Source organism: Paraglaciecola sp. IT1134 (genome assembly GCF_058068185.1).
Map to the genome: position 1 here is coordinate 57,672 of NZ_CM176486.1, position 57,182 is coordinate 114,853.

The window sequence follows — 57,182 nt, forward strand, 5'->3', positions numbered from 1 at the left end:
GGCTTTTTTGTCAGTTAATCGTTGAATTAATCGGTTGTTTGCTGTATAAAATGCGCCCTCTTGTTGATAGCTAAAGCTGGCATGCGAATTTGATGGTGTGTCAGAGCTAAATATTTTTAGAATTGTTTGGAGACAAATACGATGTCCAAAGTATGTATAGTGACAGGCAAGCGTCCAATGGTTGGTAACAACCGTTCACACGCTAAAAACTCGACTCGTCGTCGTTTTTTGCCAAATCTACAAACCCACCGTTTCTGGGTTGAAAGCGAAACTCGTTTCGTGAAGCTACGTTTATCTGCTAAAGGTATGCGTATTATTGATAAAAACGGTATCGATACAGTGTTAGCTGATATTCGTGCCAATGGCGTGAAAGTTTAAGGAACCCAGACTATGCGTGATAAAATCAAGTTAGTGTCTACTGCGGGTACAGGTTTTTACTACACCACAGATAAAAACAAACGTAATATGCCCGGAAAAATGGAGATCAAAAAGTTTGATCCCAAAATTCGTCAGCACGTTTTGTTTAAAGAAGCCAAAATCAAGTAATTTACACTTGTTTTGTCTCCAGAAAAACCCGGCCTTGGTCGGGTTTTTTGCATGCTTAGAATTTTTTTTTCAAACAAATATTGTCACGCAGTCTTGCTGGCCCATGGCATAATCCCATCATATTTGCTCAGATTGAGTTAAAGCATGTTTAGGTTGACCCAACGCGCGTGGAATAACGTGCTGATTTTTTCGATGTTATTGCTTATTGCCCTATTTAACCTCTCCGGGGGACTATTTAACAATAGTGACAATGACAATTCGGGCTTGACTGAATTGTTACCCCAAAACGCTGTGGTAATGAGCATAGAGATCGATGCCCGGACCATAGAGCGTGTCGGGCGTGGCTGGCGCCTATTGCCTGATGGGGCGGATGCCCAGTTGCTGGCCGCCGTGGTCAATAACTGGCAGCAGACTAAGCTCGAAGCTACAGGACAGGTTAAGTTAATACATACCCAAGCGGTTACTGTGTGGCTAGCCGGTGAAGAGCAAGGGCGGGTGTATCTGTTTGCCCAAGTGGGCAGCGACGTGTTGGTGCAAATCAAGGAGCATCTTTATAAAGTGTTGAATATGACATGGCAAGATTTATTAAGCGTAGAGCAAACACATGCCTGAATTACCCGAAGTTGAAGTGAGTCGCATGGGCATCAGTCCGCATTTGACGGGGCAGATCATCAAACAGGTGATCGTTCGTCAACCACAACTACGCTGGCGGGTACCTGAGACGGTGCACCTCGCCGAAGGTTTGACTATCCTCGAGGTCAGGCGGCGGGCTAAATATCTTTTTATTGATACCCTGCGTGGCAGCATTATTTTGCATTTGGGCATGTCGGGTAAGTTGCGGGTGGTCAACACAAGTACGGCGTTAGTCAAACATGACCACCTGGATATCGTATTAACTAATGATGTGTGTTTACGTTTTAACGATACCCGGCGTTTTGGCGCATGTTTATGGCAAGACGCCGATGCACCTGAGCTGGCTATGCTTGCAGCCCTTGGTCCTGAGCCATTAACGGCTGATTTTGACGGTCAGCGTTTATACGATTTATCCCGTAGTAAAAACATCGCGGTAAAAAGTTTTATTATGGATAATAAAGTCGTTGTGGGTGTGGGTAATATCTATGCCAATGAATCGTTGTTTTTAGCGGGTATTGACCCTCGCAAAGCGGCCAAAGAGGTCAGTAAAAAACGGTACCTGGTGTTGGGCGAAATCATCAAACAAGTCTTAGTCAAAGCGATAGAGCAAGGAGGCACCACGTTGAAAGACTTCGCCCAAGCCGACGGACGCCCCGGCTATTTTGCCCAGCACCTAAGGGTGTATGGCCGCAAGGGACAGGCATGTGAGGTTTGTGAAACGCCCATTCAGTCAGTCACCCTAGGACAACGCAATACTTTTTTTTGTGACACCTGCCAAAAGTAGTCAGGGCTTATCGAATAACGTTAGCGGTGGTCAGCGTTCGGTTACCATTTCCAATAGCTGAGCTTTTTACGCATTTTAATACTGCGAATTAAATTAAGCGGTTTTTTCTTCAAATTCGGTGGATTCGCCAATATATCTTCTGTGGCATCGAGTATTCGTGCACTTGAAAGCCCATCGTTATAAGGGTGAGTTTGTGCCGCGTAGTCTTGTATTTTAGCCATTAACTCTGCTGGCCGAGTCAGGGCGTATTCGATGCTGCTCTCAATTTCATCAGGATCGGTTACGTTTATCAGGTGTGACTTAGGGTGCTCGTTTTTAAACGTGACGACCGGCTTATTCAACATCAAAAACTCAACCAGCATGGATGAATTATCCCCGAGCATTAAATCGGCTTCAAGCATCAGTGGCATGGCATTATCGGTTTCGATAAAGGTTAAATTTTCATGCTGTGCTGCTTTATAGGCGTCCACTGTGCTTTGAGGCATCTTCGGATGAAAGGTCACTAACCAGCGCCATTTTTTGTCCTGTGACAGCCCCTTGATAATGGGCAATAAGGCCTCTGCCTGAGACAGTCTGGGGGAGAAAGTAGATGAAAATAACACCACAGGGCGATCGTCTTGTCTCTCAATAACCGGCGGGTTATTAAAAAATGCATCCATCTTACAAAATCCTGTTTCCACTACTTTAAAATGTTGGTGTTTTTTCTCGAGCACCTTAAAGGTGTCAGTCATAGAGGGACCGTGCATACAGTAAAGATCAAAACAATCACGAATAATAAATGAATAGTTTAGGCCGTCTTTAATCCGGGTTTTAAAACCGATAAAGCCGTGCTGGAGAGACACTTTTAATCCAGGGATAAATGGTGGGACCGTATTACCTGGCACAAACACAGCACAAGGTTGATAGTCTATTACCGCTTGCACGTTTGCTAGTTGTGTTTCCTGGGGTTGGAAATACTTTCGGTTAACGTTATTCCCTTCTACAAACCAAGCTACCGTGTTACCTCGTTTGTGAATTTCATCTTGCATTGGGCGCAATATTTGAAACGAGTAGTTTTCAGATATGTAAAATAAATAACGTTTCATAAGTTTTCCTTTAGGCGTGGGATTTTCGGTTACTGATATACCAGGACCAGCATAAGCTTGGTTTATGCTGGAGGCCTAAATGGACGGCTTATAGCAGATCGGTCGTTTCATGGATAGAACTCGGTTAGGGATGCAGTTTGGCCGTCAGGGCAGCTTGTACCACAGGGTGGCAAAACTGGATCACCTGGCCACGATGAAGGGCAACTTCTTTGACCAGGGTTGAGGAGATAAATGAATTTTCTTCCGCCGGGGTCAAAAAAATACTTTCCAGATTAGGGTTTAAGCGGCGATTCATATTGGCTAATTGGAACTCATACTCGAAATCGGATACTGCCCGAAGACCACGTATTAAAACAGTGGCGCCCTGATCTTCGGCAAAGTCTGCCAGTAACCCGGTAAAGCCAATCACTTCTACATTCGGTAAGTGAGCGGTCACTTTCTTGATTAACTCGACTCTCTCTTCCAAGGTGAAAAGAGGTTGTTTACTTGGGTTGGCTGCAATGCCCACTATTACGTGGGCAAACATATTGGAGGCGCGGTCAATTAAATCCGCATGGCCATTGGTGATCGGGTCAAACGTTCCCGGATAGACAGCTTTAGTGTGCATCGATTTATACCTTCCTTATATGGCCCAAACTGCGCTTGGGCCTTGCAATGTAATAGGGGCTGGCGCAGCTGGCGTCGTTAAATGCTTACCAGCGGTAAAATGCACTTAGTCGTTTAAATTGTGTTCCAAGACGATCTTCACCCACATTTAGCTCGACTCCCCAAAACCCATAACCGGTGGCAAAACTATAGCGCACATTCACCTCCTTGTATGAGGTTTGCATGGAGGTAGATGTGATGTCGTTGTCAGCAGTCCTGATTGTAACATCGATTACCTGATCGGCGGCAAATTGCCAGTTCATATTAACAGCATGACTGGTTTTGACACTTTGCATCGGCGAGGGGAACAGATCACTGGCCCAATGGCCGATAGCCTGTTGATCGTTTGTATATCCCAGGCTATAAAATTCAGACTGGTAAAATAGTTCGTTCCAGCTACTGTATTCATATCGAAGGGCTAATGTGTCTGTCACCATCGGCAGATATATCCCAAAAGCGATCGCTTTGTCACCTGCATTGGCAGTCTCGGGTGAATCTTCAAAGGCTAATTCACCGTACACAGAGACAGGAAAGGAAAAGGGTAAATTTAACTTACTGGAAATCGCTGTTTTCTGGTCACTGGCTTGGGCTTGTGGCGAAAATAACGGTGACTCATCTTCGCTTGACGGGGTGATCAAGTCTTGTAGCGCGTCTGTCAGACTGATGTTATTAACTGCGCCACCAAATTGCAGGGTGCGGCTGACCCCGATAGTCCAAGTGTCGATAGGGGAGATACTCATATGAAGGCCCGCCAGGCCTGGTTTTCCGATAAAAACCTGCCCTTGCTGGTTAATGCCCATGACCTTTTCAAGTTTTGAATAAAACAGCTCATAGCGGAAGTCCCAGTCGCTGATGGGGGTTGCATTACTGACGGTAACTGAGGGCGAGGGTTTGGCGTTTGTGCTGGTGAGCAAGGCCGAATCGTGCATGGGAGAAAACCAGTGTTCACGATAGCCCGCTTCAACCTGGGCATATTCGTAACCAAATGCCACATGCGTATTGAAATGTGTCAGTCCTTCACCGTCAGCCAATACTGCCCCCGCTGCCACATAAGCATAAGGCGAGATGTAAGCCACTAATCCATTTGAGACCTGGTAACTGGCCTCGCGTTTTATGCCTCGTTGATTGGGCAAGGCAGCGTTTTGCTCGTTGCTAACGGAGCCCGATACACTCAAATGAGTACTACTGATGGTGTCTTTGTAGCGCGCTAAATAGGCATTGACTGCGCGATGTAATGCTGGAAAACGAGTCGCGAGTAACTGATTGCGCTGCAACACATCTACAGCCTTATAAGGTTTGCTTAAAGGTGCCCCGGGGGTTAAGGCCATCACTTTTTCAATTTGTATTTCAATTTCCGGAGAAATATTCAGGGGGAGGTACGGCGACAACCCTTTTGCCCATCCTTGCCCCGCAATTAACAGGCAGGCGAGTATCCAATAACGAGACATGTAAATTTTAATCCGAAGCTGATTTTCACAAAGCGCGGATTGTAACAATTCCAACGCACCTTGTATTGTACAAGTTAGTTTGAGTAATTCTCTCCCCGTTAAAGTCAGTTGCTTGTATAACCAGCAAGCAGGGCTTGCCAGTTCTCGTCACTAAAATAAAAGTGGGGGTGTTTGTCGTATTCTTTGTCAAGTGAGCGCCTCAGTCTTGCCAAGTTGGTAGCTTTCCAACTTTCTTTGGATTTCACGCTGCATTTGTCAAAATCTATCAGCCAGACTTTTTGATGTTTATCGAGCATGATGTTATGAATATTCAAATCATGATGATAAATGCCATGGTGGTGAAATTGACGGATGCAACTCCCTATCGCGTGCCAGGTCTGCTGGGTTAATGCTGAACGACAAAGTAAGGTGAACACGTCTTGACTGTCGGCTATCCGTTTAATGATAATATCGGCGCGATAAAGTGGGCCATTACGGGTGACTTTGGCGGCCACTGGCGCAGGGGCAGGCAATCCCAATGTGTGCATATACGCAAGCAGATGAAATTCTTGCCATGCTCGTGTCGCTTCCAGGCCTGTAAACAGATATTGGTCATTAATGACTTTACTGGCTAATCCTCCGCGACGATAATGGCGTAACACTAATTCGTGCCCGTTGTGGCGCAAAAAATAAGTCGTTCCGCGACCTATAGCTGTGCCACTTATGTGATCCCTGGCTTGCCAATACTGACCATCAAAAATAGCTAAATCAGGGGCTGCGAATATTTGTGTATCAAATATAATGCTGCTGTTATCGATAGTGCTTTGCTGAACATTTGACATGTAAACAAGTTACGCTTAACAAAATTTTGCATAGTGTACCTCATAATGCATTTTCCTAACTCGCAAGTATTTCAAGAATGGTAAATGGCATGTTTGTTTTAAGGGCACAGTGACTCTATCAAAGTCGGCGATCACTTCTGTGATTTGAATGAAATAATTAAAAATGAGCGGTAATAAAATGGATCACCCTTCCCCAAGCGTCCCCAGTCTGGATGAAGTTGAGTTAATACTTGGAAATTCTAATTCAAACTTTTCCGGGGTGACCTCAACTATGTTGCAGGTCTTATCCCACCAACGAAAACTGATCCATTTGCGGGTGATGGGTCAGCATTTTCTGAGCAACCCAAACTTGGCGATTAGCTTTTGGCAAACAGCAAAAATGTGTCGCCAGCCATTAAAAAACGGTAAATACCGCATATTCCACGCCCGTCGGGTCGATGAAATGATCCAGGCGGTCATACTCAAACATGTTTTTCGCGCAAAAATTAAAATCGTTTTCAGTTCTGCGGCTCAGCGTTTTCGTTCAGGTAGCACACTGTGGTTAACCCGACAAATGGATGCGGTGGTAGCCATTAGTCAAACCTCGGCCCGATATCTGGCCGAAAAACCCGATGCCATCATCCCCCATGGCGTACAGGTTAATGACTATGCGCCTGCAGCCGATAAACTGACCGCCTGGCAAGATCTGGGGTATGGAGGGAAATATGGCATTGCTATCCTTGGTCGGGTCAGGAAACAAAAAGGCGTGCACCTGTTTGTCGACGCCTGTATCGAATTGCTGGATAAATATCCAGATTATACCGCTCTGGTTGTAGGTGCGATTTCATCTAGCCATAGTGAGTTTGTCGATGAGCTTAAAGCCAAGGTCGAACGCGCAGGGCTTAGGGAACGGATCATCTTTACCGGGGAACTTCACTTTGAACGTATACCACCGATCTTCAGTGCCCTGTCATTGGTAGCCGCATTAAGTGATAACGAAGGTTTCGGGCTGACGGTGTTAGAGGCCATGAGTTGCGGGGCTGCGGTATTGGCGACCGAGGCGGGGGCCTGGCAGGAAATCATACGTGAAGATATAGACGGTCACGTGGTACCAGTAGAAGATTTAGCCGCGGTTACCCAGAAAATGGACACATTATTAGCCAGCCCCGAGCAGCTGACAACCATGGGCCTGGCTGGCCGCCAGCGGGTGCTCGAGCAGTATACCGTAGAGCGAGAAGCCAAAGCTTTGGTCGATTTATTTCGCTCCCTGCAATGACAAGCCTTTTTGGCTGTTACTAGATGCGGTTACCTTAAAGTTGCAGGATTCTCAAGGTGGCGTTCACTGCGCCACTGTTGTCTTGTAAAACTTGTTTTGCAGCATGCCCTGCTGTGATGCGGGCGGATTTGTCGTCCAACCAATGACCCACCTGTTGGCTTATGTCTTGGGCATTAAACACAGTTTTAAGGGCACCGGCGTCGGTCAGGGCCTGACAAATCTCGGGGTTATTGTAGATGTGTGGGCCCATGATCACTGGCACGCCAAATGCGGCGGGCTCCAGGGCGTTGTGCCCGCCCCGATCGGCAATGCTGCCCCCCACAAAAGCTATCTGCGCCAAGGCGTAGACACCTTGCAATAAGCCCATTTGGTCAATCAGCAGTACCTCCATTTGGCTGGTATCTTCAGGCGCAGAGGAACTTCTGGCACTCTTTAGTCCGCTGTTAAAGCATAACGTGTGCACCGCATCAAATCGCTGGGGATGCCGTGGAACGATGATCAACAACAGGGTTGGCTGAGTTGCCAGCAATTTCTGGTAAGCGTCAAGCAACATGGATTCTTCAGGCTCATGAGTACTGCCCGCCACCAGTATAGTGCGTCCCGTCAGCTTAAATCTCGCCGCAAGTTGTGCGCCTATTTCCATGATCTGTTTGTCAGGTTGGTGGGCAAACTTGATGTTATTAGTTAAAAACAAGCTATCCCGCGGCGCACCTAATGCCAGATAGTTATCAAAATCCCGCTGACCCTGGGCACAGATAGCGGTCAATTTCAGTAACATGGGGCTAAACAGTGAGTTGATTTTGGCGTAGCTGCGGGCGGATTTTTCCGTCATACGGGCATTGATGACCGAGACCGGAATGTTATTGCGCCAGCAATGATCAATCAGATTAGGCCACAACTCTACTTCAGTGATCAACACCTGCTCTGGGCGACAGACCGAGATGAGTCGTTGCATCATAAAAGGCAGGTCAAAGGGCATATAACAATGACTGACCTGGTCCCCGAACAAATCCTGCACCCGCTGGGCCCCGGTGGCGGTCGTCGTGGTCAAGGTGATAGGCAAGGCTGGCTGTTTTGTTTTTAAGGCTCTGACCACATTGGCCGCTGCCACAACTTCACCCACCGATACACAGTGGATTAAAATCCCCCCCGGTTGCGCCGCAGACATGCATAAGCCAAAGCGTTGAGCACGCTTGAACGAAAAATCTGGGTGACGGCTTAGATAGCGGTACAAAAAATGTGTTAGCAATAAAGGTAAAAGTATAAACAGTAGACAGGAATAAGCCCAACGGGAAATCTCTTGGCGCAGGCTGGGGCGGTAATTTTGAGGCATTGATTGTTCGCAATAGTAAACTTGAGGCTATTTTAACAGATTTATATGCCCATTAGTGGCTGCAAAATAATCTGGCCGCCATTCGAGCCTCAGTAAACAACTGATCTAGCCAGAAAATATTATTATGTTAAAGTGCACGTAACGGGAAGAAAATTTCCTGTTATATATGAAGCTATCGGGTAATACTGGTCATGTCATATATTGCCCAATCCCCCTTTATATAGCTTTTGTTAAGGATGCTGACTGTCAAAAACATGGAGTCTTTTTTGCCCAGATCGCAACTCATTAGCTATCTGAGCATTTTTTTGTGGGTCATGGCGGTGATGCCACTATCACATGCCTGCGGGCAACCACAAATTCAGGTAATAGTGAATCCAAGCGTGGCCGTGCAACAACTCAGTACCAGCCAGGCGCGCTGGATATTTTCCATGCGTCAAACGACCTGGCCTGATGGGCAAACCATCAAAGTTTATGTGCTTGAAAGTCAAAACCCTGCTCACTATATGTTCGCGAAAAAAACATTAGGAATTTTTCCTTACCAACTGGAACGAACCTGGAATCAGTTGGCTTTCTCCGGCCTGGGGGATAAACCATTTACCGTTACCGATGAAGTCCAGATGCTGAAGATGGTTAGCCAACAGCCGGGTGCTATCGGTTATGTGGTATCCAAAGCCGCTAGTGCCGGCACCCAAGTCATTCAAATAATTAAGGAATAAAGTTGATAAACGTGATATTTCGACAGTTCATCATCACTGTTTTAGCTTTGAATGTACTGGTCATACAAGCCGGGGAGATAACCTGGCACGGGTTTGCCGCTCAAGGCGTGATCCAATCGGCAGACAGTAATTTTGTCAATGACGATGGGGCCATCTCGTTGAGTTTAACCGAACTTGGGCTTAATACATCGTACCGTATAAACAGTAAGTTGCGGGTCTCCGCCCAAGGTGTGTACCTAAACGGTGGCAACCGCCAGGCAGAAAACGCACGCTTCGATTATCTCTTTTTCGACTATCAAGTACTGAACACCAATGATTGGCAATGGAATGTGCATCTGGGGCGTTATAAAAATTATCATTGGCTGTATTCCGCCACACGCGACGTCCCCCATACTATGCCGACCAATGTGTTACCTCAATCTGCTTACTTTGATGCTTTTCGGGACATTTCTTTGGGCAGTGATGGTATTTCTATGGCTGCACAAAACCTCAACACTTTGGGGGAGTGGGATATTAGGTGGAGTTATGGCCAATCACGTATCAGCCGTAAACAAACCGTCAATTTGCTGTCTGATTTCGCCACGGGTCGCTTAACCCATGATTATGATACCCAGTTGAGCATGACTTTTCGCCCTTTGGGCAGTGGAACTTCTCTGGGATTTAGTCTACTGGATACAGATTTTAGTTATGCCGCAGGTGAGTCGGATCGCTTCATCGATGGTACAGCGAGTTTGCAACGTATAATGCTCAGCCTGTCTTTTAGCGGCGAATATTGGGATGTTAACTCTGAAGTATTACGAGAGCGGGCCATATATCGTGATCTTGTTGAGGAGGGCATGCTCAACGATTCGTTTTCTGAAGGGGCTTATGTGCAAGGTCGTTATTTTGTCTCCCCCACGTTCACCCTTGTGGCTCGGGTCGATATATTTGATTTGGATCGTAAAGACCGCAGCGGTAAGAAGCGTGAATTTCACTCTGGCGCCAATATTCCCCGTTATTTTGGCTATATGGATCAAGCAACTCTTGCAGCAGCGTGGGATTTTGCCAGCAATTGGCGCGTGCGGGCTGAATATCATCGAGTAAAGGGCCGGGCACGTTTGACGCCGGTTTTTGTAGTTGATACGCATTTAAATGACTCAGAATACTGGGATATTTGGGCGGTACAAGTTATTTACTGGTTCTAGGTATGCGACTATTTATCAGCTTGCCTTGGAAGATTTTAAGTCTTCTAATGATTTTTTTGTTGATCGCCAGCGCGTCTTTGACCTTTATCTGGATTGATAAAAACAATCAGGACTATCAAAGTCAGCATCAGGAATTACACGACAGGGATCAACAGCAATTTCTGATGATACGGGAGATGCTCAGCAACCGCTTAGCGCTGTGGTTTGAGTCCTTTGTGCACTTGCAATCCGAGGCGGACAATATTGAAGCTACCGGAGATTTGCTAACACGTGAATTCGATTTTTTGCAACTAAACTGGCAAGTCAACGACCTATGGTTGTTTGACAGCCAGCAACAAAGTATTTCCGAGACATCTCCGGCACCTGATTATGTAAGACAAGATGTGGCCACCACACTTAATAGCCAATCTTCAGTCGCCAGCATTCGCTGCGTGAGCAGTTGTTTTCAACTCATCAGTTTGCCCTTATTATCAGGCGATGGTGATCTAGTGGTGTTATCGGCTAGCATCTCTTTGCTGGAAATGATGGCGGCATTACATCGTTCGACCGTAGCCAACCTGGCCATAGTTGCCGCGCCTTTAGGCGCTGGACAAAATGCCGGACAGTATACCCGGTTATCTGACCTTAGCATTCAACCGCCTATCGCATTCACTAATCGCCAGCAACTCAGTGCCCTGCTCAAATCCGTGCCCGAAGCGGTATTAGTGTCCACAGTGCTACACAAAGGCTACCGGTTGGTAATGGATGACCAAGCATATTTAATCAACTTGTTGCCGATAGATGCACGCTTGGAGCAGCAAATTTATTTGTTGGCCATTCACGATATCAGCGCTGGGGCCAAACGACATGACGCTTACCAGCGCGGCGTTATCTTTATATCGGTGATCACAGTGGTGCTGTGCGCCCTGGCGTTTTTTATCTTGGCTCAACGTTTGCGGCACCGTTTACTAATTGTGGCGCAAAAACTGCCCTTGCTGGCGGAAAAAAAATACGTCCAGTTTCGCGCTCAGCAATTTGTGCAAAACCGATTACTGTTAGATGAAATTGATGAGGTGCAACACTCGACTAATTTACTGGGTGCCCAATTAGAAGCGATGGACAGTAAAATTGCACAAAACACCCGGGAGTTGGAAAATATCGCCATGTACGACCTTCTCACCGGCTTACCCAACCGGAATATGCTCAATTTCGTTTTGCGTAAAAAAATCGCCACGCTGGCCCGCTTCAATAGGCCTTTGGTGGTGATGTTGCTGGATTTTGACAACTTTCGAAAGGTCAATGACAGTTATGGTCACGGCATCGGTGACGAATTTCTGGTCGCTGTCGCCCAGCGTTTACGCAGCAGTCTGCGAGATTCGGACATGATCTGCCGCTTCGGTGGGGACGAATTTGTTATCGTGCTTCACGAAGCCGGCGATCTGGCAGGAGCTTGTGCCCTGGCAGAAAAATTGGTGCTAACTTTTAGAGATTCGATAGAGATTGGCTCACAGCGTTTTTATACCTCGATTAGTTTGGGCATAACATCCACCACCAGAACCAGTGTCACAGTGGATGATCTGGTTCGCCAGGCGGATATGGCAATGTACGCAGCCAAGGATGCTGGTGGAGACCGACATAGCATTTTTAATGAAAATATGAGTAAAAGGGTATTGCGACGTATCGAAATTGAACATGACGCCAGGGAAGCGTTACTGCAAGACCAGTTCAAATTTGCCTTACAACCTCAAATCGACATTCGTAGTGGAAAACTTATCGGTTTTGAAGCGCTAGTTCGTTGGGCCCATCCCAAAGGTGGCTATATCTTGCCCGATGAGTTTATTCCGATAATGGAAAATACCGAAAGCATGATCACCTTGGGCTATTGGGGTCTGGCACGGGCATTTAAAATATTGGATAAATTGGATGATCTGGGGGTCAAGGATTGCAAAATTGCAGTTAACTTGTCTGCCAGTCAGTTTCTCGATCCTCAGCTAGTGCCTTTTCTTAGGCAGCAGTTGGACCAGAGTCAACGCGCCGCCTGGCAAATAGAACTGGAGTTGACCGAACGGACAGTAGTAGGGGATATCACCCAAACTCTGGCAATTATGCATAAGTTAAAAGTTTTGGGTTTCAGCTTTTCAATTGATGATTTTGGCACAGGTTATTCGTCTCTGGCTTACTTATCCCAAATGCCAGTCGATATTATCAAAATAGATCGTAGTTTTGTCGCAGGTATGACGGATAGCAGCGCCGATAAACAGATTGTGAAATCGACCATTGCCATGGTCAGAAAACTTGGCATGCAAGTGGTCGCAGAAGGGGTAGAAACGACTGCGCAATTGCGTATGCTGGATGAGATGCACTGCCAAATTGGCCAAGGTTATTATATCTCCAAGCCACTGTTAGAAGAGGAGCTGTATCGGGTCTTACTAAGCAAACTGGTCGACGGCGTATGGGATAATCTGGTCCCAGAAATATTGTAAAATATCAGTGACGATCTGGGCATTTAAGCAAATGGCCCATTATCAAAATTGCTCGCCAGCACCACCTTTTATCCATTATCATGCTGACATTGATAATTGCATGAGAGTTAGCACATGAAGCAAGATTTCTATAGGCGTCTGGAACAACAAATTAGCGAAGCCCGGGAACAAGGCCTGTATAAAACCGAACGGATCATTCACTCCCAGCAACGCGCCGATATAGAAGTGGCCAATGGCCAAAGCGTATTAAACTTCTGTGCTAACAACTATCTAGGCTTAGCCAATCATCCACGGCTTATTGCTGCAGCAAAAGAGGGGCTTGATAGCCATGGATTTGGCATGGCGTCTGTGCGTTTTATCTGCGGCACCCAAGATATTCATAAAGCGCTGGAAACCAAAATAAGCGACTTTCTGGGTATGCAGGACACTATTTTGTATCCTTCCTGTTTTGATGCCAATGGCGGCTTGTTCGAAACCTTATTGGGGCCCAATGATGCCATTATTTCTGATGCTTTAAATCATGCCAGCATTATCGATGGGGTCAGGCTGTGTAAAGCTAAACGTTATCGCTACGCCAATAACGATATGCTTGAACTCGATACCCAGTTACAAAAAGCTCAAGCCGATGGCGCGCAAACTATCTTGATCGCCACTGATGGCGTGTTTTCCATGGATGGCGTTATAGCCGATCTCGCCAATATATGTGATCTGGCGGACAAGTATGGCGCTTTGGTAATGGTAGATGACTGCCATGCCACGGGTTTTGTCGGCGAGCAAGGCCGCGGTAGTCATGAATATTGTGGAGTGATGGGCCGGGTGGACATCATCACTGGTACCTTAGGCAAAGCTTTGGGCGGCGCATCTGGTGGCTATACCTCGGGTAAAAAGGAAGTGGTTGAATGGTTGCGTCAACGTTCGCGACCTTATTTATTCTCTAATTCTGTCGCGCCACCTATCGTTTCGGCTTCTTTGGTGGTATTTGACATGCTCGCCGATGGCCATGAACTCAGAGCCAGGCTGCGTCACAACAGTCAACATTTTAGAGCGCGCATGGAGCAGGCGGGGTTTACCTTATCTGGACAAGATCACGCCATTATACCAGTGATGTTAGGAGATGCTAAGTTGGCCAGCTTGATGGCTGAAAAAATGCTGGAAAGAGATATTTATGTCGTGGGCTTTTCGTTCCCTGTGGTGCCTAAAGATCAGGCACGTATTCGTACCCAAATGTCTGCCGCCCATAGTATTGAACAAATTGACCGGGCCGTTGATGCCTTCGTTGAAGTCGGTAAAGAATTGGGAGTGATAGCATGAAAGCACTGAGTAAATTGCATGCTCAAAAGGGCATATGGCAGACAGAAGCTGCTGTCCCGGAAATGGGCCACAACGATTTATTAATCAAAATCCGTAAAACGGCTATTTGTGGCACCGACATGCATATTTATAATTGGGATGAGTGGTCACAAAAAACCATTCCAGTGCCTATGATAGTCGGCCATGAATACGTCGGTGAAGTGGTGGGTATTGGCCAAGAAGTGCGCGGCTTCAACATAGGCGACAGGGTATCGGGTGAAGGGCATATTACCTGTGGTCATTGTCGTAATTGCCGGGCTGGGCGGCGGCATTTATGCCGCAATACATCAGGTGTGGGCGTCAATCGTCAGGGCGCTTTTGCCGAATACCTGAACATTCCGGCTTTTAACGCATTTAAGATCCCCGACAATATTAGCGATGACCTGGCTGCGATATTTGATCCCTTTGGTAATGCGGTACACACAGCTTTGTCGTTTGATTTGGTCGGCGAAGATGTATTGATAACCGGTGCCGGACCAATTGGTATTATGGCCGCTGCCGTGGCCCAACACGTGGGTGCCAGACATGTTGTGATCACCGATATCAATGAATACCGATTGCAACTTGCTAAGGACATGGGCGCGACCAGAGCGGTCAACGTGTCCCATGAAAATCTCACCGATGTCATGGGAGAACTCGGTATGACCGAAGGCTTTGATGTGGGTCTGGAGATGTCTGGGGTGCCGGCTGCATTTCGAGATATGTTAAGCAAGATGAACAATGGCGGCAAAATTGCCATGCTCGGTATCCCGCCGGGTGACGTGGCAATAGATTGGAATCAGGTGATTTTTAAAGGCTTGACCATAAAAGGCATATACGGACGCGAAATGTTTGAAACCTGGTACAAAATGGCCAGTTTGATCCAAGGAGGGCTGAATTTATCGCCGATTATTACTCATCAATTTAATATCGATGAGTTTCAACAGGGATTTGATACTATGGGTTCAGGCCAATCCGGCAAAGTCATTTTGAACTGGTAGTAAAAGGTAATTACATGGAGCAATTCGCGCATATTTCGGTGCAGCAAACCCAAGACAAGTTGCAAAATACAGATGCACGGCTGGTGGATATTCGGGATGAACAATCTTTTGCCGCCGGGCATATCGAAGGGGCTGTGCACCTGACAAACGGCAGCCTGGTGAATTTCACCCAGGAAACCGACTTTGATACCCCGGTAATAGTGTGTTGTTACCACGGTGTTAGTAGTCAACAGGCGGCTCAGTTTCTGATCCATCAAGGATTCGAACAGGTTTACAGCATGGATGGCGGGTTTGAAGCCTGGCGCCAAAGTCTGCCATTTAAAACCGGCGGTGAAGACTAGATGCCTGAACGCCCTATGTTAGTGGCTTTCAGCCAGGAGCGCGCCGCAAGATTATTGGTCAATTATCTGCAAAGTCAGCACATAAGTGCGCAATATGCCACTCAGTTTGGACAGCACAGTCACGCGGTTTTGTTATTAAATGTGGATCAGCAACAACAAGCCCAAATTATTGCCAACGAATTTGTCAACAACCCTGGGGATCATAAATATCAGCAAGCTGCCTGGGATACTGGAGAGTCGGTTAAGCTGTTGTCGACAGTCACCTATTTTTCGCCCCGTAAGCTGCTAGCTGACCTTATCCAGGTACCTGTGACCAGTGTGGTGTTAGCACTGTGCATCGTTATATATTTGCTGGCGGCCATTGGCATATACCAGCCTTATGATTTTCTGAGTATTCAGCCTCTGGCTGAACTGATTGAGGATCATCAGTGGTGGCGCTTAATTGGTCCGGCATTGATCCACTTTTCTTTATTGCACATTGTCTTCAACGTATTGTGGTGGTGGATGTTAGGGGGGCAAATTGAACGTAAATTTGGCAAGGCAACTTTACTCGCTCTTTTTGTTATTTCTGCCATTTTATCTAATGTCGGTCAATTGCTGGTCAGTGGCGTGAATTTCGGCGGTTTGTCCGGGGTGGTGTATGCGTTAGTGGGCTGCGTATGGTGGTTGGGTTGGTTGCGTCCTAAGTGGGGATTGTTTTTACCTAAACCTATGATTGGTTTTTTATTGGTGTGGCTGGTAATTGGCTATGCTGATATTTTATGGGTCAGCATGGCCAACACCGCCCATACAGTGGGTTTGCTAAGTGGATGTCTGTTTGCCCTGCTGCTGGACAAAATCGCCAAACATTAACCGAAGTAGATATATTTGGTGAAAATCACATCCTTTATCATGCTGGAGCCGGTTTCTTTTTTCATCAGTTTGCGCATGGTTTCCAGACAGGCGCGACGAATATCTTCTCTGCCCGTCAAGGATTTAACCCGATCTTCAGGTTGGTTTCCCAATATCTCGATGGCGGTTGCTCGCATAAGAGGTGCGTGATGCTCGGCGACACTTAAATAGTCCGCATCTTCCAGCATTAGTTCTATGGTGATGCGCACATAGCCAAGCTTGCGGGCATTGGATCCCAGATAATTGGTGACTATGTCAGGCTCTAAACCAAAATAAGCGAAATTTTTGCTTACGGGTTCTTGAGCATAAAGATGAACGTTTAAACTACTAAGGAAGAATAGACAAAAACTCAACAGCCCTATTTTTCTCATTATTTTTAAAATCTCGGTGGCTTTGGACAAATTATTGGCTAGTCGCTAGCTTAACAAGAAATACGGGAGGGACTAAAACATTTTATTCACTCTTTAGTCTACACAGAGCAATTGATACTATGCGCCACGATGATAACTACTAAATTCAAACAAACAAAATTCCCCAAAGGTGACGGTGCTCAGTGGCACGGGATCAATGAATTGACCATCCCCGATGCCACTCTTAAAAACTGGTTATTACACACAGGATCCTTAACCGAACGGTTGCAATCCCATTGCCGGGATTTTAGGGTCGAGGTATTGGGTCAGCACCAGCAGCTAGCCACAGCCGAAGAGTATCAGCAACTGGACGTGCAGTTAGGGCATCAAAGTCAATTCGACTGGCAAGTTCGAGAAGTCATTTTACGTGGCGACAATCAGCCTTGGGTGTTCGCTCGCTCCATTATCCCTCAGGTATTATGCGAACAGGATTTTGCTAATTTAGGAGATAAACCCCTGGGTCAGCTAATTTTTAATGACGATAGATTCAGGCGCATGCCGTTTCAATTAATGTGCATGCGGCCTTCCAGTGCGTGGTTGAGCGCCTGTGATCTACCCGACGCTCAACAACTTTGGGGGCGGCGTTCGGTATTTCGTTATCAGCAATTTAGCATGATGGTCGCGGAAGTTTTTCTGCCTCAAGCACCGGCTTACCGAGAATTGATTAATGACGACTAACTTGTTCACACCCCGTACGTTAACAGGGTTTTGGCAGCTGATGCGGGCAGATAAACCCGTGGGCATATATTTGTTGCTGTGGCCCACCCTATGGGCTCTATTTTTAGCCGCCCAAGGTGTACCGCAATGGTCAATCCTGCTGGTGTTTGTCGCTGGCGTCGTGATAATGCGCTCCGCTGGCTGCGTGATCAATGATTATGCTGACCGCAAGGTTGATGGCGCAGTAGAGCGTACCGCCGGACGCCCTTTGGTTACCGGAGCGGTTAGCGAACGCCAGGCATTAGGTTTGTTTGCATTGTTGGTCGCCGTGGCGTTTTTGTTAGTCTTGACCTTGAACTGGCAAACGATCCTGTTGTCCAGTATGGCGCTTATTTTGGCTGGCAGTTACCCCTTTATGAAACGTTACACCCATCTGCCGCAGGTCGTACTGGGCGCAGCGTTCGGTTGGTCTATTCCTATGGCTTGTATGGCCGTTACCGAGCACGTTCCCGGGTGGGGCTGGGCCTTATTTTTAGCCAATATATTGTGGACGGTGGCCTATGATACCCAGTATGCCATGGTGGATAGAAATGACGATGTAAAAATTGGTGTGAAATCAACCGCGTTGTTGTTCGGTCAATACGACAGACTGATCATCGTTATCTTGCAATTGAGTACGCTTGTGGTGTTAATCGTGGTGGGCAGTTATTTGCAATTGCGCTGGCCTTATTTTATCGGGTTACTACTGGTGGCGGGCTTGTTTGGGTATCAACAGAAGTTAATTTGGCGACGCGCTCGCCACGGCTGTTTTCAGGCTTTTTTGAATAACAATTATGTCGGTTTAGTGATTACGCTGGGGATCATGGGGCACTATTGGTTCCCCAGCTTTTAGGGATATATAATGAGTAGTTTTATTTCCAGGTTGATTCACCCGTCCAAAATTTTGATGTCGCAGTTTAGTTATTCGTTAAAATTTACTATCGTCAGCTTGATCTTTTTGGTTCCGTTGATGTTAAGTGTGGCGTTGCTACAATACGAATACACTGACGAGATCCGCTTTACCAATCAAGAACTGCACGGTTTAGTTTTGATTGCGGAGCTACAAAATGAACAATTTAATCTGGCGAGTCGCATTATTGACCGGCAAAAAGCCGTGGGCCTGACTGCTGGCCTGACACCTGGCAAAGTTAAAGCCTTAAATGCGCCTCGGGTTGATACAGCGTATGAATATTATCAGCAGACAATACAAGCCGGCGACCTGCAGTTGAGCTTTAAAGCGTTATCCACTTTGGCGCAAACTATTGCTGATGCAAGTAATTTGGAATTGGATATAGCCTTGGATACCAGCTATCTGGTTACTACCTTGGTGAGCAGTCTGCCACTGGTGCAGGATCAACTGGCCATGACCTCGGCCGCGGCGTTGCAGGTGATCCTGGATGGCCGCTTTACTCCGGACTCTTATATCGGCTTGTCAAACGCCAATCAGAAACTACCGGTGATGATTATGGAGGCGGAGCAGAATATTGCCGTCAGCCTCAGCGCCAATAGCCATATAGATAAAGCATTGGGCGGTCAGTGGAAGATATTGCACCAAGCCCTAGTTGAGCAGCAAACACGTATTCAGCAAAAAATCTTGGATCCGGATAACATCAGTATTACCGCCGCTGACTTGCTTGAGCATAGCCAAACGGCTAACGGCCAGATTGCCAGCTTTGCTAAAGCGCTCATTCCTATGTTAACTAGCCTGCTAGAAGCTCGTATCGATGAGGCACAATTTAAAAATAATGTGGTGTTGAGTGTCTCTATCATTGCCGTGCTACTGGCAATCTACCTGTTCAGCGGTATGTATTTATCAGTTACCGAAAATATCAAGCGCCTGGTATTATCCTTGCACCGCATTGCAGATGGCGATTTAAACGCCAGAGTTACGGTAATTGGAAAAGATGAAATGCGCGATATTGCAGATGATATGAATCAAATGACGGCCAATTTGCAGCAGTTGGTCAAACGTATCAGTGACGCCATCGATACTCTCAATCAGTCTGCCCATAACCTCAAAGCCGTAACTGAACAAACAAAAACCGGCGTTACTGCACAAAAAATTGGTACAGAACTTATTGCCAAATCTATGCTGGAAATGACTTCGGTTGCCGATTCAGTAGATAAATACTCAGCAACTGCATCTACGTCTGCTATAGAGGCTCAGGGGGAGGCGCAACAGGGTAGACAGTTGGTTAACCGCTTACAATCGGTTATGCGAGAAATGCAAAATGAGTCAAGTCGCTCCCAGGAAGCCCTGAATCGACTGGTGGAAGATAGCAAAAATATTGGTCAGGTTTCCAGTGCAATAAATGGCATTGCTGAACAAACCAATCTGCTGGCGCTTAATGCGGCTATCGAAGCGGCCAGGGCCGGAGAACAAGGTCGCGGGTTTGCGGTGGTTGCCGACGAGGTGCGTACATTGGCCCAACGTACGCAAGTTCAAACAAACGAGATCCATGACATTATCAGCAAATTGCAACAAGCGACCCTAGATACGCAGCATAGTATGGAGCAGAGCCGCACACAAATGGACGCCAGTGTGCAAGAGGCCACAATCGTTGAGGCGTCATTACAACGCATTACTGAGGTGATAAACACCATCAATCAAATGGGCGCAGAAATATCCACTTTGGCCACCGACCAGTCGAAAGTAACAAACAGAGTGGCATCTCAAGTAGAAGAAATTGCGGCCATTTCCGAGTCTACCCTCAATGGTGCAGAGCGAACTCAAAGCTCGGCAGATGAGTTATTGTTAGTTGTACATAGTTTGAAAAATGAACTAGGCCAATTACAGAAAAATCGCTAACGGAAGCTTACTTATCAATAGCCTGGTTTTTTTCTAGTTCGGCTAACCTTACTTCCAATGCTTCCAGCTTTTGCCGGGTACGTATCAAGACATTACTTTGTACTTCAAATTCTTCGCGACTAACGAAGTCGAGCTTATTTAATTGGCTTTGCAGTACTTGTTTGACTTTGGCTTCTGCTCCTTCGGCCATGTTCCTTACCCCGGGCGGGATAGCGTCGGTGATCTGTTTAGCTAATTCTTCTAATTTTTTCGGGTCAAGCATGGGGCACTCCAAAATTCAGTTATATGACTATTGTAGCGAAAGCTTGAACATAAAACAGCAGTCTGGGATACAAAAGTCTAGGACACAAATTAGATCATGCGCCAGGTAGTAGTTCACAGACATGGTATTGAAGTCGATAATTTCTTACAATCCCCAGCCCCTATGAAAAGTGTATGTAATGAAACTTAATCCCGGTCAAGACCAAGCTGTTAACTATATCTCTGGACCTTGTCTGGTGCTTGCGGGTGCTGGCAGCGGTAAAACTCGGGTAATTACCAATAAAATTGCCTATTTAGTACGTGAGTGTGACATTCCAGCACGTTATATTGCCGCGGTGACGTTCACCAACAAAGCCTCACGGGAAATGAAAGAACGGGTGGCACAGACGTTGGGCAAAAAAGAGGCACGGGGTTTAAAAGTTTCTACTTTCCATACTCTTGGTCTGAACATCATCAAATCAGAAGTTAAAAATCTTGGCCTTAAACCGGGTTTTTCACTGTTTGATGATAAAGACAGTTTGTCGTTGCTCAAGGACCTTAGCGAACATGAGCTTGATGGTGACAAAGAACAGCTGAAATTGCTGCAGAGTTGCATTTCTAACTGGAAAAATGACTTGATCCTGCCTCAGCAGCTAACACTCAAAACGAGCTCGGCGGGAGAGGTTGAATTTGCCCAATTTTATCAGCGCTATCAAGATCATCTACGCGCTTATAACGCTCTGGATTTTGATGACTTAATTTTGTTGCCCACCCTATTGCTAAAAAACAGCGAGACGGCGCGGAAAAAATGGCAAAACCGGATCCGCTACCTGTTGGTTGATGAATACCAGGACACTAACACCAGCCAGTATGAGCTGGTCAGGCTGCTGGTCGGAGAACGCGCACGCTTTACGGTTGTGGGAGATGACGATCAATCTATCTATTCGTGGCGCGGCGCACGGCCGCAGAACTTGGTGTTATTAAGTCAGGATTTCCCCAACCTCAAAGTGATCAAGCTGGAGCAAAACTACCGTTCGTCAGGGCGTATTTTGCACTGCGCCAATATCCTGATCCAAAATAACCCCCATGTGTTTGAAAAACGTTTGTTCTCAGAATTGGGCTATGGACCCGAGCTACGTATTTTAACCGCCAAAAACGAAGCACACGAAGCGGAGCGGGTGGTGGCCCAGCTGATCGCCCATAAATTTATGCAGGGTACCAGTTTTAAGGATTATGCAATCTTGTATCGCGGTAACTTTCAATCCAGGTTGTTTGAAAAGGTACTAATGAGTAACCGTATTCCTTACAAAATAAATGGTGGCATGTCATTTTTCGGTCGCACTGAAGTCAAGGACATCATGGCGTATTTACGTTTATTGGTGAATCAGGACGATGACAATGCCTTGTTGCGAGTGATCAATACACCCACCCGAGGCATTGGTCGAGTGACGCTGGAAAAACTGGGTAATTTTGCTAATCAAAATAAAAGCACCATGTTTACTGCAGCCTGTGATCCGGGATTACCTGAAGTGGTAACAGGTAAATCGCTATTGGCCATACAGCATTTTAGCCGCTGGATCGTGGAGTTATCAGACCGCGCCTTGCGCGGAGATGGTATTGCAAGCATTCGTGAAATGATCAAGATCATGGGATACGAAGAATGGCTTTATGAGACCAGTACCAGTCCTAAAGCGGCAGAAATGGGTATGGCCAATATCAGTACGTTGTTTGGCTGGATCAGCGATATGCTTGAGGGGGGAGAGCTCGATCCACCTATGACTTTGCAAGAAGTGGTTAATCGTTTAATACTCAGAGACATGATGGAACGAGGCGAAGACAGTGAAGAGACAGATCAGGTGCAATTAATGACTCTGCATGCCTCTAAAGGTCTAGAATTTCCCTATGTCTTTATGGTTGGCATGGAAGAAGGATTATTACCTCATCAAAGCAGTATAGATGAGGATAATATAGAAGAAGAGCGACGTCTGGCCTACGTCGGTATCACCCGGGCCCAACGGGAACTATTTTTTACCCTGGCCAAAGAACGGCGTCAATATGGCGAGGTAATGCAGCCTGAACCCAGCCGCTTTTTACATGAGCTTCCCGTCGATGACGTGGTTTGGGAGCAGAAAAAAGTTCAAGTAAGCCCAGAAGTCCGCCAACAAAAGGGCCAAACCAGCATCGCCAACCTAAGGGAAATGCTGAATAAAAAGTGACACGATCTCAGGTCTGGGTCGTGCTGGGTTGCAACGCTATCGCTTTGGCCTCTTGTAGGTAGTTACCCTGGCCATACTGACAACCCACTGAACTTAATAGCTTATGTTGCTCTTCATTGGTGATCCCTGCTGCGATTAATTTGAAGTTCAGGTGGCGAGATATAGAGAGCACCGATTGGATCAACTTGAGATTTCGCTCCGATCGCGGGATGGTTGTAACAAACCTGTGATCGACTTTAACAAAGTCAAAGGGATAGGAATATAAATAACTCAGAGACGCTAAACCACTACCGAAGTTGTCCAAAACCAATTTTATGCCGGTGCGCTTAAGGTGTTTAATCGCTGGCAAACTAAATTCTGAGCGTCGATTCAGGTCATTTTCATCGAATTCAAAAATCAGTCTTTTGGGATCGATACCGGCGTTTTTGACGTCGGCAATAAGCTGGACTGCAGGTTCGATCTGGGTGAGATAATGGATCGATAAATTCACGGCAACTTTATAATCCTGGTTAGGTGAAGCACCGTCTTGCTTGCGTTGAAGCATGGCACAGGCGGCCTTTAGCATGAAGGTGTCCATTTCTACAACTAAGCCACTGTGTTCGGCGATTTGCCAAAAGTTCTCACGTTCCATTACCCCCAGTTTGGGGTGATCCCAGCGTACTATGCACTCATCATACAGGTGCTGATTGGTATGCATGTCAAACACGGGTTGAGAGAAAATGCTAAAAGATTCGGATTTGAGTGTCTTGCGAAATTCGCTTTCAATCTCAAGCTCTTCAAGTAATTTCTCGCGCATGGACATATCAAAAACAATATATTGACTGCGACCCTTAGCTTTTGCCTGATACATGGCGGCATCCGCGTCCCGTACTATTTCGCTGGCAGACTGGTAGCCACTTTCAATGTAGGCAATGCCGATACTGGCGCCGGAAAAAACTTCTCGTTCTTCTATCACAAATGGCGTGGCAATAGAGTTAATGATGCGTGCAGAAATGACCTCAACGTCATAGGGTTTTTCAAAGTTGTCCAGCAGGATCACAAATTCGTCACCACCCAGACGGGCTAATAAGTCGTGCCCACGAATGCACTCGGTAATACGCCTGGCCACTTCCACCAGAAAAGCGTCACCTGCATGGTGGCCAATGGTGTCATTTATTTGTTTGAAACGGTCGAGATCGATAAACACCACGGCAAAATTATTGTGTGCGTGGCGCTGCTTATTCGCCAGGGCTAGCTCTAGCCTTTTACTGAACATCGCACGATTTGGTAACTCGGTTAAAGCATCATGGTGAGCATCGTGGACTAATTTTTGTTGAATGGCGTTACGCTCTTCTACTTGTTTTTTTAATGACAAGTTAGTTTTGTTAAGCTCTTCAGTGCGCTCTTTTACTTTTTCTGTCAGTTGCTGGTTGTACAGCTGTATGGCATCAGAGGAGCGTTTGCGTTCCAAGGCGACGGCTATGTGGTGCGAAACAAAGCGTAACAGCTCCAGATCGCGCGAAGAGTATTGCTCATCTTCGCTGTAGCACTGTACGGCTATGACCCCTGAAATCTCACCATCCACTACCAGAGGGGAGCCCAACCAAGAATTATTTTGTTCTAACATGGTTTGAGCCGTTTGGGCGTCCATCTCGCCCTTTGCAACCAAATCCTTTACCCGTGAAGGATTAATTAGTTCGGCGTTGCCAGTACGCAATACAAATTCGGTTAACCCGTAGCCTATTTCCCTGGGATCCACCCGAGTGTTCAACTCATCGAAATAGTAGGGAAATTCCAAGTGTTTTTTATCTGTGCTCAAGGTGGCGATATAACAGTTAGGTGCGCTAATTAAGCGCGCCAGCACCTCATGTAGTGAAGCATAAAAATCCGCCATATCCCCATCTACAGAAGTAGACAATTCGGAGATTTCAAATAGGGCTTGTTGCAATGACTCGACCTTTTGGCGTTCATTTATTTCTTCTTGTAGCTCTTCGTTTATGCTCTGAAGTTGTTTGGTGCGCTCACGGATAGTTTGTTCGTTAAGCTCACGACTCTTGACCCTATCCACAGTATTAACTATATGCTGGGAAACAAACAATAAGATGTCTAGGTCTTCATGGGTGTAGCGAATGGCCTTATCATAGCTTTGCACCACCATAGCTCCAATAACCTGGTTGCCACGTTTTAACGGTACACCGATCCAGTCAACTGGTCCCGAACCAATTTGTTTCACATTGATCTCGGCCAGTTGTTGTTCTCGGGTTTCTTCGGTTAAAAACAAATGGTTGCCAGTGCGAAAGATATAGCCAGTAAAGCCACCCATAAGCTCCGCTGCCGGGATCTTTTTTACGGCTATCTCGTCAAGTTGATCAACAAAATAAACAAAATCGATTAATTGGTTGGCCTGGTCGTAAAAAGCCACATAAAAATTTTCGGCATTCATAAAACGCCCAATAATATCGTGTATTGATGGGTATAAACGTGTCAGTTCGTTAACTGAGCTGGCTAATTCGGAGATATCAAACAGGGATTTTTGGATGGATTCAGAACGTTTATATTTCTCGGTTAATTGCTGCAACTGAGGGATGAGTTCACGCAACTCTTCCAGTGATAACTCACTTGAATTTTTATGATTTTCCATATTGGTAAAGGTTGCAAGCACGATTCATCAATTTATAATTATTTTTATGGTACAAAAATAAACTATTACACATAAAAAGGCCACCCTAAGGTGGCCTTTTTATGTACAAATTTACTTAAAAACAAGGTTTTAGATACCTTCTATCATATGTTCGATAGCAGCTTTAATCTCCTCATCTGAGCAATCACCACAGGTGCCACGTGGTGGCATGGCATTTAAGCCATTTAGCGCATTCTGCCACACAGTATCGAAGCCTTTCTCAAGACGAGGGGACCAGTCGCCAGCATTTTGCAATTTAGGCGCACCTAATACCCCCGAACTATGACAAGCAACACAGGCTTTATTATAGACATCAGTTCCCGAACGTGGTCCGCTGGCAGCTGCACTTTCGGCTTTTGCACCAGCCACGTAAATTTCACCCACAGGCTCGATGCGAGATTTGATGGCATCATCTGAATCAACCTCGGCGTGGGCAGCGAATACCGATGCTAAACCAATAAATACGCACAATAAGATCTTACGTTTCACAATTCTCTCCACGTCAGGCTTAGCCTGTTTTTAGTTATCACTTAAAATTCTGGAACAGATTATAACGACTAATCATAAGTGAACAACAGTTTATGTCGCTAACTTGCAGCTAGTGCTGGTTTCTGACACGCATAAAGCTGGCAAATCGGGGTATGCCTCTGGCTGTTTTACCATAATGCTTGAAGGTAATGGTGGCGCCTATTGGTGGTGGATTTTGGCGTTGTAGGTCACTAAAGCCTGAACCGATCTTAAATTTCTCACCGCTTTTCAGCTGTACAAGTAGCGAGCCGAGTAATCCGCGATATTTGCCTTTACCTGGCAAATGATCAATGACCTTGGCTTCTGCATCCTGATAGGTTTTAAGTTTGATCAAATGCCCGCTGCGCCTATGTGTATAAAGCGCATCCTGATGATGCAGCATCAAACCTTCCCCATTTTTTGCGGCTATGTCCTCCAGTTTATGGAATAGCTCCGTCTCATTTGCAAGTTTGTACTGGGTGATTAATTGCAGATATGGCGAATCAATACGCGCAACCAAGGTCGTTAGTTTTTGTAGGCGTTGGCTGAATGTACCTTTGTCGTCGGGCAAGTCAAACAACATAAATTTCAACTTTTGCCATTGTTCACCGGCTTCATTACGCATGACTATTGAGGCCGTTTTTTCGAAACCACCTCGGGCAATCCAAAGTTCTCCGTCCAGGGCCTGGGCGGGAAAGCGCGCGATAAACCATATGGGTGGGGTAAATGTGTTTCCGCCCTTAGATAGCAGACGTTGGCCATCCCAGCGTGCACGAATCCCATCGAGTTTCTCGCTTATCCAATATTTACTTATCTCCAAATTGCCCGAATAAGTCGTGGCAAGCTCTATGGTCGGGGGAGTAGCAGCATTTGAAGGGTAATAAAAGCTAAGCAAAAAACAGAAACAGAGCACTGAAATAACGGATTGAAAATAGCTGATTTGGCGCATATTCGTTGTCTTCCATGTCATTGAATCACCTTAAAGTGTAGTTCAATAATCAGACTGCCAGAAGCGGGCGAGGGGACGCATAGTAAAGGGTGGATCCATAAAAAGGAGCTCTTTATGTCAACCTATTTCAGGACTAGTTAGGGGACAGACATTACCGTACCAATAGATAGACACAAATAGCCAAAGAAACGGCTGATAATCCTAGGGAAGCTAACAAGATTTTTTTATAGGCAGCAATCTGTCTATTGGCTTCTTGAGCTGTATTTTCAATGTCCTGCATAGCTTGCTGAATTTTCTCAGCAAGCACATGAATGGACTGGGCATTTTGTATTGCAGCAGCTTGAAGTTCCTCTATCTGCTTTGCCACAACCGGATCTGACTTCACAGCATCAGGCTTGGATGTGAAGGCCGGAATTGCCGCCGTTGCTACTTGAGCTAAATAAGGAGCTATCGCCTTTATGATCGGTATAAATTGCACTGCCATTTTCAATGATTCTCCCAATGTATAGCGAAATATAACAGGTTACTGGTGCGACCTTGTAAAATACAATACCTTGTAAGGTAGTTGATAGCCATGTATCAACGCACTAATAAATATCAAAAAACAGACTCAAAATCATACCCTAAAAGGGCCATATCAGAACAAGGTGGAAACCCAACTGACGCCAAAGTTAAATCAAAGCTACGTCGAGTCATAGAAATTACCGAATGTAACTAAGGGTGCTGCAGTGGTTTTTTGTAATCGGGATGCCCAAAATCGAGCGCATTGATTGTTATGGGGTATTTGTTGATGGCGAGTTATGGAAACAGTGAATTGGCGGGGATTAAAGCAACAATAGCTCCTTTAGCCAGGCGTTGCCACCACCTCTAGAAAAGCAGCATCCGATAGAATGGCTACCTGGACATTTTGTTAATGACTTGCTCTTCGCATTACATTGCTTAAGATTCAGGTTAAATCAGTCGCTGGATCCGCTAGTACATTTGCAAATGCAAGCAACCTTCGTTTAAGTATAGCAGCTTCGACTTTTAGGCTTGTGTAGAGATCAAGCGTTAGATTGCTTGGAAGGAGAATTGAGTTGAAAATGACTATTCTATGTAGTCATTTTATTTGTTATTATAATGACTATGGTAATCTGACTATAGGTAATAATGTGCAATATGAATACTCTAAATCAGCATTCAAGGCTCATGCATTAGAAATTATGCGGGGAGTAGAGAAATCAGGTGAGGATGTGGTGATAACCGCTCATGGAAAGCGAGCTTTAGTAATTAAGCAGTACAGGGATAATACGGTCAGTCCCTTAGAAAAATTAAAAGGTACTGTGGTAAATTTCGATGAGCCAACATCATCAGTATGTGAAGATGATTGGGAGTTAGCATAGGTGTTAGTGCTTGATACACATATTTTGATTTGGTGGACAAGTGGTGATCCAAAGCTATCAGACATTGCCAAAAAGCGAATAGAGCTTGCCGTAGAAAAAGATGAATCAATACTGATTTCATCCATTACAGCATGGGAAATTTCAATGTTGGTCAGCAAAGGATGCTTAACCCTTACAATGGATGTCGATACTTGGTTGCAAACTGTAGATGAAATTAAAAATGTGTCCTTTGTCCCTATCGACAACAAGGTAGCACTCGAATCTACTCGTTTACCTGGTGAATTTCATAAAGATCCAGCAGATAGAATGATAGTTGCTTTGGCAAGAACGTTATCATCAACATTAGTTACCGCCGATGAAAAAATATTAGATTATAAGCATGTAAAAACTATTAACTGACCGAGACATCGAGCATTTTGTAACGCCAGTATGAGACTTTATCACATCAAATACAGGTCTAACTGGCGTTAAAATCAGCCTTATGAGTAAGAAAAATTAAAAAAGCGTTCTCTGAATTAGCACTCATTTAAGGATATTTGTTACATAGCTATACGTGCACTATACCTGCTCCTGGAGTTCTAAGCTCACCTAGCCAATCAAAAATTTTGCTCCCATTTATTTTTTCAATGGGATAACCACGAACACTAACGGTTTTCTTTGATCAGCACTAAATTCATCAGGCTCAGGATTAATAGGTTTGACGAAAACTCCCTTAACTTTCAAACCCTCTCTCCATTTTTGAACAGTAGTCGGACCGACCCAAAGTTCTTTGGCTACTTGTCGACGCGAATAGTTATCGGGTGGTAAAAGCAAAGTCTGACCTTGCTCTTTGGTTTCTAAGTCTACAGAAGGTAGTGGTATATGTTGTCTCCATTATTAAAAAATTAAAGGCGACAACTACTCTGACACGGGGGTTAGGAAACGATCGGATAAAACCGAAATGACTGTCTGTTTTTACCGAAATACGTCATTATAATATGCTGGGTCACAAAGTTGTGCCGTTTACGAAGAAAGTGTGATGTCTAAAGCGTTTTTTCTGAAAATGGATATTTATTCTGAAAGGTGTTGGTTACCAATTTTATGTTCAATCCTAGCAATCGCTTGCTAGGCTTGATGTAATAATGGTGCCGGAGGCGGAATCGATTATTTTACTTAATCAATTGATTTATAACAGTTTTTTAAGTATATGGCTTGGTCAGTGTTACCTGCGGTGTGACTAAAATCCCAAGCGTGGCTCTAAGACCACTGAACTGTTACGACCAAAAAAACTTTTCAAGTTGCGGCTAGTTACAGTGGGGTTAGGCTAACGCACATTGCCCTTTATCAGTTGTAAACTCGTTAGCTCTTTTATGCACAACATGTTTAATTATCGACTTCGCCGATTCATTGACATTAATAAACGAAATTCTTTTGGTAAATAAAGTTATACCAATTTTTTTGACGACAATGCCAAAGCACTCGTCAGCAAATGATGGGCTCAATGCTTTCCAAGAAAGGTCAAAGATTATTTTTTCAGAACTTGAGTTTAGCAGCCCAACTAGGCGAGCACGGGCCATTTCACCCCCTTTTCTTGACGAAAGCGTTTCGAAATCATTATCTAGTTTAAATAAACAATTCATCATATTCTCCGTCAGTCATACTGTCAGGGGTTGGCCAAGCATCATACACTGCTTTACTATCTAAAGGCGAACCAAGATTCCACTCAAAGATAATTATAGTGCCATCCCAAGATTCTTTCATCGTTTTAGAAAGAACTCTTCCACTCTGATTAAAGTATAGCTCATTACCTGAGACAACAACCAGAGTGCCATTATTGTGCTTTATTAACCCATCAGCTAATGCTAACCCATATCCTGAATGATTTCCTTTTGGTTTGCCTGTTACTCCATACTCGGCTGCTAAGGCGCACGCATTCTCATTATTAAGTCTATCAATTAATTTTTCATTTTGTGTTAAAGAATCTCTTATTCCGATCCCTGTATCTGATATGCAAAGCTGAGCGATTCCACCATTTACCCATGATTGACCACAAACTAGTCCAAAAGGTTCCCGCTCATCAATAGTGGAGTGAGCACAACAATTCCCTAATAATTCAGCCAAAAGAGCATGGAGGCTATCTTTAGTTTCTGCATTCGCACAACTTCCGAACATCTCTGATATTTCAATAGACAATTTTGGAACATCTTTATCGTTAGTAACAGCGCGGGCTTCTACAAACCTTCCATTTGCTTTGTTTTTGTTTACCCCGTTTGGCGGTTCTTGGCCAATAGCCTCAAACAGCCCCATGCGAATGGCATAATCTAATTGTTTATGCACTATTTGTAGAGTCTTATCTCTATGCTTAACATTCGCCGCTAGTGTTGAAAAGTGGAAAGGCTTTATAAAAGATGGCATTCGCGTTTCGCCTTCCCTCTCAAGAGTTCTGATGTTTACTAGCCACGATTCTACATCCCTAACTGATATTTTTTGCATCATATTCCCTATACTTTATATGCACCTAAGTAAGGTAACTTGATTAGGCTGAAAATGAAATAACCAGACATGATAGTTATGTCGATCCCTCAGGAGCCTAACAAGGAATGACCAGAATAATTTCTGAAGTTGCGGGTGTACAAAAAAAGCTTAAACGGCGGTACTGCATAAATTAGCTTTAGGGATCTAGAGTGCCCCTGCCCATCGGTGCGTTACCTCAACTCATGCCCCTACTTTTTAGACTACAAGGTTGCTTTAGTTGCTGTATCTAAATCAGTTAATTGCCTTTGCGTTACATACGTTGTAAGCCACTAGCGATATTTGAAGGAAAACAAAAAGTCGTCCCATGGGCCGCTCGCACAAGTATCATTTCGCGCAGCCGCGCACCCGTATAAGTATCGAGTAAAGGGACCCGCTTATTTTAAGGGAGTTGTGGCATAGATAACCAAACAACAACCTGATGGCAATATAGTTTGTAAATAATCACCCTGCGCGCTGCGACGTACCCTCCAGATTAAAGGAGCTTGGAAGTACCTTTTAACTGACGGTGATACTAATGTAGTTTTTAAAAACTTCCTGGTAAAACGGTTTCTAGCTTACGTGTGTTGGTCGCAAAACTAGATGCTGTTCAACGTAAGCCCAAGGTAATGATTGATACTAAACGTTCTTTGAAAGTTGGCTTGTACGGCTTATACCCATAGTTGATATGCAGACCGCTCCAATCAGTTCTAGTTGCATTCTCAGCTTTGATTTTCTCAAAAATAAGATTATCCCGTTTTACCTTGTCTTCTTCGTCTTGTTTGATAGTCATAGCATTGCTTTAAAGGCGTTAGTGTTAGTGCAAGGTTAGTGCTTTATTGTCATTGGTTCAATGTCCTGACCTGGGGGAAATTATGTTGGCCTAACCTTGCCCGTTCCACGGGGTTTGTTTAAGAAGCTGACCTAACCCTAATGTTATCGTCCACATGGGCTTTGTTTTGATGTTTAACCTTACTGTGATCGGAGCGCTCACTTGGGGTTTGTTAAATACGCAGTTTTGATACTCGATTCTAAGTTAACTATTGTCAGCCGCACATGGGGTTTGTTCTGTTGTTTAACCTTGGCGTGTTCGTAGTGTTCACATATGATTAATTATATAGTCAATTTTGACTGGGTTATTAGTCGTTATTAACTATTGCCTATGCTGGCTTTGTTTCTTTTACTGTTCATCGATACCCGTTTCTTACCCTCTAACGTCACTGGGCCTGTACTAGCGCCACCGTGATACTTACAGCGTCCATTTGTATAACTTGTGCCGTCATTCTTGCAGGGGTGGCCTGAGCGCGTCTTAGCTTCGCATTTCATATCACGACAAATTTCAGGAAAGGGCAAACTTGTTGGGGCAGGGTATTTATAGCCACCACCAGCCCAAGCTGCGAACGAATCTGTACCGCTTTTGTAATAAGCCTTTAGTGCTTTGACTTTTTCAACTCTCATTGTTGGGTCTGTTTTCATTAGGTTTCTGGTCCTTTTTTGTTTGAGCGTCGATTCTGTACAAGTATTTAAATAGGGATATTAAACAGGACAGACACACGCAATCACTACTATTAGTCTGCAAATGCATTCAAAAAACATGGTCTTAGCCTTTATGCTGCAAGGGCTTCATCGTTTTGGTTTGAATGCATTCGTGTCATTTTTAACATATCTTTAGAAATGGTCATGTGTAAGCCTGTTTGTTTGAATATTTCGGTCTCTAATGCCAGTAAATCAATATTTAAGTTTGTGCTAGTAAAACCGTCATGTTGCAGCAATGAGATTGAATCGCCGTGCATGTGCATGGCAATGTTTAACATCTTGGCCTCGTACCCTTGAAGTATGTGGCATAGGCTATTCGCCTTTTCGTCAGTCAGTTTTTTATTCATGGCGTTTACTAATTCACACCTCTGCGTTCGAGTGCGTAGAACGGCTTTACCCGCACTTTTGATATCGGTGTGTAAGCCAACGAATATGCTATGCCTAAGTAGCTTGTTTAGTCCTTGAGTGCCTAATATGTCACTTAATGCGTGGCGCGGCTTATCTTGGATGCTTGCGCCATAAATTAATGCAATCAAACATTCTTTGATCACACTAACTCTCACACCAACTGAATTAGCTAACCTTTTTCTTATCACGTGTTTATTTGCCAGGTAATCGGCCATGAAAGGCGTTGTTATGCCTTGCTGTGCGGCTAACTGGTGAAGTATGGCGTAATGGCAGTTATCAAAGTCATAATCGCATTGCCCACACAGCGCCGCTTTCCTGACTTCTCTTGGTACCGTTTGCAAATGAATGTCTTGCCCGTATAGACGACCTGAACCACTTTCAACGTAGTATTGGATTAACTGCCTAGAGGGTAATTTAACGTTAAGTGTTGCCATGTGAATTAGTTGCATCGTGGCTATTAATCGCCTGTTGATCCAACTCTCTAACTCATAACCTTGTTGAATGTCGACGATTGATTGAATGTCGATAAATTCATCACTTGCGGCGGGTGGTCTTACTGAATGGAATGCGTTGTCTCTGTACTGGATTAAAGCTGTTTTTAGTGCTTCGAGTGCATCGAGATCAACTTTTACTACCGGGTTAATATATGCCTTAGACTTTTTGTTATTGTTGTTTTTATCCCGGCTTTTGATCGCATTAGCAAGACCGTTTAGGTTATTTGTTTTCAGCGCAAAGGGCTTTTTGCCAATGCCTAAAATGTCGGTTTGAAGATTGTCGTTTGTCATGTATTGCATAACTAATTCTCTTGCTTTTGCTGTTAAACCATAGGCATTGGTTTCGCCTTTAATAACATCATAGTTGCCATCAATTTGGATAAGACCTATTGCCTTAAATATAGTCTGGTAATCTTTGCCTAAGCGTTCTGTTAACAACTTTGCAGGTATGGCGAAATGTTCGCTTTTAGATGCATGTTTGAATCGCTTATTACTACCTGCATTCCCCCAAATCAATGATGAATATACAAAGCATATATCCCAGCTGATTTTATTTGATTCGGCATGGTTCTCTCTCACGAAGTCGATAAACGAACTTGGTGTAAAACAAAATGGATTTGTTTTCATGTGCGCCCCAGAAGTAGGGCAACATTCTTGTAAATCAGATATAATCTGAATTGTCAGATACAAGAGTGAAGCCCGTATGTAATGTTATTACTGCGGGTTTTTTTTGCCGTTAACACAATCATTGACGATGGTAAGCTCTATAACTCTGTCAGAGATCGTTTGCTGATTGCTTAGCGTATCGCTGGCTAAGTCACTAACTATGCTCAGGCAAGTGCACAGGTCGTTATTTGGATGGTCAGATAGGCCACCAGCACTGACAATTAAGTTCGATAGCCCTACGAGCTGTTTAAGCTGCTTTGATTGGTTATCTAATACGGGGAACAAGTCACACTTTTTCATGCTGCGACCCTCGCTGCTGGTGGCTCAGCCAAAAAGAAATATCTTGCTACCCGTTTATGAATTTTGTTGTTTGCGTCTAATACATCTTCAAGGCGGGTTATTATTACAAAGCCTTTAGCTCTTAACTCGAGCACACGTGGTGCGGGTGCCATATAGCCCAGCTCGCGTAGCTCAAGAGTGTTTAATGGCTTTGTTCTAAGGTGTGCTAATATCTGCAAGCGTTGCGTGTGTGCGCTCGTGTCATTGCTATTCAGAATGCTTTTGGTTTGGTCACTGGGAGCATTTTTCATTTCTACTACTCCTATGCCGCTAGATGTTTAAGTAAAGCGTTAGCCGAAGTCTCGCGCTGTCTGATCAATGCTTGAACTATTAGCCGAATATCATCTTCTGATTTTCCTATAGATCTGGCAGCTAAAACAGTCTGAATTTCGTGTAGGAAAAAACCTACGGCTCTTGCGCCTAGTGGAATGGGTGGTGGGAATATTCCGGCTCGTGTTTGTTCAAATAATGAAGTGTTAGATAAGCCTGCAAGGTTACAAGCTTCTGGTTTACGGATTACTTTTAGATTGGTGGTGTGCATATCAGTCTCATTTAGGTTGTTGATGACTGATACAGAATTATAAGCATATTTTTCACGTTGTAACGGACAGCTAAATTGAATATATGTCCGGCTTATTATTTATTGTTGCTCATTCTTCCATCTACGATAACTTCTTAGAACAGATTCAGGATCCTTTTCGATATTTTCAATCATCATTGCAATTTCAGCGATTTCTGTTCTCGTCATCATTTTAATTTGCTCATTACGATTATTATCATCATTGAATGAGCGATCCAAAAGTGACATGAGTCTATAAATTTCTATTTTTTTAGCCCTTGCAGAATGATTACCTACACCTATTTTCTTCCTGCCGAAAAAAATATCCTCAAGCTCAACTTCACCGCCTGATTCGAAATACTTTCTAAAACAAAGAGCAACCGTTTTTAAAATTTCTGGTTTTGGTAGTCGATCATTAAACACATCGTCGACAAACTCATCTACCGGACTTGTGTGACGCGTTTTCCTGAATGCTCTATCACTTGTAAAATCAGGATGGAGACTCCGCTCTAACAACCTCCAAGCTTTTTCGAGTCTATTGCGTTCGCTATTAATGATAACTAGGCATTTATTATCGTCTCTTGAAATCTCCTCATCATTTTCCAATCTTATTGAATAACTGATTTGAACTTTTCGATAGTCTTCCTCTACATCCCAAGTGTTAAAGACAGTTGTATCTTTTTCCATATCATCCCTTCCGAACCCTAATAAATCACCAAGTCAAGCCAGTAGGGTTCTGGCCGTTCGGGAGCTACCCTAGACTTGGTAAACCGTTAACTAAGCTGCTTTCTTAGCGGGATTGTTTATTTGGTCGTTCAACTCGTCTAATGCGCGACCAATCAACGAACGGACACCATATACACCGTCTAAAGCCGCTTTCTCCACTCTGCTTGATGATTTATACCTGGATGAATGAGGGATTTCTTCGCAGATTTCAAACATGGCATTATTAAACTGCTCAACCTGCCATTTAGACAGCAATACATTCTGTTTATCTACCGATGCTGAATGTGGAAACTGCTCAGCTTGGTATAGTGCTTCGAACTTGATCAGGCTTTCACCAATGGCTAAGCCAAGAGTTATCAGCCTATCGGCAACAGGTGCCAATTGTTGATCGGTGTTGTTTTTCATCGCCTCATTCAAACAAATTAAAATTGCGTGGGCGCTTTGCATATCGAAATAAAAACTTTCTATGCGGTTGTCTAATGTAATAGTAGTCATTGGTTCTTCCTCTTTGCTGGTGGTTGGTTACTGGTTTACTAATCTCAAGGTTTGCCTGGCGTTCGCTAAGCTCATATTACCCATGGCGGCTTGTTCGATGTGGGTCGACCACCAATGCATCATTACTTTGCGTTGTTCAAGGTAGGTTGCTCGGTTATATGCTGCGCGTATCTGATCTTTATCGCTGTGCGCCAATGCGGCCTCAATCACATCACGTTCAAAACCTTGTTCGTTTAGTGTGGTACTGGCTAAAGCTCTTAGGCCATGTGCCACCAGCCGACCAGCAAAGCCCATACGCTTTAACGCCATGTTTGCGGTTTCTTTATTGGCTGATTGTTGTGGGTGTTTGTATGATGGGAATATATGCGTTCTGTGGGCACTAAATGGCCGTATAAGCTCAAGAATAGCTAAGGCTTGCTCAGTTAGTGGTATGTGGTGTTCTTTGCTCATTTTCATGCGCTCAGCGGGTATAATCCAAAGCTTGCGTTCGTAATCAATATCTGACCATTGCGCTTGTGCCGCTTCCCCGGGTCTAACCATAGTGTGTAGCTGCCATTCGATTAAACAGCGGGTCGAAAATTTGATACTGGCAAAGTTTATGGCTTTCATCAATTCCGGTAATTCATCCGGTTTTAGGGTGGGGTAGTTAACGACTTTGCTTGTGGGTATGGTTTCTTTTATACCGGCTAAGGGGTTGTGGTGTACTAACCCGGTGTTCACGGCAAAGGTCATGACATTGTTCATACGCCTTGCGACTTTTCGCGCGATCTCGTAACTGTCACGCCCGACAATGTCAGCTAACACTTGAATGGCTTTAGGGGCGTTTATTTGGTCAACGGGTAGCTTACCAATACGGGGAAATACATCGTTCTCTAAAGAGCGCCATATTTTGTCTGCTGAGTTGGCTTTTACCTTGGTGCGCTTTATATCCATCCACTGGCTAGCGACCGCTAAGAAAGTATTGTTTTGTGCGTCTTGTTTCGCTTGCTCTAGTTCTTCTCGATGGGCTTTTGGATCAATACCCTGAGCAAGTAAGGCTAAATAAATTTTTCTGATTTCTCTAGCCTGAGCCAGCGATTTATTAGGGTAGGTGCCAATACCTATATTACTGCGTTTTTTGGTAATGGGGTGTGAGTAGTTGAACAGCCAAGATTTAAAACCAGTGGGCTTTACCCTCAGCATCAATCCTCCTCCGTCAGCGAGATTAAATTCTTTGTCCCTGGGCTTAACGTTAGCGAGCTGTGTCGGGTTGATTTGTAGTGTTTGGCGAGCCATTCGTAACATCCAAATTGTAACAGCAGTGGTGGTGTTACCAAGAGTGTTACTAAAAAGACGAAAATAAGCAAACGTAGCTGAACGCTACAGAACGTGAAAGCCAGATAAAACAAAGGCCAACGTATGAGGTTGGCCTTTATCGAACTGAATAATGGTGCCCGGAGGCGGAATCGAACCACCGACACGAGGATTTTCAATCCTCTGCTCTACCGACTGAGCTATCCGGGCAAATCTTACTAGACGTTACTGGCTATGCCTGCTTCGCCGTGGGTGCGTATTAAACGGATTCTGGACATTTATGTCAACCACTTTATCGGTTTTTTTTATGCTTTAAAGCTTGTTCGCATAAAAAGTGCGCAAAAGTCACTGAAAGCGTTGTTTATATACGCAGTCGGCCAGTGTGTGGCTAACTGATTCAGCTTTTCGGTGGTACATAGCCTTGTATATCCGGCTCCTTGCCTTCAAACAGGTAGGCCTGCATCTGGGTTTCCAAAAACTGCCTGGCTGTGGGTTCCATCATATTGAGTTTGTTTTCGTTAATTAGCATGGTTTGTTTTTTCTGCCAGTCGGCCCAAGCTTCTTTACATATATTGTCGAAGATTTTTTTGCCCAGTTCTCCTGGATAAAGTTGAAAGTCCAAACCGTCAGCTTCTTTATTCAAACGTTGGCAATATACTGTTCTGCTCATAAAATTCCTGATGGGTAAGTTTAGGCCGGCGCCAAGCTGGCCTGTAGTGATTTTATAAGTCTATCAAATTAGCCAGCTTGTGGGAGTAATAGTGTGCACGACTGACTAATTTCATTAGCTTTGTGAGTCACCACAGCGACTACACTTGTTATGCAGGTGACTGACCACCAATGCACTAATCAAGTAAAACAGCACGGGGGCGAGTAATAATCCTAATAAAGGCAGTTCAAATAAAAAAATCATCGGTTACCTTTTGGGTTTTATATTCCCCTTTAAAAGGGCGATAAAAGTGTTTTTAACGCTGGCTTTAACGCTAACAATATAGTGTCTTTTTGGAGTTCGGGATACAAAGTCCGACGCAGTAATAAACCGCTAAACATCGCAAAAATAACATTAATACGGCCATCCAGTTCCTTATCCGTTACATCTTTGACCAAGCTGCGCTCTCCGGTCAGTAAACGGCGCATCTTAGCTCTGGCTTGGGTATCTGATTCCTGCAGCAAAAAGGCAACTTTTTGGTTGCGCGCCGCTTCTGCTAACATTTCGAGCTCCAATGCGCCTTGTTGCCCGTCCATTTTTCGGTCAACGCCATTCTCGGAACCTTCGATCATAACGCGCAACAAATCACCGGGATGATCTTCAAATTGTTGAAATATTGAAAACATTTCTTGCATATCGCGCTGAATAATAGCTTCGATAATGGCTTCTTTACTGGCGAAATAGTTGTAGATATGGCCTGCGCTCATTTCAGCAGTTTTTGAGATCTCGGCCATGCCGGCACCATGGTAACCTTTGCGACGAAAGCAATCTGCAGCGGCGGTCAGAACTTGTTCTCGTCGCACTTCTGCCAAGGCGGGGTCAGTATGTCGTTTAGTATTTTTTTCTGTCATTGGGTGTTCTCCTTTGTGACGTTTTGCTTGTTAGGAAAGACCCGGCGCACTAACACAAAAAACAGCGGCACAAATAATACCGCCAGAATAGACGATGCCAGGGTTCCACCAATGACCGCAATACCCAAAGCATTTTGTGCACCTGAGCCTGCGCTAGAGGCAAGCGCTAGCGGTAATACTCCACAGATAAAGGCCAGGGATGTCATTAATATAGGACGCAATCGTAGTCGCACGGATTCAATAGCGGCTTCCACCAAACCCGCTCCTTGTTCTATTCTGTTATTGGCAAATTCTACCAGCAAGATGGCATTTTTTGACGCCAAGCCTATGGTGGTGAGCAAAGCAACTTGCAGGTAAATATCGTTGGATAAGTTAGCAAGCCATGCCGCTATTGCAGCACCAAATATACCTAATGGCACAATCAACATAACGGCTGCAGGTACTGACCAGCTTTCGTACAAGGCAGCCAGACATAGGAAAACCACTAATAAAGATAAGGCATATAATAGAGGCGCCTGCCCGCCACTTAAGCGTTCCTCGTAGGATATACCTGTCCATTCGAAGCCAATACCAGGAGGGAGTTGCTTGATTAAACTCTCCATTTCGTCCATGGCTTGGCCAGTACTGTAACCCGTTGCTGCTGTACCCTGAATTTCCATGGATGAGAAGCCGTTATAACGTTCCAGGCGCGGAGAGCCATAAGTCCAATGTGAGCCTGCAAAAGCGGAAAAAGGCACCATCTCGTCATTGGCATTGCGCACATACCATTTGTTTAAGTCTTCTGGCACCATACGGCTGGTGGCTGCGCCTTGCAGATAGACTTTTTTCACTCGGCCACGGTCAATAAAATCGTTGACGTAACTGCTGCCCCAAGCAGTAGATAACGTACTGTTAATATCCGCTTGGCTGACACCAAATGCAGCCGCTTTGGCCAGGTCAATATCCAGTGATAATTCAGGCATGTCTTCCTGGCCATTGGGCCGTACACCTGCCAATACCGCGCTTTGCCCTGCCAGACCTAACAACATATTTCGCGCTTGCAGTAACTGATCATGACCCACTCCCGCTTTATCTTGTAAAAACATGTTAAAACCGTTAGCCGTGCCCAGTTCCATTACTGCTGGAGGGGCAAAGGCAAATACTAAAGCTTCTTTGATGGTTGAGAAAAACCCCATGGCTTTACCCGCCACGGCGCCCACAGCTAAATCTGCGTCTTGCCGTTGATCCCAGTGTTTTAAGCTTACAAAACCGATAGCTGCATTCTGGCCGGAACCGGCAAAGCTAAAGCCCGTAACAGTAAAAATCGATTTCACTGCAACAGCTTGATCGTGCAGAAAATGGTTTTCCATCTTTTGCACCACTTTGAGCGTTTGCTCGGTGGTAGAGCCTGCAGGCAAAATGACTTGGTTAAATAGAATCCCTTGGTCTTCGTCCGGTAAAAAGCCAGACGGCAGTTGGATGAAAATATACACCATGGCACCAAACACTAAGCCATAACAAAATAAGTAGCGTTTGCTTTGTTTGATCATTCGACCGGCAAAGCTTTGTGTGCCTTTATTGGTGCGGTTGAATCCGCGGTTAAAACCAGAGAAGAATTTGCCCATTAAGGAGGTGTTACTGTGTACGTGACTGGGTTTTAATAAGGTGGCACATAGTGCTGGCGTCAATATCAAGGCTACCAGCACAGATAACCCCATCGCAGACACTAAGGTAACAGAGAACTGGCGATATATAACCCCTGTAGAGCCGCCAAAAAATGCCATGGGCACAAACACGGCCGATAACACCATGGCAATACCGACCAGAGCACCTTTGATTTGATCCATTGATTTACGGGTGGCTTCAAGAGGCGATAACTTTTCTTCTGTCATCACCCGTTCTACGTTTTCAACCACCACAATAGCGTCATCTACCAACAGGCCGATGGCTAATACCATGGCAAACATAGTTAAGGTGTTAATGGAATAACCAAAGGCCGATAAAATAGCAAAGGTTCCCAACAGCACTACAGGAACAGCAATGGTGGGAATTAAAGTCGCGCGTAAGTTCTGTAAGAATAAATACATCACCACAAACACTAATGCCACAGCTTCAATTAAAGTACTAACGACTTTTTCAATCGACAAACTCACAAAAGGGGTAGTGTCATAAGGTACGACTGCTTTTAAACCAGCGGGGAAAAAAGGCTGCAAATCCGCCAAGGCCTTTTTTACCCCCGCGGCGGTGTCCAGTGCATTGGCGCCGCTGGCCAGTTTTACCGCAAGACCAGATGCGGGTTTACCGTTATATCGAGCGATTACGCCATAGTTTTCACCAGCCAATTCAACTTTAGCCACGTCCCCTAAAAGCACGACTGAACCGTTACTATTGGTTTTAACTAAAATGGCACGAAATTGCTCTGGCGTTTGTAAACGACTTTGGGCGGTAACGGTCGCATTTAATTGCTGACCTGCAATGGCCGGCATACCCCCTAATTGACCGGCCGAAACCTGGGCATTTTGTGCACTAATGGCAGCACTGATATCCTCAGGCATCAATTTATAGTTCTGTAACTTGGCTGGATCAAGCCAGATACGCATGGCATATTGTGAACCGAATAACTGCACTTCACCTACACCGTCAACGCGGGAGACTATGTCTAACACGCTAGAGGCAACATAGTCACCGATATCAATGTTATTCATACTGCCATCTTCAGAAACAAAGCCGGCAACTAATAAAAAATTACGCGCAGATTTAGCCACTGAGACCCCCAGACGTTGCACTTGCTGGGGTAATAACGGTGTGGCAGAAGCCAGTTTGTTTTGTACCTGTACCTGAGCAATATCAGGATCGGTGTCGGCACTGAAGCTCAGGGTTAATGTCATCGAACCATTAGATTGGGAAGTGGATGACATATACATCAGGCCATCCAAACCTTTCATTTTTTGTTCAATAACTTGAGTAACAGTATCTTCTAAGGTGCGCGCAGACGCCCCAGGATAATTAGCGCTGACACTGATGGCCGGGGGGGCAATAGCTGGGTATTGTGCTATAGGCAAATTATTGATTGCCAGCACACCAGCCAGCATGACCACTATGGCCAATACCCAGGCAAAAATGGGACGATCGATAAAAAATCGTGACATCGAATTCTCCGTTTAGTGACTGTTAGCTGCAGCTGATTCAGCAGGAACAGCCCGAACTGGAGCGCCAGGACGGATTTTTTGCAAGCCTTCTACAATCACTTGATCACCAGCGGACAAACCTTTTTCAATTAGCCAGTTAGCGCCTATGGTGCGCTGGGCTTGTATAACTCGCGCTTCGACCTTGCCCTCTTTATTGACCACCATGGCGGTCGCTTCCCCTTTGATATTGCGGCTGATACCCCGTTGTGGGGCCAAAATAGCATTGCTTTTTACCCCTTCTACAATGACGGCCCTTACATACATGCCAGGTAATAATAATTTTTCAGGGTTAGCAAATTGCGCTCTTAACGTCACCGAGCCCGTACTAGGATCGACGGTAACTTCAGAAAATTGTAGAGTGCCTTTATGCGCATAAACAGAACCGTCTTCTAATTTCAGTTCAACCTCTGTTTGAGCTGCCGCATCGGCAGCAAGGGCGCCTGATGCCAGCGCCTGTTTTAACTGCATTAATTGGGCACTGGACTGAACCAAATCAACATAGATAGGATCCAGCTGGGTTACTGTGGCAAGAGCGGTATTTTGATTGGCACTGACTAATGCTCCCACGGTAACGGCAGACTTGCTTATCTGACCATTTATAGGCGCGGAAACTTTGCTGTAATTAAGATTAATCTGCTCTGTATTTAGTTGAGCTTGAGCAGTCAACAAGTCGGCTTGAGCTTCTTTGTAAGCCGCGTCGGCCTCATCAAAATCTTGCTGGCTGACCGCTTTAATTTTTAATAACTCAGTATAACGTGAGGTTTTAGCTTTATGGCTGGCAATACTGGCTTGAGCCTTGGCAACGGCTGCTTTTCCGCTGGCGAGATTAGCTTCAAACGAAGCGGGATCAATTTGATACAAAATTTGGCCAGCTTTGACTTCTCCACCTTCGGTAAATAGACGTGATTGCACAATACCGCTCACCTGAGGTCGGATTTCGGCAATTTTAGATGCGGCAATACGGCCAGGTAATTCTTTTGTCAGGGTCACCGTTTGACTTTTTAATGTGACAACCCCTACGGGCGTGGTTTGCACAGCGGGAGCTGCACTTACTTGATCCTGTCCACAGCCGGTCAAAGCAACAGAGCCCGCCAGGGCTGAAAGGGCAAAAAATACGATGCGAGAGCGCTGCATTTAAATATTCTCCAACTAGAGTGAACGATCATTCTATATTTTTGGGGTGTGTTTTACCAATTATATTTATTTTGATTTAATGCTATTGCCACAACCTATGGGATTTTCGTTAATACGGGGTATTTTAACAGCTCATCGATAACCACAGTTGAGTAACCAGGATCCGTTGCTGATGTCATTTGTTGGCACTTTGAAGATTAGATTGAATGTTTAGTCGTGTTGTTCGAACGGGGGTATTTGCATATCAAAGACGTGGCTTAGTGGCACAGGCCTGCTTTAGCGACATTAATACTTTATATCCTGACCGCGTAAATTTTGTCGAACAGGTCGAGTCACAGGTGAACTACTACCTAAATAGTTCTATTTGCTTAACAAGCAATTTTAAGGACCTATAACTCACCTTTGCAAATTGCTAATAACTTTTTGGTGGGGGCCGCTAAACCGACGTTTTGCGGCGCGTGAAGGTCGTACCACAGCTGTTTGCTGTCTTGCACGCCTGCACAGGGGATATCTGTTAATTGCAGGATCAGCGGCTGAATATCTAAATGAAAATGGCTGAAGGTATGACGAAAAGCAGCTAAAGATATGGACCGGCAAGCCGCTATTCCCAATGCTGATTTTTGACGAGGTACATCCTCTAGGTCACTGGCTTCATAAAAGCCCCACAATCCGCCCCATAAACCAGAAGGTGGCCGCTGATAAATCAGTACCTGGCCTTGCCATATAGGTATCAACATAACAGTGGTTTTAACCGCAATGACGGTTTTCGGCTTTTTACCCGGTAGCTCACTTTGTCTGCCCTGGGCAAAAGCCAGGCAATTTTTTTGCAAAGGACAGCTGTCACATTTGGGTTTGCTGCGGCTGCATAATGTCGCACCCAAGTCCATCATCGCCTGGGTGTAATCAGCGGTATGTTTGGCAGGAGTGAGCTGTTCAGCGTAATGCCATAGCTGCTGTTCAACACGTTTATTGCCGGGCCAACCATCAATGGCAAAATAACGCGCCAAAACGCGTTTAACGTTACCGTCCAGTATGCTGTGGTGTTGGCCACAAGCTAGGGCCAACACTGCACCTGCGGTAGAACGCCCTATACCGGGTAAACTAATGACTTCATCAAGGCTTTGGGGAAATTGAGCGCCAAACTCATCTCTTATGCGCTGGGCTGCTTTTTGCAGGTTGCGTGCCCGGGCGTAGTAACCCAGGCCAGTCCAATGATGCAATACTTCATCTGGTTCGGCGTTGGCTAAACTCAAAATATCGGGAAACCGAGCCATAAATTTTTGGTAGTAAGGAATAACGGTTTTTACCTGGGTTTGTTGCAACATGATTTCAGATACCCACACTGAGTAGGGCGTCTTATTGAGTTGCCAGGGCAAATCTTTGCGCCCATGGTCGGCAAACCAAGCGAGAATTCGCTGAGAAAAAGTTAATGCTGGATCATTGAAGACTGGCTGCACGGTTATTTGGACTACTCTTTGCACTTATCGTTAATAGCCGGATAATACCTGAATTGATATTAAATGGTTTACTTGAAATGAAAACAGCCGAGCAAAGCTCGATATTGGCCCCCCCCATCTGCGCACCTATGGTATTTTTCCCTGGTACCCTTTGCGATGAACGGGTATTTATGCCGTGCTGGCGTGCTTTAAATTTAACGGAACGAGCCTATGTGCCACTGCAATGGGCTGAAAATCTTGAGCAAATGCTTGCGTTGAGTGAAGATCGTCTCGGGTATTTCGAACAACCTATGCATCTGGTGGGATTTTCCATGGGCGGTTACGTTGCAGCCCTTGTGGCCTTAAAACATGCGCACAGGATCGCTTCTTTGACCTTGATCGGCAGTTATCCAGGGCCCTTTACTGAACAAGAATGTACTGCGCGCAAGCAAATTTTAACTACTATCAGCAAAGGCCAATACAGCGCAATGAGCCCTAGTAGGTTAAAGCAGTTTGTGCACACTAACTGTGATCCTGATGTATTGGAGACCATCAAGCAAATGGAGGCTGACTTGGGGGCAAGTGTATTAGCCCATCAAATTAGTGGCTTAACCGACCGCCAAGACTTGAGCAAAAAACTGGCTGAGGTTAATTTTCCCTTACATATTCTGGTGGGCGAGCAAGACCAAATTGCCTCGCCAGATAAATTGTGTCAGATGTGTCAAACATCACCCAATAGTCATTTTGAGCAAATTGCTGGGGCCGGGCATATGCTGCCGCTGGAGCAGCCAGCAGCACTGGCGGAGTATTTTGCACACCATTTTGCTTAAATTTGGCCCGGGTTCTTGCAATACACTTAGCGGGCGGCATAATGCGCCCCATGCTACGCATAGCAATGAAATGAGATGAAAAATGAGTCAGTTTAAAACAGAACAAGAAGCCGCTGCGTCAGGCGTGTATGTGCGCAAGATACAAAGCTTTGTCAAACGCGAAGGGCGTTTAACTAAAGGCCAAGAAAAAGCCATTGAAAAAAATTGGCCGACTATGGGTTTAACCCATCAAGCTGGCAGGCTGGATGTTAATCAGGTCTTCGGTCGAGAGGCTCCCCTGGTACTGGAAATCGGTTTTGGTATGGGTAAATCCTTGGTTGAAATGGCCAGCAATGAACCTGATAAAGACTTTATCGGTATAGAAGTCCACCGCCCAGGTGTGGGTGCCTGTTTAGCTGACGCAGAAGAGCAGGGCGTCACCAATCTTAGGGTATATGAACATGATGCGGTTGAAATTTTAGCCAATTGTATTCCGGATAATGGCTTAAGTCGGCTGCAACTATTCTTTCCAGATCCCTGGCACAAAAAACGTCATCACAAACGACGTATTGTGCAGCCTGAATTTGTTGAAAAGTTGCGTAGCAAACTAGCCATAGGCGGTGTTTTTCATATGGCCACAGACTGGGAAAACTACGCCGAATATATGCTTGAGGTCATGTCCGTTGCTCCTGGTTATAAAAATTTATCCAACACCAGTGATTATGTGCCGCGCCCTGAGCAGCGCCCGTTAACTAAATTCGAGCAAAGAGGCCAGCGTTTAGGCCACGGCGTGTGGGATCTGATGTTTGAGCGAGTCGTCTAATGTTATCACCAGCAAGTAAAATTTTATTACGTAGCGAAGAGACCTTTGCAACTGGCAAGTGGTTAATTGCTAATCCTACGGATGGTCAAGTTTTTGCTCATCTAGATAACCCGCAAATCTTTGGTTTTCATCAATATTTTGATGTTTATCAGCAAAGTGTCTCCATCACAACTCCTAAGGCCCAGGATGGACAGCACAGTTTCTGTGCCGCTTATTCGAGTCAAGGAGATTTTGATGGAGCCGTGCTCTATATGCCAAAATCCAAGGCTCAGGCACAAATGTTGCTGGCTAATATCGCCAGTTGCCTCAAACCCGGTGCCACCTTGATGTTAGTAGGTGAGAATAAAGGCGGGATTAATAGCGCCCCTAAGTTGTTGAGCGCATATTCGTCCCAAGTCAATAAAATTGACTCGGCACGGCATTGCTCAATGTTTGCTACACAACTTGATAAACCGGTAAACGCTTTTGCATTATCCAAGTGGCAAACCATTTCAGATTTACAGGTAGCCGGTATTGACTTTAAGGTGTGTTCTTTACCAGGAGTTTTCAGTCATGGTGAATTGGATACGGGCACTCGATTGTTGCTGGAAAGCATAGATAAAGTGGCAGCTGGTCGGGTGCTGGATTTTGCCTGTGGTGCCGGTATTATTGGTTGTTTTCTGGGCTTAAAGAACCCTCAAAGCCAGATTGTGATGAGTGATGTCAGTGCTTTGGCCATTTATTGTTCAGAGCAAAGTGCCAAACTTAATCAGTTGCAAACCCAGGTTGTACCGTCAAATGGCTTGAGTGCAGTGAGTGGGCGATTTATCCAAGTATTTACCAACCCACCTTTTCACACCGGTATCAAAACCGATTACTCGGTGACCGAAGGGTTTATCGGGCAGCTTAAAAATCATCTGCAGGACAAAGGCAGTCTGACCTTGGTAGCCAACAAGTTTTTGCGATACGGCGACGATCTACAAAAACAATTTAGTTCGGTGCATTGCCTGGCCCAAACCACTAAATTTAGTGTGTATTGTTGTCGTCGCTGAATGACGTTATATTGTTAGCCAAACCTGTTGTGCAATCATCCTGCTCAATATTAGTGGTTCTTCCCTCAGGGCCAGTATAGGCAGAATTAATAGGATGTAGAGTAAATGAAAATACTATTTGTAGTATCCGAGGTCGAAGATCTGGTAAAAACCGGGGGCTTGGCCGACGTCGCCAAATCTCTGCCAATAGCTTTGACTGAAATGGGTCACGAAGTCAGTATTGTCATGCCTTACTACAAAATCCTGGCGGATAAGTATCCGGTACCCGATCATTGCCCCAAACAGACACTCTTTGCCAGTCGCAAGCCCTATGAGTTTGGCATAAAGCGCCTTAGTGTTGGCAATGTGCCTGTTTATTGTGTGGATTATCCAGAGTATTTTGCCCGGGATGGCTTATATTCCGATGATTATCATGCCTATAGTGACAACGCAGAACGTTTTGCTTTTTTTGCTCAGGCCGCTTTGCAAACCAGCAAGGCACTGTCATTTCAGCCTGATATTGTGCACTGTAACGATTGGCACACCGCCCTGACGCCTTATTTTATCAGCATAGATGACAGCGGCTTTTTCGCTGCAAGTCGCAGCATCTTCACCATCCATAACGGCGCCTATCAAGGGACCCACAAATTCCTGGATATACCTTTTTTACAACCCCATTATTTGCTGCATTCTCAATTGGACGGAGACGCCCTAAACTTTGTGCGCATGGGGATCCGTTATGCGGATAAAATTAATGCTGTGAGCCCTAACTATGCTCAGGAATTACTGTCTCCTCTGGGCTCTCACCATCTGTATCATGAATTTCAACAACGGCGTTCGGATCTTAATGGCATCCTCAACGGCTGTGACTACAGCCAATGGGATCCGGTTAATGATAAATTTATCAGCCAAACCTATGACGCCCATGATATGTCAGGTAAACAGGTGTGTAAGGCCGATCTGCAGCGTGAAGCTAAGTTGCCCGTAGAACAAAGAATACCGCTTATCGGTATGGTTTGTCGGCTTACGGAACAAAAAGGTTTCGGTTATATTTTACCGATGCTGGATGGATTGATGCTGCACAATGTGCAATTGGTAATTATCGGCACCGGCGATCCGCAAATCAGCTTGACCTTGCGCAGTGTAGCGAGCCGATATCCGCAAAAATTCGCTTTCATAGAAGATTTTAGTGTACGTAAAGCACATATGCTCGAAGCGGGTAGCGACTTCTTTTTAATGCCATCACTATTCGAACCCTGTGGACTAAATCAAATGTATAGTCTGGCATTTGGTACCCTGCCCATAGTGCGGGGGGTCGGTGGTTTGAAAGATACGGTGGTCGATCTGGTCGACTCAATGGAAACGGCAACTGGCTTTATATTTGAAAAACCTGACAGTGATACATTGCTGGGCTGTATTGAACGAGCATTGCTGTTTTATCATGAATATCCTGCTCAATTTCAGGCCATGCAAGTCCGGGCCATGGGCACGCGATTTACTTGGCGCGCAGCGGCTGAGCAATATTTGGCACTTTATCAAGGTGCCTAAGCGGTTCGGCGTTGCGTCCAAGGTATGAATAACAGCTATTGGATCTGGTGCTTCGTCTTATATGTGCCAGCCGTATTAGCTGTGCCTCAACGTTGCATACAGTTGCCGTCACGTACTCAAGCCTGCCCCCACGTGATATACAAAAAAGCCGGTGTTGATGTACCCCTGGTGGCGGCGCGCGCGACAGATATGATTTGCTTATGTCTAACCGATATCGAGGATCTGCGCGGCGTATCAAGGGACAGTTTGCGTCAAAATAAAGAACAAGTGTTGCTTGCTCGCCTAGCGCAGCAACTGCAACTATCTGAGCAGGATCTGATACTCCTTATACGTAATTAGAGGTTTCAATTGTCTAAGCTTTAGCCCAATATTAACTCCCAAAATCACCGTGGTAGCCATACGTTTCAATATGCAAGCTAAGAGTAATTTTTTGTCGATTAAAAGCCTTATTATCTGGGTCGTCATGACGATCACAGCATTGGCACTTATCTTGGCGACCAGCATCACCTTATTTAGCCAAATTAGCAGTTACCGACAGCAACTGACCAATGATGTTGAAATATTCTCTGAACTGATTAGCCGCAGCGCGGTCAGCACAATTGACCGAGACACCAATTACTTGGAAGAGCTCAGTCTGAAAACTCTAGCAGCGTCACAAATAATTGAAAATGTGCATATTTATCGTTTTATCGACAACGATGAGCTGGAATTTTTTGCCAGCTATAACAAAACTGGTATTGCGCCCGTTAATGCCAAGTTTGATAAAACGCTTGAGCTGGCAAAACCAACGGTTGATGGCAGCAGCATAGAAATAATGCGCCCAATAAAACTCGAAGGTAAAATTTTAGGATATTCTTACTTGCGGGTTTCCGCTGATGTATTGGAAAAGCTCATAACTCGCACAGTAGGTATTGCTATTGGGGTATTATTACTCTCCTTGTTATTGTGTTTTTTACTCACGCTTAAATTGCAAAGTACCATTACCTTGCCGATTAAAAATTTGGTGACCCTGGTGCAGCGCATATCCAGAAAAAAAGACTATTCTGGCCGAGCGCAAGAGTATGGTATCAAGGAGTTGGATATTCTCGGTGAAGCGTTTAATACCATGATGCAGCGTACTCAGGAACATATTCAGCGCCAAACGCAAGCCGAGGAAGAGCACCGAAAGCTCAATACCAATCTGGAAGAAAAGGTGACCCAGCGTACCCTGGCATTGAAAGAGGCCAACAGTGAATTAATTAAAACCCTTGAGAAGTTACATCAATTTCAACGACAAATGGTCCAAAACGAAAAAATGGCCTCACTCGGTGATATGGTAGCTGGCGTGGCCCACGAGGTTAATACACCTATTGGCCTAGGTGTAACCGCGTCAACTATGATGCTCGACCGGTTAGCACAAATGGAAATGGATTTCGAAAACAAAACATTAAAAGCGAGTTCCTTATCCAAGTTCATTGTGGAGGGGCAAGAGAATCTGAATATTATCTACCGCAATTTAAACCGGGCGGCTGAATTGATATCCAGCTTTAAACAAGTGGCAGTGGATCAGTCTTCTGAGGTTGACCGGGTCTTCTCGTTTGCCAGATTGATGGATGAAATATTATTGTCCTTGCGCCCAAAACTGAAGACGCTGAACCACATAATAAATATTCATTGCCCACAAGATTTGTATATAGAATCAAAAGCTGGCCCGCTCAATCAGATCATGCTCAATATGATCATGAATTCAATTATTCACGGTTTTGAAAAGATGGACCAGGGCACGATCGACATTTATGTGGAAATGCTGGAAGATAAAAAAATATGTATAATATTTAAAGATAATGGCTCAGGTATACCCGGTTATTTACGGAAACGAATTTTTGATCCCTTTGTGACTACCAAGCGTGGTCAGGGAGGAAGTGGCTTGGGCCTGCATCTGGTGTATAATTTGGTGACGCAAGCCCTGAACGGCTCTATTGCCCTAACTAGCGAAGAGGGTATGGGAGTGGAGTTTAAAATTTTTTTCCCGGTTAAAAAAGCCAGTGATCAAAGTTTGCATGCTGTATTCTAATTTGTGTATCGGGTTTGTTTTTTGTCAGAAAGCCCCAATCTAATAACTCGAGCCAGAAAATACTAAAATTGGGTAGGTTCAAGTCCAGATTTGTTGAACTAATTTTGTTATTCATATCAGATTATGAGAGTTAATTTAATTTAACCTAGATAAAATCCAGATTTTCAGATATTTTCTGATAAACTTTTATGCATATTTCTTAACACGGTGTGAAAAAGATGCTAACGCCTAACATTTTGATTGTAGAAGATGAAGTCGTAACAAGAACGACTCTGAAGAGTTTGTTTGAAGCTGAAGGTTACAATGTATTTGAAGCTGAAAACGGTAGCCAAATGCACGAGTTTTTTGAAAACCATACGATAAACTTGGTGATCATGGACATTAACCTACCGGGTAAAAATGGTTTGATCCTGGCCAGAGAAGTTCGTGATCGTAAAAATATCGGCTTGATATTTTTGACAGGCAGAGACAATGATGTCGATCGTATCCTGGGCTTGGAGATAGGTGCGGATGATTACCTCACCAAACCTTTTAATCCTCGTGAGTTAACGATCAGAGCAAGAAATTTGTTGACCAGAACGTTAAACAGCAATGAGGATGATGATTTACCCAGTCGTGTCAGCTTTAATGGTTGGATACTTGATAGCGACAGCCGTAGTTTAATTTCACCTAGCAGCAAAGAGTTTAGGCTACCGCGCAGTGAATTTAGAGCCTTACATTTGTTTTTGAGTAATCCGGGTAAAATATTAACCCGCGAACAATTGATTATGGAAATGACTGGTCGTGAATTACGGCCCAATGACCGTACCGTCGATGTGACTATTAGACGCATTCGTAAACATTTTGAGTCCGAAGTCAATGCAGATGAGCTGATTGTCACGATCCACGGTGAAGGTTACCGTTTCTGTGGTTCGGTAGACGTTTAATCTTTATCTGAATTTAAAAAAAGCGGCAATTGCCGCTTTTTTTATAACTTTTGTTCCACTCCAGTGGGTCAGGCATTACAGCGCTTTTTAATCGGGTTTGTCTAACCGATCGTTATTGCGTTTAGCATCATCTTTACGTTCGAACTCGCCTTCAATAATGTCATCGTTACTGGCGTGAGATTGGTGCCGAAAGTCAGGCGGTTGTCCCTGATGAAAGGCTCCATTTTGAGCCTGGCTAACTACTTTGACCGATAATTTGGTCAACAGGGCTTTGGCGATAACTGGCCGAGTCATGGGCAGACAGAATAGAAACCCCAGAAAATCTGTAATAAATCCAGGTGTCACCAACATCACGCCCGCAATGACTAATAGTAGACCTTCGGCCATTTCTTGCCCCGGCATGGACCCTTGTTGCATCTTTCGCTGCGCTTGCAGTAGGGTACTTAACCCTTGCTGGCGCACCAAGTATGAACCCAAAAGTGCGGTAGCTATCACTATCGCCACTGTGTTCCACCCGCCTATTTGTTCCCCTACGCTAATTAGCAGGGATATCTCAATAATAGGTAGTAAGGCGAATAATAAAAATAGTTTACCCAAAATAGTCTCTCTGTATGTAAGGGGGATTATATATAATGGCCTCAAAAGGCAGATTACCAAGGGTAACAGTGTTACAAAGTATGGCAAGCTGCTAATGATTGAGGTTAAATACCATGACGAGCTGGGAAACATGCTTTTTGAAAGACAACGTCTGTTGACTTGGTCTAGTGACTAGCTTCGTCAAAACACCCTATCCGGTTTCTTAATTTATAGTTAATATCAGGCCGTTATAGTGAAACAATGATGGCGTTTGACGTAAACCCATAAAATCTAAATTCACCTGTTTAATAGAAGTAGTGGTAAATGAACTTTATTCGAGCTGTGCTGTTGTTACTCGCCATTAGCCTGATCAATGCTGTGCCAAGTGTGGCGCAAACCTCTGAGCCTTTAGGTGATTTTTTTGCCAATGAACCTGAGTTTTTGCAGGTCAATGAAGCGTTTCAATTCGATTTCTCTCAGCAGGGAGACAAGTTAATTTTAAGTTGGCAAATTGCTGAGGGTTATTACCTGTACAAACAACAATTTAAAACTGTAGTGAAGGATGCCCAGTTAGGAGAGCCAGTATTGCCTGCGGGGGAAATGAAAGTAGATGAATTTTTTGAACAACCCCAGGAAGTTTTCCATAACCAGGTGTCAATCACTTACCCTATCATGCTTGCCCAAAAAGATGGTGTGGTGAAGGTACGCTATCAGGGGTGTGCCGAAGCCGGTCTTTGTTATCCGCCCACCACACAGGTGGTTTATCTGAATGAAGTGGTTGCTCAGGGCACCCAGCCTGAGACATTGCCAGGCAAGGCCCCCAGCGCAATTTCCGAGCAGTTTGCCTTGGTAGACTTTTTAACAGGGGAGCAGAGTCTGATTTGGATCCTGCTGATGTTCTTAGCCCTGGGTATTGGTTTGGCCTTTACCCCGTGTGTTTTCCCCATGTACCCCATTTTGTCCGGCATAGTGATTGGTCAGGGTAAAACCATCAGTACTTCTCGTGCCTTTATCCTGTCATTTGTATATGTACAAGGTATGGCCTTGACCTATTCTTTGTTAGGTTTGGCGGTAGCCTCTGCCGGCGTACAATTCCAGGCAGCGTTGCAACATCCGGCCATATTATTAACATTAATTGTTGTTTTCGTATTGTTAGCCCTGGTGATGTTTGGTGCCTACGAGCTGCAATTACCCTCGGCCTGGCAGGAGAAGCTAAATAGCCTGAGCAACAAACAAACCAGCGGCACTTACCTTGGGGTGTTGCTGATGGGGGCAATTTCAGGCCTGGTGGCATCACCATGCACCACGGCCCCCTTAACCGGTATATTGTTGTATATTGCCCACAGTGGTGATCTGTTACTTGGCTTTAGTGCCCTGTACGCCCTCAGTTTGGGCATGGGCATCCCCTTGATATTATTTGCTATCACCGGCGGAAAATTACTGCCCAAAGCGGGGGCGTGGATGAATATTATCAAGATCACCTTTGGTTTTATGATGCTCGCCGTGGCTCTGATGTTTGTGGAGCGAATTGTGAATCATATTGCCACCGATATCGCCTGGTCTCTTTTAGGTTTGGCGACCTTTAGTTACTTTTATGTCATGAATCAAAATAGTCCCCTGACGTTCTTCAAAGGATTGAGGGCCCTTGGTATTTTCTGTGGGCTGTTTGTGTCAGCTATGTATGGCTATCAAACGCTGCAACCTACTGCGGCTACAAGCGGTTACACCAACACAGTGGCGCACCCAAAATTTGTGCTTGTTAAAGATATAACCGATTTTAACGCTAAGTTAGCCCAGGCCAACGCCGCTGGTAAAAGCGTTATGGTCGATCTCTATGCTGATTGGTGTGTGGCCTGTAAGGAATTCGAAAAGTACACCTTTACCGATCCCCAAGTCATAGCTGCTTTGGACAATACAGTGTGGATGCAAATTGATTTGACCGATAACACCCCGACGAATCTGCAGTTTCAACAGCACTTTGGGATCTTAGGTTTGCCGACCATTTTGTTTTTTGACACTCAAGGCCAAGAAGTGTCGTCGGCCCGTATAACTGGTTTTATGTCTGCAGAGCCTTTTGTGCAACATTTGGCCGCTACTTTTGAATAAATAAGAATACTAAGTTTTTAACCCTTGGGGCTGCTGCACAGCCCTTGATTTAAACCACATTCGGATTAGCGTGTGCCAAATATTTTATCTCCCGCATCTCCTAAACCGGGAAGAATATAGCCTTTCTCGTTAAGTTGTTCGTCGATAGCAGCAGTGTAGATATCCACGTCCGGATGTTTTTTTACTACCGCTGCAATCCCCTCTGGTGCCGCCACCAGAAACAACCCCATAATATGCTGACAGCCCTTGGCTTTTAACAAATCAATAGTGGCGATCAGGGTTCCACCCGTAGCCAACATAGGGTCGACAATTAGCGCAGTGCGAGCATTGACATCTTTAACTACCTTGTCAAAATAAGCCACCGGCTGTAGGGTTTCTTCGTCACGATACAAACCCACCACACTGACTTTGGCGTTAGGTATCAGGCGCATCACTCCGTCTAACATACCTAACCCAGCCCTCAAAATAGGCACTATAGTGATTTTCTTGCCTTTGATTTTGTTGACCGCGATTGGCTGATTATTCCAGCCCTGAATGTGTACTGTTTCGGTTTCTAATTCCCGGGTGGCCTCGTAGGTCAACAAATTACCCACTTCATTTGCCAGCTCACGAAAATCTTTACTACTGACGCCAAATTGGCGCATCAGGCCTAATTTGTGTTGGATCAAAGGATGTTTGATTTCTTTCACTGCCATGGGAAGCTCCTAACTGTTAAATATTTTATGTTTAAAGTTTACTGGCAAAGTCTTGGGTTTGTTTGAGTAAATCGGGATAAAAATCTAAAAACGCTTGTTGTATTTGCTCTTGTTGGTTTCGCAGATGTACCATAGCCGCATCGGCAAAGATGATCTTGTAATTTAATCTGTGTTCTATGTTTTTAAGCGCTCTTAGACAAGCGCTTTGGTCCTGATAATCGGCCAGCCATTTGTGCCTTAACAAACCTTGACGCACTTGTTTAAAATGCCCGTTTTCCGATGGTTTGCAGGAACTAAGCTCCACGTAAAACTGGTTAAATAATAAGCCGTGGTGCTCCTCTGAAAATAGCGCCCAGTGGCGCATCAATAAATGATCGAAGTATACGTCCAGCACTATACCTGCAACGCGGCGAATTTTTGTGGGAAATAGCTTCCTGAGCTTAACTACCTGTGCATGATTATCCGTCAGTATATCTATCTTACGGTGCAGTCTTATCCCTAGCTGGATGTCAGTTGGCCAGTGATCTAGTTGACTGCCTTTCACAAAATCCCCCAAAAAATTACCCACTAAGCTGGTTTGAGTGATGCGGGCCAAGTGGAGGTGGGCAATGTAATTCATAGCAAATCCTCTTCGCTTTAAGGATTGACAGCTTGATGTGCATGCACAAATATACTATCGAGTTAGATTAAATACGCAAACTTTGGGGCAAACTTCGCTGATAAGACCAGTATTTTGCTGCTAATTTGTAAGTTAGCTCTATAATGGGCTCATCGATAGCAAATGAGACAGTAAATTGCGTCTTTTTAGTCGCTAAAAGCATACTTATTTGCCGTTAAAATAAAAATACTAATAATTAACCGAAGATAGCGACGTATTCTTGAACATTTTATTAATTAATGGCCCGAATTTAAATATGCTCGGTAAGCGCGAACCTCAAATATATGGTTCGCGTACGCTAGGCGACATAGTGCAAACTCTGCAAAGCCTGGCTGATGACGAGGGTATCAACTTAACTCACCTGCAATCCAATGCCGAACATGAGCTTATCGACGTCATTCACGCTGCCTTCCAAAAAATAGATTTCATTATCATTAATCCAGGCGCCTTTACCCATACAAGCGTAGCGCTGCGGGATGCCTTGTTGAGTGTCTCTGTTCCCTTTATTGAGTTACACCTTTCTAACGTGCACGCCAGGGAGCCATTTCGCCATCATTCTTATTTGTCAGATGTAGCACAAGGCGTGATCTGTGGTTTGGGTGAACAAGGTTATACATTTGCGCTACAAGCAGCCAAAACCTATTTGCAAAAACAAATAAATGATTGAATTTCGTTGTCGGTTGTTAGTAGCCGGCACCTAACAAACACTAGCCATAAGAGATTGAAACATGGACATACGTAAAATAAAAAAACTGATCGAGTTAGTCGAAGAATCAGGGATTTCTGAGTTAGAAATCACCGAAGGTGAAGAATCCGTTCGCATTCATCGCAGTGGACATTCCGCAGCGCCAGTTCAGTACAGCGCCCCTATCCAGCAGCTTGCACCAACACAGGCACTTGCCCCTGCAGCCCAATTACCGGCTGCAACTCCAGAAGTCAGTGGTCACCGAGTTAAGTCTCCAATGGTCGGCACTTTTTATCGTTCTTCTTCACCCGGTTCACAATCGTTTGTGGAAGTCGGGCAACACGTTAATGTGGGTGATACTCTGTGTATTATCGAAGCCATGAAAATGATGAACCAGATTGAATCCGACAAGTCTGGAGTGGTAAAAGAGATTTTAGTCGACAATCAAGACCCGGTTGAATTCGATCAACCCCTGTTCATTATTGAATAAGCGGATTACTGATAATGCTTAATAAAGTACTGATTGCCAATCGGGGTGAGATTGCACTGCGTATTTTGCGCGCCTGTAAAGAACTAGGCATCAAAACCGTAGCTGTGCACTCGACCGCTGACGAAAGTCTAAAACACGTATTGCTGGCCGATGAAACC

At 44.9% G+C, this 57,182-nt stretch carries 59 protein-coding genes and 1 tRNA gene (1 of these 60 only partly in view); 29 read left to right on the top strand and 31 right to left on the bottom strand.

Annotated features, from left to right (window positions below; genetic code table 11):
• The first annotated feature begins 141 nt into the window (after window positions 1-141).
• From rpmB to mutM, 4 genes are all read left to right on the top strand, one after another.
• Window positions 142-378: a 50S ribosomal protein L28 gene (gene rpmB, locus AC3RV5_RS00255; RefSeq protein ID WP_489730004.1), complete on the top strand. Its 237-nt coding sequence runs from the start codon at window positions 142-144 to the stop codon at window positions 376-378.
• A gap of 12 nt (window positions 379-390) precedes the next feature.
• A complete protein-coding gene (gene rpmG, locus AC3RV5_RS00260; RefSeq protein ID WP_068372994.1) occupies window positions 391-546 on the top strand; it encodes a 50S ribosomal protein L33 in 156 nt (51 codons plus the stop codon).
• Window positions 547-690: 144 nt separating this feature from the next.
• Window positions 691-1,158, top strand: a complete 468-nt coding sequence (locus tag AC3RV5_RS00265; protein WP_489730005.1) for a hypothetical protein — start codon at window positions 691-693, stop codon at window positions 1,156-1,158.
• Window positions 1,151-1,963, top strand: coding sequence for a bifunctional DNA-formamidopyrimidine glycosylase/DNA-(apurinic or apyrimidinic site) lyase (mutM, locus tag AC3RV5_RS00270; protein ID WP_489730006.1), 813 nt, complete (start codon window positions 1,151-1,153; stop codon window positions 1,961-1,963). The genes AC3RV5_RS00265 and mutM overlap by 8 nt, the downstream gene beginning before the upstream one ends.
• Before the next feature lie 41 nt (window positions 1,964-2,004).
• Here mutM and AC3RV5_RS00275 read toward each other — a convergent pair whose 3' ends face one another.
• The 4 genes from AC3RV5_RS00275 to AC3RV5_RS00290 all read right to left on the bottom strand — a co-directional run bounded on the left by AC3RV5_RS00275 (window position 2,005) and on the right by AC3RV5_RS00290 (window position 5,962).
• Window positions 2,005-3,048: a UDP-N-acetylglucosamine 2-epimerase gene (locus AC3RV5_RS00275; RefSeq protein ID WP_489730007.1), complete on the bottom strand. Its 1,044-nt coding sequence runs from the start codon at window positions 3,046-3,048 to the stop codon at window positions 2,005-2,007.
• 124 nt (window positions 3,049-3,172) lie between these two features.
• The gene (gene coaD, locus AC3RV5_RS00280) at window positions 3,173-3,655 is read right to left on the bottom strand and encodes a pantetheine-phosphate adenylyltransferase (protein WP_489730008.1); all 483 of its coding nucleotides are present in this window, start codon (window positions 3,653-3,655) and stop codon (window positions 3,173-3,175) included.
• A gap of 85 nt (window positions 3,656-3,740) precedes the next feature.
• Complete coding sequence (locus AC3RV5_RS00285) at window positions 3,741-5,141, bottom strand: capsule assembly Wzi family protein (protein ID WP_489730009.1); 1,401 nt, start codon at window positions 5,139-5,141, stop codon at window positions 3,741-3,743.
• 104 nt (window positions 5,142-5,245) lie between these two features.
• Window positions 5,246-5,962, bottom strand: coding sequence for a 3-deoxy-D-manno-octulosonic acid kinase (locus AC3RV5_RS00290; RefSeq protein WP_489730010.1), 717 nt, complete (start codon window positions 5,960-5,962; stop codon window positions 5,246-5,248).
• Window positions 5,963-6,140: 178 nt separating this feature from the next.
• Here AC3RV5_RS00290 and AC3RV5_RS00295 point away from each other — a divergent pair, with 178 nt between their 5' ends.
• Complete coding sequence (locus AC3RV5_RS00295; RefSeq protein WP_489732058.1) at window positions 6,141-7,217, top strand: glycosyltransferase family 4 protein; 1,077 nt, start codon at window positions 6,141-6,143, stop codon at window positions 7,215-7,217.
• 34 nt (window positions 7,218-7,251) lie between these two features.
• Here the strand turns inward: AC3RV5_RS00295 and waaA are convergent, their stop codons facing one another.
• Entirely contained in the window at window positions 7,252-8,550 is a 1,299-nt protein-coding gene (gene waaA, locus AC3RV5_RS00300) for a lipid IV(A) 3-deoxy-D-manno-octulosonic acid transferase (RefSeq protein WP_489730011.1), read from the bottom strand.
• A gap of 266 nt (window positions 8,551-8,816) precedes the next feature.
• On the opposite strand from waaA, the gene AC3RV5_RS00305 reads away from it, so the two are divergent.
• The 7 genes from AC3RV5_RS00305 (at window position 8,817) to glpG (ending at window position 16,435) form a co-directional block, all read left to right on the top strand.
• Entirely contained in the window at window positions 8,817-9,266 is a 450-nt protein-coding gene (locus tag AC3RV5_RS00305; RefSeq protein WP_489730012.1) for a type 2 periplasmic-binding domain-containing protein, read from the top strand.
• A gap of 11 nt (window positions 9,267-9,277) precedes the next feature.
• Entirely contained in the window at window positions 9,278-10,450 is a 1,173-nt protein-coding gene (locus AC3RV5_RS00310; RefSeq protein WP_489732059.1) for a TonB-dependent receptor, read from the top strand.
• A 47-nt stretch (window positions 10,451-10,497) separates the two neighbouring features.
• Window positions 10,498-12,912: a putative bifunctional diguanylate cyclase/phosphodiesterase gene (locus tag AC3RV5_RS00315; RefSeq protein WP_489730013.1), complete on the top strand. Its 2,415-nt coding sequence runs from the start codon at window positions 10,498-10,500 to the stop codon at window positions 12,910-12,912.
• A 114-nt stretch (window positions 12,913-13,026) separates the two neighbouring features.
• On the top strand, window positions 13,027-14,223 hold the full coding sequence (gene kbl / locus AC3RV5_RS00320; protein WP_489730014.1) for a glycine C-acetyltransferase: 1,197 nt from the start codon (window positions 13,027-13,029) through the stop codon (window positions 14,221-14,223).
• Window positions 14,220-15,242 (top strand): L-threonine 3-dehydrogenase, encoded by a 1,023-nt coding sequence (gene tdh, locus AC3RV5_RS00325; protein WP_489730015.1) that lies wholly within the window; start codon window positions 14,220-14,222, stop codon window positions 15,240-15,242. Before kbl ends, tdh begins: the two co-directional genes overlap by 4 nt.
• A 14-nt stretch (window positions 15,243-15,256) precedes the next feature.
• Window positions 15,257-15,583, top strand: coding sequence for a thiosulfate sulfurtransferase GlpE (glpE, locus tag AC3RV5_RS00330; RefSeq protein ID WP_489730016.1), 327 nt, complete (start codon window positions 15,257-15,259; stop codon window positions 15,581-15,583).
• The gene (gene glpG, locus AC3RV5_RS00335) at window positions 15,584-16,435 is read left to right on the top strand and encodes a rhomboid family intramembrane serine protease GlpG (RefSeq protein WP_489730017.1); all 852 of its coding nucleotides are present in this window, start codon (window positions 15,584-15,586) and stop codon (window positions 16,433-16,435) included.
• On the opposite strand, the gene AC3RV5_RS00340 is transcribed toward glpG, so the two are convergent.
• Window positions 16,432-16,845 carry a flagellar basal body-associated protein FliL gene (locus AC3RV5_RS00340; RefSeq protein ID WP_489730018.1) on the bottom strand — a complete coding sequence of 138 codons (414 nt, stop codon included), beginning with the start codon at window positions 16,843-16,845 and terminating at the stop codon, window positions 16,432-16,434. The genes glpG and AC3RV5_RS00340 overlap by 4 nt on opposite strands.
• Window positions 16,846-16,974: 129 nt before the next feature.
• Between AC3RV5_RS00340 and AC3RV5_RS00345 the strand changes: the two genes are divergently transcribed.
• The 3 genes from AC3RV5_RS00345 to AC3RV5_RS00355 are packed head-to-tail and all read left to right on the top strand — an operon-like array spanning window position 16,975 to window position 20,389.
• Complete coding sequence (locus AC3RV5_RS00345; RefSeq protein WP_489730019.1) at window positions 16,975-17,562, top strand: chorismate--pyruvate lyase family protein; 588 nt, start codon at window positions 16,975-16,977, stop codon at window positions 17,560-17,562.
• Window positions 17,552-18,433 (top strand): 4-hydroxybenzoate octaprenyltransferase, encoded by an 882-nt coding sequence (ubiA, locus tag AC3RV5_RS00350; protein WP_489730020.1) that lies wholly within the window; start codon window positions 17,552-17,554, stop codon window positions 18,431-18,433. Before AC3RV5_RS00345 ends, ubiA begins: the two co-directional genes overlap by 11 nt.
• Window positions 18,434-18,442: 9 nt before the next feature.
• A complete protein-coding gene (locus AC3RV5_RS00355; protein WP_489730021.1) occupies window positions 18,443-20,389 on the top strand; it encodes a methyl-accepting chemotaxis protein in 1,947 nt (648 codons plus the stop codon).
• Window positions 20,390-20,396: 7 nt separating this feature from the next.
• Here the strand turns inward: AC3RV5_RS00355 and ubiK are convergent, their stop codons facing one another.
• Entirely contained in the window at window positions 20,397-20,651 is a 255-nt protein-coding gene (gene ubiK / locus AC3RV5_RS00360) for a ubiquinone biosynthesis accessory factor UbiK (protein ID WP_489730022.1), read from the bottom strand.
• Window positions 20,652-20,829: 178 nt separating this feature from the next.
• Here ubiK and rep point away from each other — a divergent pair, with 178 nt between their 5' ends.
• Window positions 20,830-22,845 carry a DNA helicase Rep gene (rep, locus tag AC3RV5_RS00365; protein WP_489730023.1) on the top strand — a complete coding sequence of 672 codons (2,016 nt, stop codon included), beginning with the start codon at window positions 20,830-20,832 and terminating at the stop codon, window positions 22,843-22,845.
• Between the two features lie 7 nt (window positions 22,846-22,852).
• Here the strand turns inward: rep and AC3RV5_RS00370 are convergent, their stop codons facing one another.
• The 4 genes from AC3RV5_RS00370 to AC3RV5_RS00385 form a co-directional block, all read right to left on the bottom strand.
• Entirely contained in the window at window positions 22,853-25,465 is a 2,613-nt protein-coding gene (locus AC3RV5_RS00370) for a sensor domain-containing diguanylate cyclase (protein ID WP_489730024.1), read from the bottom strand.
• Between the two features lie 129 nt (window positions 25,466-25,594).
• On the bottom strand, window positions 25,595-25,993 hold the full coding sequence (locus tag AC3RV5_RS00375; RefSeq protein ID WP_489730025.1) for a c-type cytochrome: 399 nt from the start codon (window positions 25,991-25,993) through the stop codon (window positions 25,595-25,597).
• A 109-nt stretch (window positions 25,994-26,102) separates the two neighbouring features.
• Complete coding sequence (locus AC3RV5_RS00380) at window positions 26,103-26,981, bottom strand: DNA ligase (protein WP_489730026.1); 879 nt, start codon at window positions 26,979-26,981, stop codon at window positions 26,103-26,105.
• A 130-nt stretch (window positions 26,982-27,111) separates the two neighbouring features.
• Entirely contained in the window at window positions 27,112-27,450 is a 339-nt protein-coding gene (locus AC3RV5_RS00385; protein WP_489730027.1) for a hypothetical protein, read from the bottom strand.
• A gap of 586 nt (window positions 27,451-28,036) precedes the next feature.
• On the opposite strand from AC3RV5_RS00385, the gene AC3RV5_RS00390 reads away from it, so the two are divergent.
• Window positions 28,037-28,342 (top strand): type II toxin-antitoxin system Phd/YefM family antitoxin, encoded by a 306-nt coding sequence (locus AC3RV5_RS00390; protein ID WP_489730028.1) that lies wholly within the window; start codon window positions 28,037-28,039, stop codon window positions 28,340-28,342.
• The gene (locus tag AC3RV5_RS00395; protein ID WP_489730029.1) at window positions 28,343-28,741 is read left to right on the top strand and encodes a type II toxin-antitoxin system VapC family toxin; all 399 of its coding nucleotides are present in this window, start codon (window positions 28,343-28,345) and stop codon (window positions 28,739-28,741) included.
• A gap of 899 nt (window positions 28,742-29,640) precedes the next feature.
• Here the strand turns inward: AC3RV5_RS00395 and AC3RV5_RS00400 are convergent.
• From AC3RV5_RS00400 to mutY, 17 genes are all read right to left on the bottom strand, one after another.
• Window positions 29,641-29,964 carry an STAS-like domain-containing protein gene (locus tag AC3RV5_RS00400; RefSeq protein WP_489730030.1) on the bottom strand — a complete coding sequence of 108 codons (324 nt, stop codon included), beginning with the start codon at window positions 29,962-29,964 and terminating at the stop codon, window positions 29,641-29,643.
• Window positions 29,945-30,736 carry an ATP-binding protein gene (locus AC3RV5_RS00405; protein WP_489730031.1) on the bottom strand — a complete coding sequence of 264 codons (792 nt, stop codon included), beginning with the start codon at window positions 30,734-30,736 and terminating at the stop codon, window positions 29,945-29,947. The genes AC3RV5_RS00400 and AC3RV5_RS00405 overlap by 20 nt, the downstream gene beginning before the upstream one ends.
• A gap of 706 nt (window positions 30,737-31,442) precedes the next feature.
• Window positions 31,443-31,625, bottom strand: a complete 183-nt coding sequence (locus tag AC3RV5_RS00410) for a hypothetical protein (protein ID WP_489730032.1) — start codon at window positions 31,623-31,625, stop codon at window positions 31,443-31,445.
• A gap of 356 nt (window positions 31,626-31,981) precedes the next feature.
• Window positions 31,982-32,308 carry an HGGxSTG domain-containing protein gene (locus AC3RV5_RS00415; RefSeq protein WP_489730033.1) on the bottom strand — a complete coding sequence of 109 codons (327 nt, stop codon included), beginning with the start codon at window positions 32,306-32,308 and terminating at the stop codon, window positions 31,982-31,984.
• A gap of 131 nt (window positions 32,309-32,439) precedes the next feature.
• Window positions 32,440-33,897, bottom strand: coding sequence for a hypothetical protein (locus tag AC3RV5_RS00420; RefSeq protein ID WP_489730034.1), 1,458 nt, complete (start codon window positions 33,895-33,897; stop codon window positions 32,440-32,442).
• A gap of 87 nt (window positions 33,898-33,984) precedes the next feature.
• The gene (locus tag AC3RV5_RS00425; protein WP_489730035.1) at window positions 33,985-34,236 is read right to left on the bottom strand and encodes a hypothetical protein; all 252 of its coding nucleotides are present in this window, start codon (window positions 34,234-34,236) and stop codon (window positions 33,985-33,987) included.
• Window positions 34,233-34,526, bottom strand: a complete 294-nt coding sequence (locus AC3RV5_RS00430; protein WP_489730036.1) for a helix-turn-helix domain-containing protein — start codon at window positions 34,524-34,526, stop codon at window positions 34,233-34,235. The genes AC3RV5_RS00425 and AC3RV5_RS00430 overlap by 4 nt, the downstream gene beginning before the upstream one ends.
• An 11-nt stretch (window positions 34,527-34,537) precedes the next feature.
• Window positions 34,538-34,816, bottom strand: a complete 279-nt coding sequence (locus tag AC3RV5_RS00435) for a helix-turn-helix transcriptional regulator (RefSeq protein ID WP_489730037.1) — start codon at window positions 34,814-34,816, stop codon at window positions 34,538-34,540.
• Window positions 34,817-34,915: 99 nt separating this feature from the next.
• Window positions 34,916-35,521: a hypothetical protein gene (locus tag AC3RV5_RS00440; protein WP_489730038.1), complete on the bottom strand. Its 606-nt coding sequence runs from the start codon at window positions 35,519-35,521 to the stop codon at window positions 34,916-34,918.
• Between the two features lie 90 nt (window positions 35,522-35,611).
• A complete protein-coding gene (locus AC3RV5_RS00445; protein WP_489730039.1) occupies window positions 35,612-36,055 on the bottom strand; it encodes a hypothetical protein in 444 nt (147 codons plus the stop codon).
• A gap of 27 nt (window positions 36,056-36,082) precedes the next feature.
• Window positions 36,083-37,330: an integrase domain-containing protein gene (locus AC3RV5_RS00450; RefSeq protein WP_489730040.1), complete on the bottom strand. Its 1,248-nt coding sequence runs from the start codon at window positions 37,328-37,330 to the stop codon at window positions 36,083-36,085.
• 152 nt (window positions 37,331-37,482) lie between these two features.
• Window positions 37,483-37,558: transfer RNA gene (locus tag AC3RV5_RS00455), tRNA-Phe, on the bottom strand.
• A 187-nt stretch (window positions 37,559-37,745) separates the two neighbouring features.
• A complete protein-coding gene (locus tag AC3RV5_RS00460) occupies window positions 37,746-38,018 on the bottom strand; it encodes an oxidative damage protection protein (protein WP_489730041.1) in 273 nt (90 codons plus the stop codon).
• A gap of 272 nt (window positions 38,019-38,290) precedes the next feature.
• Window positions 38,291-38,908 (bottom strand): TetR/AcrR family transcriptional regulator, encoded by a 618-nt coding sequence (locus tag AC3RV5_RS00465; RefSeq protein ID WP_489730042.1) that lies wholly within the window; start codon window positions 38,906-38,908, stop codon window positions 38,291-38,293.
• Window positions 38,905-42,036, bottom strand: coding sequence for an efflux RND transporter permease subunit (locus tag AC3RV5_RS00470; RefSeq protein WP_489730043.1), 3,132 nt, complete (start codon window positions 42,034-42,036; stop codon window positions 38,905-38,907). Before AC3RV5_RS00470 ends, AC3RV5_RS00465 begins: the two co-directional genes overlap by 4 nt.
• A gap of 12 nt (window positions 42,037-42,048) precedes the next feature.
• Window positions 42,049-43,209, bottom strand: coding sequence for an efflux RND transporter periplasmic adaptor subunit (locus AC3RV5_RS00475; RefSeq protein ID WP_489730044.1), 1,161 nt, complete (start codon window positions 43,207-43,209; stop codon window positions 42,049-42,051).
• Window positions 43,210-43,598: 389 nt separating this feature from the next.
• The gene (mutY, locus tag AC3RV5_RS00480; protein ID WP_489730045.1) at window positions 43,599-44,690 is read right to left on the bottom strand and encodes an A/G-specific adenine glycosylase; all 1,092 of its coding nucleotides are present in this window, start codon (window positions 44,688-44,690) and stop codon (window positions 43,599-43,601) included.
• A gap of 53 nt (window positions 44,691-44,743) precedes the next feature.
• Here mutY and AC3RV5_RS00485 point away from each other — a divergent pair, with 53 nt between their 5' ends.
• The 7 genes from AC3RV5_RS00485 (at window position 44,744) to arcA (ending at window position 51,814) form a co-directional block, all read left to right on the top strand.
• A complete protein-coding gene (locus tag AC3RV5_RS00485) occupies window positions 44,744-45,475 on the top strand; it encodes an alpha/beta fold hydrolase (RefSeq protein WP_489730046.1) in 732 nt (243 codons plus the stop codon).
• An 82-nt stretch (window positions 45,476-45,557) separates the two neighbouring features.
• Complete coding sequence (gene trmB, locus AC3RV5_RS00490; protein WP_489730047.1) at window positions 45,558-46,277, top strand: tRNA (guanosine(46)-N7)-methyltransferase TrmB; 720 nt, start codon at window positions 45,558-45,560, stop codon at window positions 46,275-46,277.
• Window positions 46,277-47,308 (top strand): methyltransferase, encoded by a 1,032-nt coding sequence (locus AC3RV5_RS00495; protein ID WP_489730048.1) that lies wholly within the window; start codon window positions 46,277-46,279, stop codon window positions 47,306-47,308. The genes trmB and AC3RV5_RS00495 overlap by 1 nt, the downstream gene beginning before the upstream one ends.
• A gap of 105 nt (window positions 47,309-47,413) precedes the next feature.
• The gene (glgA, locus tag AC3RV5_RS00500; RefSeq protein ID WP_489730049.1) at window positions 47,414-48,835 is read left to right on the top strand and encodes a glycogen synthase GlgA; all 1,422 of its coding nucleotides are present in this window, start codon (window positions 47,414-47,416) and stop codon (window positions 48,833-48,835) included.
• A gap of 24 nt (window positions 48,836-48,859) precedes the next feature.
• Window positions 48,860-49,174 (top strand): hypothetical protein, encoded by a 315-nt coding sequence (locus tag AC3RV5_RS00505; RefSeq protein WP_489730050.1) that lies wholly within the window; start codon window positions 48,860-48,862, stop codon window positions 49,172-49,174.
• A 70-nt stretch (window positions 49,175-49,244) separates the two neighbouring features.
• Window positions 49,245-50,888 carry an ATP-binding protein gene (locus AC3RV5_RS00510; RefSeq protein ID WP_489730051.1) on the top strand — a complete coding sequence of 548 codons (1,644 nt, stop codon included), beginning with the start codon at window positions 49,245-49,247 and terminating at the stop codon, window positions 50,886-50,888.
• A gap of 218 nt (window positions 50,889-51,106) precedes the next feature.
• Window positions 51,107-51,814 carry a two-component system response regulator ArcA gene (gene arcA, locus AC3RV5_RS00515; RefSeq protein ID WP_489730052.1) on the top strand — a complete coding sequence of 236 codons (708 nt, stop codon included), beginning with the start codon at window positions 51,107-51,109 and terminating at the stop codon, window positions 51,812-51,814.
• 87 nt (window positions 51,815-51,901) lie between these two features.
• Here the strand turns inward: arcA and AC3RV5_RS00520 are convergent, their stop codons facing one another.
• Window positions 51,902-52,411, bottom strand: coding sequence for an FxsA family protein (locus tag AC3RV5_RS00520; protein WP_489730053.1), 510 nt, complete (start codon window positions 52,409-52,411; stop codon window positions 51,902-51,904).
• A 303-nt stretch (window positions 52,412-52,714) separates the two neighbouring features.
• Between AC3RV5_RS00520 and AC3RV5_RS00525 the strand changes: the two genes are divergently transcribed.
• Window positions 52,715-54,496, top strand: coding sequence for a protein-disulfide reductase DsbD (locus tag AC3RV5_RS00525; protein ID WP_489730054.1), 1,782 nt, complete (start codon window positions 52,715-52,717; stop codon window positions 54,494-54,496).
• Window positions 54,497-54,561: 65 nt separating this feature from the next.
• On the opposite strand, the gene upp is transcribed toward AC3RV5_RS00525, so the two are convergent.
• Window positions 54,562-55,191 (bottom strand): uracil phosphoribosyltransferase, encoded by a 630-nt coding sequence (upp, locus tag AC3RV5_RS00530; protein ID WP_489730055.1) that lies wholly within the window; start codon window positions 55,189-55,191, stop codon window positions 54,562-54,564.
• 31 nt (window positions 55,192-55,222) lie between these two features.
• On the bottom strand, window positions 55,223-55,810 hold the full coding sequence (locus tag AC3RV5_RS00535; RefSeq protein ID WP_489730056.1) for an acyl carrier protein phosphodiesterase: 588 nt from the start codon (window positions 55,808-55,810) through the stop codon (window positions 55,223-55,225).
• A 295-nt stretch (window positions 55,811-56,105) separates the two neighbouring features.
• On the opposite strand from AC3RV5_RS00535, the gene aroQ reads away from it, so the two are divergent.
• The 3 genes from aroQ to accC all read left to right on the top strand — a co-directional run.
• Window positions 56,106-56,516: a type II 3-dehydroquinate dehydratase gene (aroQ, locus tag AC3RV5_RS00540; RefSeq protein WP_489732060.1), complete on the top strand. Its 411-nt coding sequence runs from the start codon at window positions 56,106-56,108 to the stop codon at window positions 56,514-56,516.
• A 61-nt stretch (window positions 56,517-56,577) separates the two neighbouring features.
• On the top strand, window positions 56,578-57,024 hold the full coding sequence (accB, locus tag AC3RV5_RS00545; RefSeq protein WP_489730057.1) for an acetyl-CoA carboxylase biotin carboxyl carrier protein: 447 nt from the start codon (window positions 56,578-56,580) through the stop codon (window positions 57,022-57,024).
• A 14-nt stretch (window positions 57,025-57,038) separates the two neighbouring features.
• Window positions 57,039-57,182, top strand: the 5' end (the start) of a protein-coding gene (gene accC / locus AC3RV5_RS00550) for an acetyl-CoA carboxylase biotin carboxylase subunit (protein ID WP_489730058.1). Its footprint extends 1,206 nt past the window's final position; the window shows 144 of its 1,350 coding nt (coding positions 1-144); the start codon lies at window positions 57,039-57,041; its stop codon lies off the right edge, out of view.

Coding starts and splice junctions, on each gene's coding strand:
- rpmB (WP_489730004.1), top strand. CDS start 142: ATGTCCAAAGTATGTATAGTGACAGGCAAGCGTCCAATGGTTGGTAAC.
- rpmG (WP_068372994.1), top strand. CDS start 391: ATGCGTGATAAAATCAAGTTAGTGTCTACTGCGGGTACAGGTTTTTAC.
- AC3RV5_RS00265 (WP_489730005.1), top strand. CDS start 691: ATGTTTAGGTTGACCCAACGCGCGTGGAATAACGTGCTGATTTTTTCG.
- mutM (WP_489730006.1), top strand. CDS start 1,151: ATGCCTGAATTACCCGAAGTTGAAGTGAGTCGCATGGGCATCAGTCCG.
- AC3RV5_RS00275 (WP_489730007.1), bottom strand. CDS start 3,048: ATGAAACGTTATTTATTTTACATATCTGAAAACTACTCGTTTCAAATA.
- coaD (WP_489730008.1), bottom strand. CDS start 3,655: ATGCACACTAAAGCTGTCTATCCGGGAACGTTTGACCCGATCACCAAT.
- AC3RV5_RS00285 (WP_489730009.1), bottom strand. CDS start 5,141: ATGTCTCGTTATTGGATACTCGCCTGCCTGTTAATTGCGGGGCAAGGA.
- AC3RV5_RS00290 (WP_489730010.1), bottom strand. CDS start 5,962: ATGTCAAATGTTCAGCAAAGCACTATCGATAACAGCAGCATTATATTT.
- AC3RV5_RS00295 (WP_489732058.1), top strand. CDS start 6,141: ATGGATCACCCTTCCCCAAGCGTCCCCAGTCTGGATGAAGTTGAGTTA.
- waaA (WP_489730011.1), bottom strand. CDS start 8,550: ATGCCTCAAAATTACCGCCCCAGCCTGCGCCAAGAGATTTCCCGTTGG.
- AC3RV5_RS00315 (WP_489730013.1), top strand. CDS start 10,498: ATGATTTTTTTGTTGATCGCCAGCGCGTCTTTGACCTTTATCTGGATT.
- kbl (WP_489730014.1), top strand. CDS start 13,027: ATGAAGCAAGATTTCTATAGGCGTCTGGAACAACAAATTAGCGAAGCC.
- tdh (WP_489730015.1), top strand. CDS start 14,220: ATGAAAGCACTGAGTAAATTGCATGCTCAAAAGGGCATATGGCAGACA.
- glpE (WP_489730016.1), top strand. CDS start 15,257: ATGGAGCAATTCGCGCATATTTCGGTGCAGCAAACCCAAGACAAGTTG.
- glpG (WP_489730017.1), top strand. CDS start 15,584: ATGCCTGAACGCCCTATGTTAGTGGCTTTCAGCCAGGAGCGCGCCGCA.
- AC3RV5_RS00340 (WP_489730018.1), bottom strand. CDS start 16,845: ATGAGAAAAATAGGGCTGTTGAGTTTTTGTCTATTCTTCCTTAGTAGT.
- AC3RV5_RS00345 (WP_489730019.1), top strand. CDS start 16,975: ATGATAACTACTAAATTCAAACAAACAAAATTCCCCAAAGGTGACGGT.
- ubiA (WP_489730020.1), top strand. CDS start 17,552: ATGACGACTAACTTGTTCACACCCCGTACGTTAACAGGGTTTTGGCAG.
- AC3RV5_RS00355 (WP_489730021.1), top strand. CDS start 18,443: ATGAGTAGTTTTATTTCCAGGTTGATTCACCCGTCCAAAATTTTGATG.
- ubiK (WP_489730022.1), bottom strand. CDS start 20,651: ATGCTTGACCCGAAAAAATTAGAAGAATTAGCTAAACAGATCACCGAC.
- rep (WP_489730023.1), top strand. CDS start 20,830: ATGAAACTTAATCCCGGTCAAGACCAAGCTGTTAACTATATCTCTGGA.
- AC3RV5_RS00370 (WP_489730024.1), bottom strand. CDS start 25,465: ATGGAAAATCATAAAAATTCAAGTGAGTTATCACTGGAAGAGTTGCGT.
- AC3RV5_RS00380 (WP_489730026.1), bottom strand. CDS start 26,981: ATGACATGGAAGACAACGAATATGCGCCAAATCAGCTATTTTCAATCC.
- AC3RV5_RS00400 (WP_489730030.1), bottom strand. CDS start 29,964: ATGATGAATTGTTTATTTAAACTAGATAATGATTTCGAAACGCTTTCG.
- AC3RV5_RS00405 (WP_489730031.1), bottom strand. CDS start 30,736: ATGCCATCTTTTATAAAGCCTTTCCACTTTTCAACACTAGCGGCGAAT.
- AC3RV5_RS00410 (WP_489730032.1), bottom strand. CDS start 31,625: ATGACTATCAAACAAGACGAAGAAGACAAGGTAAAACGGGATAATCTT.
- AC3RV5_RS00415 (WP_489730033.1), bottom strand. CDS start 32,308: ATGAAAACAGACCCAACAATGAGAGTTGAAAAAGTCAAAGCACTAAAG.
- AC3RV5_RS00420 (WP_489730034.1), bottom strand. CDS start 33,897: ATGAAAACAAATCCATTTTGTTTTACACCAAGTTCGTTTATCGACTTC.
- AC3RV5_RS00425 (WP_489730035.1), bottom strand. CDS start 34,236: ATGAAAAAGTGTGACTTGTTCCCCGTATTAGATAACCAATCAAAGCAG.
- AC3RV5_RS00430 (WP_489730036.1), bottom strand. CDS start 34,526: ATGAAAAATGCTCCCAGTGACCAAACCAAAAGCATTCTGAATAGCAAT.
- AC3RV5_RS00435 (WP_489730037.1), bottom strand. CDS start 34,816: ATGCACACCACCAATCTAAAAGTAATCCGTAAACCAGAAGCTTGTAAC.
- AC3RV5_RS00440 (WP_489730038.1), bottom strand. CDS start 35,521: ATGGAAAAAGATACAACTGTCTTTAACACTTGGGATGTAGAGGAAGAC.
- AC3RV5_RS00445 (WP_489730039.1), bottom strand. CDS start 36,055: ATGACTACTATTACATTAGACAACCGCATAGAAAGTTTTTATTTCGAT.
- AC3RV5_RS00450 (WP_489730040.1), bottom strand. CDS start 37,330: ATGGCTCGCCAAACACTACAAATCAACCCGACACAGCTCGCTAACGTT.
- AC3RV5_RS00460 (WP_489730041.1), bottom strand. CDS start 38,018: ATGAGCAGAACAGTATATTGCCAACGTTTGAATAAAGAAGCTGACGGT.
- AC3RV5_RS00465 (WP_489730042.1), bottom strand. CDS start 38,908: ATGACAGAAAAAAATACTAAACGACATACTGACCCCGCCTTGGCAGAA.
- AC3RV5_RS00470 (WP_489730043.1), bottom strand. CDS start 42,036: ATGTCACGATTTTTTATCGATCGTCCCATTTTTGCCTGGGTATTGGCC.
- AC3RV5_RS00475 (WP_489730044.1), bottom strand. CDS start 43,209: ATGCAGCGCTCTCGCATCGTATTTTTTGCCCTTTCAGCCCTGGCGGGC.
- AC3RV5_RS00485 (WP_489730046.1), top strand. CDS start 44,744: ATGAAAACAGCCGAGCAAAGCTCGATATTGGCCCCCCCCATCTGCGCA.
- trmB (WP_489730047.1), top strand. CDS start 45,558: ATGAGTCAGTTTAAAACAGAACAAGAAGCCGCTGCGTCAGGCGTGTAT.
- AC3RV5_RS00495 (WP_489730048.1), top strand. CDS start 46,277: ATGTTATCACCAGCAAGTAAAATTTTATTACGTAGCGAAGAGACCTTT.
- glgA (WP_489730049.1), top strand. CDS start 47,414: ATGAAAATACTATTTGTAGTATCCGAGGTCGAAGATCTGGTAAAAACC.
- AC3RV5_RS00505 (WP_489730050.1), top strand. CDS start 48,860: ATGAATAACAGCTATTGGATCTGGTGCTTCGTCTTATATGTGCCAGCC.
- AC3RV5_RS00510 (WP_489730051.1), top strand. CDS start 49,245: ATGCAAGCTAAGAGTAATTTTTTGTCGATTAAAAGCCTTATTATCTGG.
- arcA (WP_489730052.1), top strand. CDS start 51,107: ATGCTAACGCCTAACATTTTGATTGTAGAAGATGAAGTCGTAACAAGA.
- AC3RV5_RS00525 (WP_489730054.1), top strand. CDS start 52,715: ATGAACTTTATTCGAGCTGTGCTGTTGTTACTCGCCATTAGCCTGATC.
- upp (WP_489730055.1), bottom strand. CDS start 55,191: ATGGCAGTGAAAGAAATCAAACATCCTTTGATCCAACACAAATTAGGC.
- AC3RV5_RS00535 (WP_489730056.1), bottom strand. CDS start 55,810: ATGAATTACATTGCCCACCTCCACTTGGCCCGCATCACTCAAACCAGC.
- aroQ (WP_489732060.1), top strand. CDS start 56,106: ATGCTCGGTAAGCGCGAACCTCAAATATATGGTTCGCGTACGCTAGGC.
- accB (WP_489730057.1), top strand. CDS start 56,578: ATGGACATACGTAAAATAAAAAAACTGATCGAGTTAGTCGAAGAATCA.